The sequence below is a fragment of the Pseudomonas sp. KCJK8993 genome, assembly GCF_046230915.1.
Lineage (GTDB): Bacteria > Pseudomonadota > Gammaproteobacteria > Pseudomonadales > Pseudomonadaceae > Aquipseudomonas > Aquipseudomonas piscis.
This window is the reverse complement of record NZ_JBJJLO010000022.1, coordinates 1-57,671: the sequence shown is the minus strand read 5'-3', so window position 1 is coordinate 57,671 and position 57,671 is coordinate 1. Positions and strand designations below refer to the sequence as shown.

The 57,671-nt window shown below is 64.7% G+C and carries 49 protein-coding genes and 1 tRNA gene (1 of these 50 running past the window's edge); 30 read left to right on the top strand and 20 right to left on the bottom strand.

Annotated features, from left to right (window positions below):
- The 15 genes from dnaG to ACK6AU_RS10115 all read left to right on the top strand — a co-directional run.
- Positions 1 to 836 carry the final stretch of a DNA primase gene (gene dnaG / locus ACK6AU_RS10185; protein WP_409299125.1) on the top strand. It extends 1,141 nt beyond the left edge of the window, so the window shows 836 of its 1,977 coding nt (coding positions 1,142–1,977); the start codon falls outside the window, past its left edge; it ends in the stop codon at positions 834 to 836.
- A 67-nt stretch (positions 837 to 903) separates the two neighbouring features.
- On the top strand, positions 904 to 2,751 hold the full coding sequence (gene rpoD / locus ACK6AU_RS10180) for an RNA polymerase sigma factor RpoD (RefSeq protein WP_185697208.1): 1,848 nt from the start codon (positions 904 to 906) through the stop codon (positions 2,749 to 2,751).
- Between the two features lie 107 nt (positions 2,752 to 2,858).
- Positions 2,859 to 6,602 (top strand): EAL domain-containing protein, encoded by a 3,744-nt coding sequence (locus tag ACK6AU_RS10175; RefSeq protein WP_185697207.1) that lies wholly within the window; start codon positions 2,859 to 2,861, stop codon positions 6,600 to 6,602.
- Between the two features lie 15 nt (positions 6,603 to 6,617).
- Positions 6,618 to 6,694 (top strand) — tRNA-Ile (locus ACK6AU_RS10170).
- 170 nt (positions 6,695 to 6,864) lie between these two features.
- Positions 6,865 to 7,965, top strand: a complete 1,101-nt coding sequence (locus ACK6AU_RS10165) for a pyridoxal phosphate-dependent aminotransferase (protein ID WP_409299122.1) — start codon at positions 6,865 to 6,867, stop codon at positions 7,963 to 7,965.
- Between the two features lie 95 nt (positions 7,966 to 8,060).
- Positions 8,061 to 8,522: an Lrp/AsnC family transcriptional regulator gene (locus tag ACK6AU_RS10160; protein WP_185697205.1), complete on the top strand. Its 462-nt coding sequence runs from the start codon at positions 8,061 to 8,063 to the stop codon at positions 8,520 to 8,522.
- Between the two features lie 160 nt (positions 8,523 to 8,682).
- A complete protein-coding gene (locus tag ACK6AU_RS10155; RefSeq protein WP_409299119.1) occupies positions 8,683 to 10,365 on the top strand; it encodes a flavin monoamine oxidase family protein in 1,683 nt (560 codons plus the stop codon).
- Positions 10,366 to 10,471: 106 nt separating this feature from the next.
- Positions 10,472 to 11,266 (top strand): carbon-nitrogen hydrolase family protein, encoded by a 795-nt coding sequence (locus ACK6AU_RS10150; protein ID WP_185697203.1) that lies wholly within the window; start codon positions 10,472 to 10,474, stop codon positions 11,264 to 11,266.
- A 48-nt stretch (positions 11,267 to 11,314) separates the two neighbouring features.
- Positions 11,315 to 13,774, top strand: coding sequence for a pyrroloquinoline quinone biosynthesis protein PqqF (gene pqqF / locus ACK6AU_RS10145; protein ID WP_409299117.1), 2,460 nt, complete (start codon positions 11,315 to 11,317; stop codon positions 13,772 to 13,774).
- Between the two features lie 157 nt (positions 13,775 to 13,931).
- Positions 13,932 to 14,006, top strand: coding sequence for a pyrroloquinoline quinone precursor peptide PqqA (gene pqqA, locus ACK6AU_RS10140; protein WP_003194766.1), 75 nt, complete (start codon positions 13,932 to 13,934; stop codon positions 14,004 to 14,006).
- A gap of 103 nt (positions 14,007 to 14,109) precedes the next feature.
- The gene (gene pqqB, locus ACK6AU_RS10135) at positions 14,110 to 15,021 is read left to right on the top strand and encodes a pyrroloquinoline quinone biosynthesis protein PqqB (RefSeq protein ID WP_022641450.1); all 912 of its coding nucleotides are present in this window, start codon (positions 14,110 to 14,112) and stop codon (positions 15,019 to 15,021) included.
- A 142-nt stretch (positions 15,022 to 15,163) separates the two neighbouring features.
- The gene (gene pqqC, locus ACK6AU_RS10130) at positions 15,164 to 15,916 is read left to right on the top strand and encodes a pyrroloquinoline-quinone synthase PqqC (RefSeq protein ID WP_053137658.1); all 753 of its coding nucleotides are present in this window, start codon (positions 15,164 to 15,166) and stop codon (positions 15,914 to 15,916) included.
- The gene (gene pqqD, locus ACK6AU_RS10125) at positions 15,913 to 16,188 is read left to right on the top strand and encodes a pyrroloquinoline quinone biosynthesis peptide chaperone PqqD (protein WP_022641451.1); all 276 of its coding nucleotides are present in this window, start codon (positions 15,913 to 15,915) and stop codon (positions 16,186 to 16,188) included. The genes pqqC and pqqD overlap by 4 nt, the downstream gene beginning before the upstream one ends.
- Positions 16,160 to 17,326, top strand: coding sequence for a pyrroloquinoline quinone biosynthesis protein PqqE (gene pqqE / locus ACK6AU_RS10120; RefSeq protein WP_409299114.1), 1,167 nt, complete (start codon positions 16,160 to 16,162; stop codon positions 17,324 to 17,326). The genes pqqD and pqqE overlap by 29 nt, the downstream gene beginning before the upstream one ends.
- Positions 17,292 to 19,124, top strand: coding sequence for a S9 family peptidase (locus ACK6AU_RS10115; protein ID WP_409299112.1), 1,833 nt, complete (start codon positions 17,292 to 17,294; stop codon positions 19,122 to 19,124). The genes pqqE and ACK6AU_RS10115 overlap by 35 nt, the downstream gene beginning before the upstream one ends.
- Before the next feature lie 34 nt (positions 19,125 to 19,158).
- On the opposite strand, the gene ACK6AU_RS10110 is transcribed toward ACK6AU_RS10115, so the two are convergent.
- From ACK6AU_RS10110 to ACK6AU_RS10100, 3 genes are all read right to left on the bottom strand, one after another.
- The gene (locus ACK6AU_RS10110) at positions 19,159 to 19,317 is read right to left on the bottom strand and encodes a YqaE/Pmp3 family membrane protein (protein WP_011063854.1); all 159 of its coding nucleotides are present in this window, start codon (positions 19,315 to 19,317) and stop codon (positions 19,159 to 19,161) included.
- Positions 19,318 to 19,579: 262 nt separating this feature from the next.
- Positions 19,580 to 20,305 carry a type 1 glutamine amidotransferase gene (locus ACK6AU_RS10105; RefSeq protein ID WP_185697199.1) on the bottom strand — a complete coding sequence of 242 codons (726 nt, stop codon included), beginning with the start codon at positions 20,303 to 20,305 and terminating at the stop codon, positions 19,580 to 19,582.
- Positions 20,305 to 21,588, bottom strand: coding sequence for an aspartate aminotransferase family protein (locus tag ACK6AU_RS10100; RefSeq protein WP_409299110.1), 1,284 nt, complete (start codon positions 21,586 to 21,588; stop codon positions 20,305 to 20,307). The genes ACK6AU_RS10105 and ACK6AU_RS10100 overlap by 1 nt, the downstream gene beginning before the upstream one ends.
- Before the next feature lie 229 nt (positions 21,589 to 21,817).
- Here ACK6AU_RS10100 and ACK6AU_RS10095 point away from each other — a divergent pair, with 229 nt between their 5' ends.
- Positions 21,818 to 22,747: a LysR family transcriptional regulator gene (locus ACK6AU_RS10095; RefSeq protein WP_185697197.1), complete on the top strand. Its 930-nt coding sequence runs from the start codon at positions 21,818 to 21,820 to the stop codon at positions 22,745 to 22,747.
- A 235-nt stretch (positions 22,748 to 22,982) separates the two neighbouring features.
- Here ACK6AU_RS10095 and ACK6AU_RS10090 read toward each other — a convergent pair whose 3' ends face one another.
- The 9 genes from ACK6AU_RS10090 to bioB form a co-directional block, all read right to left on the bottom strand.
- Positions 22,983 to 24,761 carry an acyl-CoA dehydrogenase C-terminal domain-containing protein gene (locus ACK6AU_RS10090; RefSeq protein ID WP_185697196.1) on the bottom strand — a complete coding sequence of 593 codons (1,779 nt, stop codon included), beginning with the start codon at positions 24,759 to 24,761 and terminating at the stop codon, positions 22,983 to 22,985.
- Positions 24,762 to 25,178: 417 nt separating this feature from the next.
- Positions 25,179 to 26,471, bottom strand: a complete 1,293-nt coding sequence (locus ACK6AU_RS10085) for a GGDEF domain-containing protein (RefSeq protein ID WP_185697195.1) — start codon at positions 26,469 to 26,471, stop codon at positions 25,179 to 25,181.
- A 218-nt stretch (positions 26,472 to 26,689) separates the two neighbouring features.
- Positions 26,690 to 28,495, bottom strand: coding sequence for a phenylacyl-CoA dehydrogenase (locus ACK6AU_RS10080; protein ID WP_185697194.1), 1,806 nt, complete (start codon positions 28,493 to 28,495; stop codon positions 26,690 to 26,692).
- A gap of 304 nt (positions 28,496 to 28,799) precedes the next feature.
- Positions 28,800 to 29,096 carry a pyrroloquinoline quinone biosynthesis protein PqqE gene (locus tag ACK6AU_RS10075; protein WP_185697193.1) on the bottom strand — a complete coding sequence of 99 codons (297 nt, stop codon included), beginning with the start codon at positions 29,094 to 29,096 and terminating at the stop codon, positions 28,800 to 28,802.
- Positions 29,097 to 29,203: 107 nt separating this feature from the next.
- Entirely contained in the window at positions 29,204 to 29,884 is a 681-nt protein-coding gene (gene bioD / locus ACK6AU_RS10070; protein ID WP_185697192.1) for a dethiobiotin synthase, read from the bottom strand.
- Positions 29,881 to 30,693, bottom strand: coding sequence for a malonyl-ACP O-methyltransferase BioC (gene bioC, locus ACK6AU_RS10065; RefSeq protein WP_185697191.1), 813 nt, complete (start codon positions 30,691 to 30,693; stop codon positions 29,881 to 29,883). Before bioC ends, bioD begins: the two co-directional genes overlap by 4 nt.
- On the bottom strand, positions 30,686 to 31,417 hold the full coding sequence (locus tag ACK6AU_RS10060; RefSeq protein WP_409299105.1) for an alpha/beta fold hydrolase: 732 nt from the start codon (positions 31,415 to 31,417) through the stop codon (positions 30,686 to 30,688). The genes bioC and ACK6AU_RS10060 overlap by 8 nt, the downstream gene beginning before the upstream one ends.
- Entirely contained in the window at positions 31,410 to 32,588 is a 1,179-nt protein-coding gene (bioF, locus tag ACK6AU_RS10055; protein ID WP_409299103.1) for an 8-amino-7-oxononanoate synthase, read from the bottom strand. The genes ACK6AU_RS10060 and bioF overlap by 8 nt, the downstream gene beginning before the upstream one ends.
- Before the next feature lie 118 nt (positions 32,589 to 32,706).
- A complete protein-coding gene (gene bioB / locus ACK6AU_RS10050; protein WP_185697188.1) occupies positions 32,707 to 33,762 on the bottom strand; it encodes a biotin synthase BioB in 1,056 nt (351 codons plus the stop codon).
- Positions 33,763 to 33,854: 92 nt separating this feature from the next.
- Between bioB and ACK6AU_RS10045 the strand changes: the two genes are divergently transcribed.
- From ACK6AU_RS10045 to rarD, 5 genes are all read left to right on the top strand, one after another.
- Complete coding sequence (locus tag ACK6AU_RS10045; protein ID WP_185697187.1) at positions 33,855 to 34,589, top strand: ComF family protein; 735 nt, start codon at positions 33,855 to 33,857, stop codon at positions 34,587 to 34,589.
- A 65-nt stretch (positions 34,590 to 34,654) separates the two neighbouring features.
- Positions 34,655 to 35,419, top strand: a complete 765-nt coding sequence (locus tag ACK6AU_RS10040) for a TOBE domain-containing protein (RefSeq protein WP_409299101.1) — start codon at positions 34,655 to 34,657, stop codon at positions 35,417 to 35,419.
- Positions 35,420 to 35,525: 106 nt separating this feature from the next.
- On the top strand, positions 35,526 to 37,427 hold the full coding sequence (locus ACK6AU_RS10035) for a PhoX family phosphatase (protein WP_185697185.1): 1,902 nt from the start codon (positions 35,526 to 35,528) through the stop codon (positions 37,425 to 37,427).
- A gap of 127 nt (positions 37,428 to 37,554) precedes the next feature.
- Positions 37,555 to 38,529, top strand: a complete 975-nt coding sequence (locus ACK6AU_RS10030; protein ID WP_185697184.1) for a serine/threonine protein kinase — start codon at positions 37,555 to 37,557, stop codon at positions 38,527 to 38,529.
- Between the two features lie 101 nt (positions 38,530 to 38,630).
- Positions 38,631 to 39,518, top strand: a complete 888-nt coding sequence (gene rarD, locus ACK6AU_RS10025) for an EamA family transporter RarD (protein WP_185697183.1) — start codon at positions 38,631 to 38,633, stop codon at positions 39,516 to 39,518.
- 225 nt (positions 39,519 to 39,743) lie between these two features.
- Here rarD and ACK6AU_RS10020 read toward each other — a convergent pair whose 3' ends face one another.
- Complete coding sequence (locus ACK6AU_RS10020) at positions 39,744 to 40,262, bottom strand: glycine cleavage system protein R (RefSeq protein ID WP_185697182.1); 519 nt, start codon at positions 40,260 to 40,262, stop codon at positions 39,744 to 39,746.
- Between the two features lie 473 nt (positions 40,263 to 40,735).
- Here ACK6AU_RS10020 and ACK6AU_RS10015 point away from each other — a divergent pair, with 473 nt between their 5' ends.
- Entirely contained in the window at positions 40,736 to 42,913 is a 2,178-nt protein-coding gene (locus ACK6AU_RS10015) for a malate synthase G (RefSeq protein WP_409299097.1), read from the top strand.
- 78 nt (positions 42,914 to 42,991) lie between these two features.
- Here the strand turns inward: ACK6AU_RS10015 and ACK6AU_RS10010 are convergent, their stop codons facing one another.
- On the bottom strand, positions 42,992 to 43,438 hold the full coding sequence (locus tag ACK6AU_RS10010) for a response regulator (protein WP_409299095.1): 447 nt from the start codon (positions 43,436 to 43,438) through the stop codon (positions 42,992 to 42,994).
- Positions 43,439 to 43,747: 309 nt separating this feature from the next.
- Here ACK6AU_RS10010 and ACK6AU_RS10005 point away from each other — a divergent pair, with 309 nt between their 5' ends.
- The 7 genes from ACK6AU_RS10005 (at position 43,748) to ACK6AU_RS09975 (ending at position 52,081) form a co-directional block, all read left to right on the top strand.
- Positions 43,748 to 45,682 (top strand): putative nucleotidyltransferase substrate binding domain-containing protein, encoded by a 1,935-nt coding sequence (locus ACK6AU_RS10005; RefSeq protein ID WP_409299093.1) that lies wholly within the window; start codon positions 43,748 to 43,750, stop codon positions 45,680 to 45,682.
- Complete coding sequence (locus tag ACK6AU_RS10000) at positions 45,679 to 46,386, top strand: PolC-type DNA polymerase III (RefSeq protein ID WP_409299091.1); 708 nt, start codon at positions 45,679 to 45,681, stop codon at positions 46,384 to 46,386. The genes ACK6AU_RS10005 and ACK6AU_RS10000 overlap by 4 nt, the downstream gene beginning before the upstream one ends.
- 249 nt (positions 46,387 to 46,635) lie before the next feature.
- Positions 46,636 to 47,154, top strand: a complete 519-nt coding sequence (locus tag ACK6AU_RS09995; RefSeq protein ID WP_185697177.1) for an RNA polymerase sigma factor — start codon at positions 46,636 to 46,638, stop codon at positions 47,152 to 47,154.
- Positions 47,151 to 48,128, top strand: coding sequence for a FecR family protein (locus tag ACK6AU_RS09990; RefSeq protein WP_409299089.1), 978 nt, complete (start codon positions 47,151 to 47,153; stop codon positions 48,126 to 48,128). Before ACK6AU_RS09995 ends, ACK6AU_RS09990 begins: the two co-directional genes overlap by 4 nt.
- 154 nt (positions 48,129 to 48,282) lie before the next feature.
- Entirely contained in the window at positions 48,283 to 50,712 is a 2,430-nt protein-coding gene (locus ACK6AU_RS09985) for a TonB-dependent siderophore receptor (protein WP_409299087.1), read from the top strand.
- A 62-nt stretch (positions 50,713 to 50,774) separates the two neighbouring features.
- Complete coding sequence (locus tag ACK6AU_RS09980; protein ID WP_409299085.1) at positions 50,775 to 51,896, top strand: PepSY-associated TM helix domain-containing protein; 1,122 nt, start codon at positions 50,775 to 50,777, stop codon at positions 51,894 to 51,896.
- On the top strand, positions 51,893 to 52,081 hold the full coding sequence (locus ACK6AU_RS09975; protein ID WP_185697173.1) for a hypothetical protein: 189 nt from the start codon (positions 51,893 to 51,895) through the stop codon (positions 52,079 to 52,081). The genes ACK6AU_RS09980 and ACK6AU_RS09975 overlap by 4 nt, the downstream gene beginning before the upstream one ends.
- On the opposite strand, the gene ACK6AU_RS09970 is transcribed toward ACK6AU_RS09975, so the two are convergent.
- Positions 52,059 to 52,481 (bottom strand): hypothetical protein, encoded by a 423-nt coding sequence (locus ACK6AU_RS09970; protein WP_409299083.1) that lies wholly within the window; start codon positions 52,479 to 52,481, stop codon positions 52,059 to 52,061. The two genes, ACK6AU_RS09975 and ACK6AU_RS09970, sit on opposite strands and share 23 nt — an antisense overlap.
- Positions 52,482 to 52,586: 105 nt before the next feature.
- Between ACK6AU_RS09970 and ACK6AU_RS09965 the strand changes: the two genes are divergently transcribed.
- Positions 52,587 to 53,216 carry a glutathione S-transferase N-terminal domain-containing protein gene (locus ACK6AU_RS09965; RefSeq protein ID WP_409299081.1) on the top strand — a complete coding sequence of 210 codons (630 nt, stop codon included), beginning with the start codon at positions 52,587 to 52,589 and terminating at the stop codon, positions 53,214 to 53,216.
- On the opposite strand, the gene ACK6AU_RS09960 is transcribed toward ACK6AU_RS09965, so the two are convergent.
- From ACK6AU_RS09960 to ACK6AU_RS09940, 5 genes are all read right to left on the bottom strand, one after another.
- The gene (locus tag ACK6AU_RS09960; protein WP_185697170.1) at positions 53,213 to 53,389 is read right to left on the bottom strand and encodes a hypothetical protein; all 177 of its coding nucleotides are present in this window, start codon (positions 53,387 to 53,389) and stop codon (positions 53,213 to 53,215) included. The two genes, ACK6AU_RS09965 and ACK6AU_RS09960, sit on opposite strands and share 4 nt — an antisense overlap.
- Positions 53,382 to 54,758, bottom strand: coding sequence for a cell envelope integrity protein CreD (creD, locus tag ACK6AU_RS09955; RefSeq protein WP_185697169.1), 1,377 nt, complete (start codon positions 54,756 to 54,758; stop codon positions 53,382 to 53,384). Before creD ends, ACK6AU_RS09960 begins: the two co-directional genes overlap by 8 nt.
- A gap of 135 nt (positions 54,759 to 54,893) precedes the next feature.
- Complete coding sequence (gene creC / locus ACK6AU_RS09950; RefSeq protein WP_409299078.1) at positions 54,894 to 56,312, bottom strand: two-component system sensor histidine kinase CreC; 1,419 nt, start codon at positions 56,310 to 56,312, stop codon at positions 54,894 to 54,896.
- Positions 56,312 to 56,995 carry a two-component system response regulator CreB gene (gene creB, locus ACK6AU_RS09945; protein ID WP_185697167.1) on the bottom strand — a complete coding sequence of 228 codons (684 nt, stop codon included), beginning with the start codon at positions 56,993 to 56,995 and terminating at the stop codon, positions 56,312 to 56,314. The genes creC and creB overlap by 1 nt, the downstream gene beginning before the upstream one ends.
- Positions 56,996 to 57,087: 92 nt before the next feature.
- On the bottom strand, positions 57,088 to 57,588 hold the full coding sequence (locus ACK6AU_RS09940; RefSeq protein WP_185697166.1) for an ATP-dependent zinc protease: 501 nt from the start codon (positions 57,586 to 57,588) through the stop codon (positions 57,088 to 57,090).
- Positions 57,589 to 57,671: the final 83 nt, after the last annotated feature.

The following is a 57,671-nucleotide window of genomic DNA, read 5'->3' as shown; positions in this document are numbered from 1 at the left end:
TCGAGGAAGCAGACCCGCGCTCGCTGGAAGGCAAGGCCCACCTGGCAACGCTGGCCGCCCCGCTGATCGAGAAGATCCCCGGGGCCAACCTGCGGATCCTGATGCGCCAGCGGCTCACCGAGATCACCGGCCTGACCAATGAAACGGTCAACCAACTGACGCACAACCCCATGCCGGAAGCCCCGCCCCCCTACGACGCGGGCATCGACTACGATGGCATGCCGGACTACGCCGACTACCACCATGAGCCCCAACAGGCAGCCTATGCTCCCCAGCAGGAGTGGACGCCGAAGAAGAACGGTGGCGGCAAGAAATGGGAAAACAAACCGTGGGACAAGCAGGGCAAGGGCAAGCGCCAGGCAGATCGCGACCAGCCACGGGCTCCGCGCGTTCCCGCAGCGGTGGAACCGCCGACCCTGGCCGCCTTGCGGACCCTGCTGCATCACCCGCAATTGGCAGAAAAAGTTGAAGATGCCGGGCACTTTGCCGATGACGACAACACCAACACCCAGTTGCTGGTAGCCCTGATCGAAGCCGTGCAGAAAAATCCTAAGCTACGCTCTATTCATCAGTTGATGGCGCGCTGGCATGGGACCCAACAAGGGAACCTGCTCACCGCCCTGGCGGAAAAAGAGTGGCTGATCGACGGAGATAACCTTGAACAACAGTTTTTCGACACCATTAATAGCTTGTCCGCTCGCCAACGCGAGCGTGTTTTAGAACAACTTCTCAGGAAATCGCGCCAAAGCGAGCTCAGCAGTGAAGAGAAAAAACAGCTGGTGGAGCTTCTAAGACGCAATGTTCCCGCATTAAACCCGACCTCAACTGGCGCGTGAGGTCATAGCTCGGGTATAATCCTCGGCTTGTTTTTTGCCCGCCAAGACCTTCAGTGGATAGGGTGTTATGTCCGGAAAAGCGCAACAGCAGTCTCGCCTCAAAGAGTTGATCAGCCGTGGACGTGAGCAGGGTTACCTGACTTACGCGGAGGTCAACGACCACCTGCCGGAGGATATTTCAGATCCGGAACAGGTGGAAGACATCATCCGCATGATCAACGACATGGGGATCAACGTATTCGAGAGTGCTCCGGATGCGGATGCCCTTTTGTTGGCCGAAGCCGATACCGACGAAGCAGCAGCTGAAGAAGCCGCCGCAGCGTTGGCGGCTGTGGAAACCGACATCGGTCGCACTACCGACCCGGTGCGCATGTACATGCGCGAAATGGGCACCGTAGAGCTGCTCACTCGCGAAGGCGAAATCGAAATCGCCAAGCGTATCGAAGAGGGTATCCGTGAAGTGATGGGCGCCATCGCGCACTTCCCTGGCACGGTGGAACACATTCTCTCCGAATACACCCGCGTCACCACCGAAGGTGGCCGCCTGTCGGACGTTCTCAGCGGTTACATCGACCCGGACGACGGCATCACGCCGCCTGCCGCCGAGGTACCACCGCCTGTCGACACCAAGTCGGCAAAAGAGGACGACGACAGCGATGACGAGGACGGTGAAGCGTCCGAAGACGAGGAAGAAGCCGAAAGCGGTCCGGATCCGATCGTCGCAGCCCAGCGCTTCGGTGCCGTGGCCGACCAGTTGGAAGTCACCCGCAAGGCGCTGAAGAAGCACGGTCGCGAGAACAAGCAGGCTGTCGCCGAGATGCTCGCCCTGGCCGAGCTGTTCATGCCGATCAAGCTGGTACCCAAGCAATTCGAGACCCTGGTCGAGCGCGTACGCAGCTCCCTGGATCGCCTGCGCCAGCAGGAACGCGCCATCATGCAGCTGTGCGTGCGTGATGCCCGTATGCCGCGTGCGGACTTCCTGCGCCAGTTCCCGGGCAACGAAGTGGATGAAAGCTGGACCGACGCCCTGGCCAAAGGCAAGAGCAAGTATGCCGAGGCCATCGCTCGCCTGCAGCCGGACATCGTCCGTTGCCAGCAGAAGCTGACCGCGCTGGAAGCCGAGACCGGCCTGAAGATCCTCGAGATCAAGGAAATCAACCGTCGCATGTCGATCGGCGAGGCCAAGGCCCGTCGCGCGAAGAAAGAGATGGTTGAAGCCAACCTGCGTCTGGTGATCTCCATCGCCAAGAAGTACACCAACCGTGGCCTGCAGTTCCTCGACCTGATCCAGGAAGGCAACATCGGCTTGATGAAAGCGGTGGACAAGTTCGAATACCGTCGCGGCTACAAGTTCTCGACCTACGCCACCTGGTGGATTCGCCAGGCGATCACCCGTTCGATCGCCGACCAGGCCCGCACCATCCGTATTCCGGTGCACATGATCGAGACGATCAACAAGCTCAACCGTATTTCCCGGCAGATGCTGCAGGAAATGGGTCGCGAACCGACTCCGGAAGAGCTGGGCGAGCGCATGGAAATGCCTGAGGACAAGATCCGCAAGGTATTGAAGATCGCCAAGGAGCCGATCTCCATGGAAACCCCGATCGGCGACGATGAAGATTCCCATCTGGGCGACTTCATCGAGGACTCGACCATGCAGTCCCCGATCGATGTGGCCACCGTCGAGAGCCTGAAGGAAGCCACCCGCGAAGTGCTTTCCGGTCTTACCGCCCGGGAAGCCAAGGTGCTGCGCATGCGTTTCGGCATCGATATGAACACCGACCACACCCTAGAGGAAGTCGGCAAGCAGTTCGACGTGACCCGCGAGCGGATCCGCCAGATCGAAGCCAAGGCGCTGCGCAAGCTGCGCCACCCGACGCGAAGCGAGCACCTGCGCTCCTTCCTCGACGAGTAACACCAAGACCCCCAGCCCTGCTGGGGGTTTTGCTTTCTGCAACCTCCCTGCGCCAATACCCCGTCTACACTCGAAGCATTCACCCGTTCCTCCACAACGAGACGGTTATGCCCAGACTGTCGGCCATGCTTCTGCTGGCGTTGCTTGACTGGACCGCAACGGCTGGCGCGCTGACTCTCACCGATGAAGAACGTGGCTGGCTCAAATCCCACCCGGAGTTGCGCCTGGGCGTGGATGCCTCCTGGCCACCTTTCGAATACCGGGACGAGGAAGGTCGCTACCAGGGCCTGGCGGCGGACTATATCCAACTGATCCAGGAACGCCTCTCCATCAGTCTCAAGCCGGTGGAGCCAGCCAGTTGGACCGCCGTGCTGGAAGATGCCCGGCAAGGCAAGCTGGACCTGTTGCCAGGGATCATGTCGACCCCCGAGCGCCAGAGCTACATGGCCTTCACTCGGCCCTACCTGGACTTCCCCATCGTGATCCTGGCCCATAAGGGCGGCGCCCAGCCCCACGACCTCGAAGACCTGTACGGGCTCAAGGTGGCCGTGGTGGAGAACTACGCGCCGCACGAGTTGCTGCGCTCCCATCACCCGGACCTGAACCTGGTGGCCCTGCCCAACGTCAGCTCGACCTTGCAAGCCCTGGCCACCGACAAGGTGGATGCCGTAGTGGGCGACCTGGCTTCCAGCGTCTGGAGCCTGCGCCAACTCAAGCTCGAGGGCCTCTACGTCAGCGGCGAGACCCCTTACCGCTATCAGTTGGCCATGGGCGTACCGCGGGACAACAAGGTCCTGGTAGGCATTCTCGATAAGGTTCTCGCCGATCTCAGCCCGGAAGAAATCAGCACTATCCAGCAGCGCTGGGTCGGCAGTGTGCTCGACCACCGCACATTCTGGCGGGATGTACTGGTCTATGGCCTGCCGGGGCTGCTGCTGTTGGTTACCGTACTGGCGGTAGTGATCCGCATAAATCGCCGCCTGAGCTCGGAAATCTCCCGGCGGGTAGCCCTGGAGCAGGAACTGCGCAGCAGCGAATACCACTACCGCAGCCTGGTGGAGAGCCTCTCGGCCATCGCCTGGGAGGCGCGCGTCAGCGATTTCACCTACAGCTACGTCTCGCCCCACGCCGAGCCGCTGTTGGGCTATCCCCTGTCCCATTGGCTGGTCCCCGGCTTCTGGCGCAACATCATCCACCCCGCCGACCTGACCCGCGCCCAGGCGTTCTGCGATCACGAACTCGAGGCCGGACGCGATCACAGCCTCGATTACCGAGTGATCGCCGCCGACGGTCGTTGCCTCTGGGTCCGGGATATCGTCAGCCTGATCGAGCACGGCCACGAACCGGTGATGCGCGGCCTGATGATCGACATCAGCGAGGCCAAGCACACCGAGGAAGCCCTGCGCCTGTCCGAGCAGAAATTCGCCTCGGTGTTCCAGCAATGCCCGGACCTCCTGGTGATCGCCCGCTTGTCCGATGGCTGCCTGCTGGAGGTGAACAAGGCCTTCGAGGAACAGATCGGCCTGAGCGCCGCGCAAGTGATAGGCCAGACCGCCACCCAGCTCAACATCTGGGGCATCCCCGGGGTCGGCCCCAGTCTTCTGCAACGCTTGCAGGCCGGTAGCATCCGCAACCTGGAGATGCCCTTCCGGCGGCACAACGGCCAACTGTTCACCGGGCTCATCTCCGCCGAACCCTTCGACCTCGACACCACCCCGGCGCTGGTCGTGGTGGTGCGCGACATCAGCCCGCTCAAGGAAACCCAGCAACGACTGCAGACCTCTGAGGAGAAGTTCGCCAAGGCCTTCCACGCTTCCCCGGACGGCCTGCTGCTGAGCCGACAACGCGACGGCCTGCTGCTGGAGGTCAACGAGGGCTTCAGCCGCATCACCGGCTTCGACAGCGCCATGTCCCTGGATCGCTCGACCCTTGACCTGGGAATCTGGGTCAACCTCAACGAACGCAAACAGTTGCTCGATCTCTTGCAACGGGACGGATTCGTCCGCGACTTCACCTGCCATATCCGCCGCAGCGACGGCCAGGTCCGGCTCTGCGAAGTCTCCAGCCGCCCCCTGCCCATCGGCGAGGACGATTGCATGCTGACCATCGCCCGGGACATCACCGACCGCCACCTGATGCAGGAAAAGCTGCAACAGGCCGCCACGGTCTTCGAGAGCACCGCCGAAGGCGTGATGATCACCGACACCCAACAGCGCATCAGCGCGGTCAACCGCGCTTTCAGCGAGATCACCGGCTACAGCGAGAGCGAAGCCCTGGGCCACACCCCGCGCCTGCTGGCCTCGGGATTGCACGACAGCGCCTTCTACGCGGCGATGTGGCACCAGCTCACCCTGGAAGGGCACTGGCAGGGCGAGATATCCAACCGCCGCAAAAACGGCGAGTTGTACCCCAACTGGCTGACGATCAATGCGGTACGCAACCAGGAACAGCAGACCACCCACTTCGTCGCGGTGTTCGCCGATATCTCCAGCCTCAAGCACGCCCAGGCAAGGCTCGACTACCAGGCCCACCACGATCCGCTGACCGGCCTGCCCAATCGCACCCTGTTCGAAAGCCGGCTGCTGGCGGCGCTCGATAGCCAGCAGGACAGCGGCGGCCAGGGCGCGGTGCTGTTCCTCGACCTGGACCGCTTCAAGCACATCAACGACAGCCTCGGCCACCCGGTGGGCGACCTGTTGCTCAAGGGCATCGCCGTGCGCCTCAAGGAACAGCTGCGCGACATAGACACCGTGGCCCGCCTGGGCGGGGACGAATTCATCATCCTGCTCCCCGGCCTGCACCAGCCCAGCGACGCCGACTACATCGCCAGCAAGCTGTTGAACTGCTTCACTGCGCCATTCCAGGCCGGCGAACACGAGTTCTTCATCAGCGCCAGCATCGGTACCAGCCTGTACCCCAAGGACGGCTGCGACGTCGCCACCTTGATCAAGAACGCCGATGCCGCCATGTACCGCTCCAAGGCCAAGGGCCGTAACCGCGTGGAACGCTACACCCGCGAACTGACCGCCCAGGCCAGCGAGCGCGTGGCCCTGGAACATGAACTGCGACGAGCCATCGAACGCAACGAACTGACCCTGTATTTCCAACCCAAGATCAGCCTCGGCAACCATGAACTGGTCGGCGCCGAAGCCCTGATTCGCTGGCGCAACCCCAACTTCGGCGAAGTCGCGCCCGAACACTTCATCCCGCTGGCCGAGGAAAACGGCTTGATCCTGCCGATTGGCGACTGGGTGCTGGAACAGGCCTGCCTGCATCTTCAACACTGGAACCGGCACTACGAAAGCTTCGGCCCACTGTCGGTCAACCTGGCCGGCGCCCAACTACGTCAACCCAACCTGCTGGACCGCATCGAACAGTTGCTGCGCGACCACGACCTGCAACCCGGGCTGCTGCAATTGGAGATCACCGAAAACTTCATCATGAGCCAGGCCGAAGAGGCACTGGAGGTCCTGCACCAACTCAAGCGCCTGGGCGTGCAACTGGCCATCGACGACTTCGGCACCGGCTATTCATCCCTGAGCTACCTCAAGCGCCTGCCGCTGGACTTCCTCAAGATCGACCAGTCGTTCGTGCGCGGCCTGCCGGACGACCCCCACGACGTGGCGATCGTGCGCGCCATCATCGCCCTGGGTCGCAGCATGCAATTCACGGTGATCGCCGAAGGCGTGGAGAACCAGGAACAGCAAGCCTTCCTCGCCCTGGAAGGCTGCGAACAGATCCAGGGCTACATCGTCAGCCTGCCGCTGGAAGCCGAAGAGTTCTGCGCACGCTTCCTGCAGATCCGCGTTTCCGGTTTTTCGGATAGCACAGCCGAGAAACCATCGTTATAATCCGCCGCCTACTGAGGGCCTATAGCTCAGTTGGTTAGAGCAGAGGACTCATAATCCTTTGGTCCACGGTTCGAGTCCGTGTGGGCCCACCAAACATCAAAACCGCGCATTGCGCGGTTTTTTCATGCCTGCGAACCGGCCTCCCGTACCACGAGCCATCGAATCGCCAGTTTAAATCCCGCTGTTTTCCCGCCGTCATATCGATGTCCAACCAGGACAAAGGACGCCTCGGGGTCTTTCACGATAAGAAAGGGATTTATCGATGGTTGAGATTACGCGCCGATCACTCATGGGGCTGGTATCCGCCCTGCCGCTGCTTTCACTGCCAGGCTGGAGCCAGGCTGCCGAACCCGCCCCATCGTCGGTACCGCCGCCGGCCACCGATGTCCTGATCAACTTCAACGAGAGCCCCTGGGGCCCTTCACCCGCCAGCCGCCAGGCCATGCAGCAAGGCATCGCCCTCAGCGGTCGCTATCCCTACAAGATCCAATATCGGCTCAACGCGCTGTTCGCCCGCCAGCAGGATATTCCCGAGGATCATGTACAGAGTTTCTGCGGCTCCAAGGCCGCGTTGCAGCACGCGGTCATGGCCTTCACCCGAGACGCCAGCCTGGTCATGGCCAGCCCCTCCTACGAGGCGCCCAGGGAAGCTGCCGAAGGGTGCCAGGCCAAGGTGCACGAAGTACCGCTGGATGCCAGCCACGCCCACGACCTGCAGGCGATGCTCGCCGTCGATCCCGCGCCGGGCCTGCTCTACCTGTGCAACCCCAACAACCCCACCGGCACCCTGACGCCACGCCAGGCCATCGAGCAGGCCCTGGCGCGCCTGCCCAAGGGCACGGTCATGCTGATCGACGAGGCCTACATCGAGTTTTCCACGGCCAGCACCTGCATCCCGCTGGTCAAGGAACACCCGCAACTGCTGGTGCTGCGCACCTTCTCCAAGATCTACGGCATGGCCGGGGCGCGACTGGGCCTGGCCGTGGGCCAACCGGCGCTGCTCGAGCGCCTGGAAGCCTACGGCGGCTACAACGTGCCGGCGGCGTCGACCTTGCTGGGAGGGCTGGCCAGCCTGGAAGACCCCAACCTGCTGGCCGAGCGCAAGCGGCACAACCAGCAGCTGCGCGACCAGACCATCGCCTGGCTACGGCAACGCGGATTCAACTGCACCGCCTCCCAGGCCAACTGCTTCATGGTCGATGTCCGGCGTCCGGCCCAGGACGTGGTGGATGCCCTGGCGGCACGCCAGGTACGCATCGGTCGGGTCTGGGACCACTGGCCGAGCTGGGCACGGGTCAGCATCGGCTCCGAACAGGACATGCAGCGCTTTCGCCACGCCTTCGCCCAGGTCATTCCCGCCTGAGCCCGCGCCGCCCAGGACCAGATCCCGGGCGGCGAGCGGCGGACCGTGGGAGACGCTAACATGTGCGCTCCCCGATCACCGCGCTGGAGCCCATCTTGTCCGATAGCCGTCCTCCCGTTCTCGACGAAGTCGACCGTCAGCTGATCGCCGCCTTGCAGATCAACGCACGTGAAAGCGTGGCCATGCTGGCGCGGCAACTGGGCATCGCCCGCACCACCGTGACCTCGCGCCTGGCGCGCCTGGAGAAGACCCGGGTGATCACCGGCTACGGCGTGCGCCTGGGCCAGCGGGTGGTCGATGGCGGGCTGCAAGCCTATGTCGGCATCAAGGTCCAGCCACGCTCCGGCAAGGACGTCCTGCGCCGCCTGAGCGGCATGGCCCAGGTCCAGCAGTTGTGTGCAGTCAGTGGCGAGTTCGACTATGTGGCCTGGCTGCGCACCGAATCCCCGGAGCAGCTGGACCAGTTGCTGGACCAGATCGGCAGCATCGATGGCGTGGAGAAGACCACCACCTCGATCATCCTCAGCAGCAAGATCGATCGCGGGCACGCACTGTGACAAGGCGCTCGTCACTCTGAACACAAGCTTCGTCACATCGAAAAATAATAATGCATAACGACGACAGTTTGCGTCTTATTTACGAGTTTCCCCCTCTCTAGAATGGCTGACATCTTTTCCTATACTCAGCATTCCGCTGAGCCGCCCGCCAAGGTCAGCCATGAACAAGAACAATCGCCATCCCGCAGACGGCAAGAAACCTATCACCATCTTCGGCCCGGATTTCCCTTTCGCCTTCGACGACTGGATCGAGCACCCCGCCGGCCTGGGCAGCGTTCCTGCCGAGAAGCACGGCCAGGAAGTGGCCATCGTCGGCGCCGGCATTTCCGGCCTGGTGGCGGCCTACGAGCTGATGAAGCTGGGCCTCAAGCCGGTGGTCTACGAGGCCTCGAAGATGGGCGGCCGGCTGCGTTCGGAAACCTTCGAAGGCGCCGACGGGATCATCGCCGAGCTGGGCGGCATGCGGTTCCCGGTGTCGAGCACCGCCTTCTACCACTACGTCGACAAGCTCGGCCTGGAAACCCGCCCCTTCCCCAACCCGCTGACCCCGGCTTCGGGCAGCACCGTGGTCGATCTGGAAGGCACCAGCCACTACGCCGAGAAGATGGACGACCTGCCGGAAATCTTCCGCGAAGTCGCCCAGGCCTGGGCCGACGCCCTGGAAGACGGCGCGCGCTTCTCGGAGATCCAGGACGCCATCCGCGAGCGCGACACGCTCAAGCTCAAGGCCCTCTGGGACGAGCTGGTACCCAAATGGGACGACCGCACCTTCTATGACTTCGTCGCCACCTCCAAGGCGTTCTCGCAGCTGTCCTACCGCCACCGCGAGATCTTCGGCCAGGTTGGCTTCGGCACCGGCGGCTGGGACTCGGACTTCCCCAACTCCATGCTGGAAATCTTCCGCGTGGTGATGACCAACTGCGACGACCACCAGCACCTGGTGGTCGGCGGCGTCGAGCAAGTGCCTCGCGGCATCTGGAGCCACATCCCGGAAAAATGCGCCCACTGGCCGGCCGGCACCTCCCTGGCCAAGCTGCACAACGGCGCACCGCGTCCCGGTGTGAAGAAGATCGCCCGCGCCGCCGACGGCACCTTCGCCGTCACCGACTACTGGGGCGATACCCGCCACTACGCGGCGGTATTGGCCACTTGCCAGACCTGGCTGCTGACCACCCAGATCGAGTGCGAGGAAGCGCTGTTCTCGCAAAAGATGTGGATGGCCCTGGACCGCACCCGCTACATGCAGTCGTCGAAGACCTTCGTGATGGTCGACCGGCCATTCTGGAAGGACAAGGATCCGCAGACCGGCCGCGACGTGATGAGCATGACCCTCACCGACCGCCTGACCCGTGGCACCTACCTGTTCGACAACGGCGACGACAAGCCTGGGGTGATCTGCCTGTCCTACTCCTGGATGAGCGATGCCATGAAGATGCTGCCGCACCCGGTGGAAAAGCGCGTGCAGCTTGCGCTGGATGCATTGAAGAAGGTCTACCCGAAGGTCGACATCGCTGGCCACGTCATCGGCAACCCGATCACCGTCTCCTGGGAGGCCGATCCGCACTTCCTCGGCGCCTTCAAGGGCGCGCTGCCGGGCCACTACCGCTACAACCAGCGGATGTATGCGCACTTCATGCAAGACGACATGCCTGCCGAACAACGCGGCATCTTCATCGCCGGCGACGACGTCTCCTGGACCCCGGCCTGGGTCGAGGGCGCGGTGCAAACCTCCCTCAATGCGGTGTGGGGCATCATGAAGCACTTCGGTGGCGCCACCCATCCGGAGAACCCGGGGCCTGGGGATGTGTTCCACGAACTGGGCCCGGTGGCCCTGGCCGACTGAGCCATGCTGGGCCGGACCGGCGCCTACGAAGGCACCCTCCGGGCCTGGCCCGAGTCTGCGGTAGCGGCGAAGATGGCCGCTACCGCAAGTCAGAGGAGTGAAGAACATGCGTGTCGCCCTGTATCAGTGCCCTCCACAGCCGCTGGACGTAGCCGCTAACCTGCATCGGCTGCAGCAGGTGGCCGCGCAGGCCACCGCAGTCGACCTGCTGGTGCTGCCGGAGATGTTCCTCAGCGGCTACAACATCGGTCCCGAGGCCGTCGGCGCCCTCGCCGAAGCCCAGGACGGCCCGGCCGCCCAACGGATCGCCGCCATCGCCCAGGCCGCCGGCATGGCGATTCTCTACGGCTATCCGGAACGTGACGCCAACGGCCGGATCTACAACGCCGTGCAGCTCATCGACGCCAACGGCCAGCGCCTGTGCAATTACCGCAAGACCCATCTGTTCGGTGACCTGGACCACTCGATGTTCAGCGCCGGCACAGACGATTTCCCCCTGGTGGAGCTCAACGGCTGGAAGCTCGGCTTCCTGATCTGCTACGACATCGAGTTCCCGGAGAACGCCCGGCGCCTGGCCCTGGCCGGCGCCGAACTGATCCTGGTGCCGACGGCGAACATGATCCCCTACGACTTCGTCGCCGACGTGACCATTCGTGCCCGGGCCTTCGAGAACCAGTGCTACGTGGCCTACGCCAACTATTGCGGCCACGAGGAACAGATCCGCTACTGCGGCCAGAGCAGCATCGCCGCTCCGGACGGTAGCCGGATCGCCCTGGCCGGGCTGGACGAGACCTTGATCATCGGCACCCTGGACCGCGACTTGATGAACGAATCCCGGACCCTGAATCGCTACCTGGCCGATCGCCGCCCCGAACTTTACGCAGCGCTGGGCAAGCGCTGATCCGGGGATATCCGCTAGCATGGGCGCCTCTCTGTCCTGGATGTGCCCATGCCCGCGCCGAACCACCCCCTGCCCCACCTGGAAACCCTGGCCAACGGCCTGCAGGTCTCCCTGCGCCATGCTCCCCACCTGAAACGCAGCGCCGCGGCGCTGCGGGTCGCCGCGGGCAGCCATGACGTACCACAGGCCTGGCCGGGCCTGGCGCACTTCCTGGAACACCTGCTGTTTCTCGGCACCGAGCGCTTCCCCGCCGAACGGGGGCTGATGGCCTACGTCCGCGCCCAGGGCGGGCAACTGAACGCCAGTACAGGCGAACGCAGCACCGAGTTTTTTTTCGAATTGCCAAGCAACGCCTTTGCCGGTGGCCTGGAGCGCCTGTGCGACATGCTCGCCCGGCCCCGCCTCGACCTCGCCGAGCAGCGCCGGGAACGCGAAGTGCTGCATGCGGAATTCCTCGCCTGGTCCCGGGACGCCAACGCCCAGCGCCAGTTCGCCTTGTGCGACGGCCTGTCCGCGACCCACCCGCTACGGGCCTTCCATGCCGGCAACCGCTATAGCCTGAACCTGGCCAACCCGGCCTTCCAGCAGGGCCTGCGGCAGTTCCACCGCGATTTCTACCGGGCTGGGCAAATGACCCTGAGCCTGGTCGGACCGCAATCCCTGGCCGAGCTCCGGGCCCTGGCCGAACGCTACGGCTCGGGCCTGCCCGCGGGCCCGCGCCAGCAACAGGCAGCACCTGCGCCACTGTTGGCCAGCACCGCCAGCAACTATCAACGGTTCGACGGACAGCGCCTGGACATGCTGTTCGCCCTTGAAGGGCTGCCGGAAGGCGCCGGCGTGGCGCTGGATTTCCTTTGTACCTGGCTGCAATCGGATAAACCCGGCGGATTGCTTGCCAAGCTCCAACAACAGTCACTGGCCCATAGCCTCAAGGCCCAGGCGCGGTATGAGTTCGCCGGGCAAGCATTGCTGCATCTGGAACTGGACCTGGGCCAGGCGCCCAGCGAGGCACCAGCACAAATCCGCCAACGGGTGCTGGACTGGCTGGGGTTCTTCAGCGCCCAGGGCGACTGGCCGCACTTGCGCGAGGAATATGCCCTGCTGCAACAACGCCGGCTGCAAGTCGGTAGCGCCCTGGAACTGGCCCGTCGGGACAGCCGGCACACCGCCCAGGAGCTGGGCGCCGACGGACTCCTGGCCCTCAAGGCGCTGCTGCGGCAATTGCAGCCCCAGGTTGTGGATGACTTCAGTGGCGACTGGCAGTTGCCACCCGCCAACCCGTTCTTGCGCGGCGCCATCGAGGCGCCCCAGGCCGGCCTGATCCGCGGCCAGAGCAGTAAGCATCGCGGCCTGCGGACCTTCGCCCAGGACCGCAGCCGAGGCCGGCGGGATAACCCGGCCCTGAGCTTCAGCCAGGCTCTGCCCACCGATACCGATACAGCGCAGTTGCTGTTGCGCTGGCGCCTGGCGAGTCCCGCGCCGAGCGGCCTGCACCGGCGTTTGCAGCACAGCCTGGCAGCCCTGGCCGGGGACGCCCGGCAAGCCGGGGTGGAACTGAGCTTCAGCTCCTGCGGCATGGACTGGCTGCTGCAATTGCACGGCCTGCAGCAACCCATGCCGGCGGTGCTGCAACAGGCGCTGCGACAGCTGGGCCAGCCATCCCCGGAGTTCTGGCAAGCAGGCAGGATCGACGTAGAGACACCACCGATGCCCCTGCGCCAACTGCTCGAGACCTTCGCCGAACAACCACTGCCCGACAGCGGTACGACCTTGAACGCCGAGGCCCTGCAAGCGCTATGGGCCACGGCCCGCTGGGACGGTTTGGCGCTGGGCGTGCCGCCCCACGGACAGGACGCCTTCGCCCGGGCCCTGCAGCGCATGCCCGGGACCGCGGATACCAACCTGAACCAGGCACCGCAGCCAGGAACCGGCCATGTCTGGCAGACGGTGCCCATGGACAGTGCAGAGCAGGCACTGCTGCTGTTCTGCCCAAGCCCATCGAGCCTGCTGGCCGACGAAGCTGCCTGGCGCCTGCTGGGCCAACTCTGCCAGACCCCGTTCTACCAGTGTCTGCGGGTCGAGCTGCAACTGGGCTATGGCGTGTTCAGCGCAGTACGCCAACTCGATGGCCGCACCGGCCTGCTGTTCGGGGTGCAGTCGCCGAACGCCAGCCTGGGCGAGATCCTCGGCCATCTGGAACAGTTCTTCCTGCGTTTGCCCGAACAGTTGCAGGCCCTCGATGCCCAGGCCTGGCTCGACCAGCGCCAGGTTCTAGCCCAGCAATTGCTACCCTCCCAGTTGCCCCAGCAACAGGCGGCGCAACTGCTGTGGCAGGCGCGATTGGCCGGCCATCCGTCGGACTACCTGGAACGATTGCAAGCCCACATCGAGGCCCTGACGCCCGCGCAGGTGATCCAGGCCGCCCGGCAGTTGCAGCACGCGACCGGAGGTTGGAAGGCCCTGGCCAACGGCTCTTGCCCAGGTTCACCCTGGCAAGCGGCAAAATGATCGTTACCAGCGCTGTAACGAGCTTTCTTTAAGAATTGCAGGCAAGCCGTTATGTGAATTTAGTAAGATAGCCGCCTAAGCATCTGAACATCTCCGCCCGGAGGTGGACTATATGTATAGGCAACACCCGTCCGACCCACCTCAAAGGAGCCTTTTCATGACTTGGTCCAAACCGGCTTACACTGACCTGCGCATCGGCTTCGAAGTCACCATGTACTTCGCCAGCCGCTGATTCCTGGCTCCGGCCGGAACGTCCAGCGCAACGCCTCGGCTCGTCCGGGGCGTTTTCATTTTCAGTCGTCCACAATCTTCAAGTCACAGCCCAGGGAGCGCCCATGTTTGTCCAGATTCTAGGTTCCGCCGCCGGCGGTGGTTTTCCGCAGTGGAACTGCAACTGCGTGAACTGCGCGGGATTTCGCGACGGCAGCCTGCGCGCCCAGGCCCGTACCCAGTCGTCCATCGCGATCTCCGATGACGGGGTGAATTGGGTGCTGTGCAACGCCTCCCCGGATATTCGCGCCCAACTGCAGGGCTTCGCTCCCATGCAACCCGGTCGAGCCCTGCGCGATACCGGGATCAGCGCCATCATCCTCATGGACAGCCAGATCGACCACACCACCGGCCTGCTCAGCCTGCGCGAAGGCTGCCCGCATCAGGTCTGGTGCACCGACATGGTCCACGAGGACCTGAGCACCGGTTTCCCGCTGTTCAAGATGCTCAGCCACTGGAACGGCGGCCTGCAATGGAACCGCATCGAACTGGACCAGAGCTTCAGCGTGGCCGCCTGCCCCAACCTGCGCTTCACCCCGCTGCCCCTGCGCAGCGCCGCGCCGCCCTACTCGCCCCATCGCTTCGACCCGCACCCGGGGGACAACATCGGCCTGATCGTCGAGGACCTGCGCACCGGCGGCAAGCTGTTCTACGCGCCGGGCCTGGGCAAGGTGGACGCGCCGCTGCTGCAGATCATGGCCGCCAGCGACTGCCTGCTGGTGGACGGCACCTTATGGGAAGACGACGAGATGCAGCGCCGTGGCGTCGGCACCCGTACCGGCCGGGAGATGGGCCACCTGGCACAGAACGGCCCCGGCGGCATGCTCGAAGTGCTGGAGCAACTGCCGCGCCAGCGCAAGGTGCTTATCCACATCAACAACACCAACCCGATCCTCGACGAAGACTCCGCCGAACGTGCCGAACTGGTACGCCGAAAGGTGGAAGTGGCTTACGACGGAATGAGTATTGAGCTGTAGCAGGCCGTTGAAAAACTATCTGCGTTGCCATCGCCAACGTTTTTCAACGGCCTGCTAGCCCACAAGCTCGGCCCCAGCGCCCTGGGGCCGTTTGCGCAACCGCGGGCCCGCCCGCGACCAGGCCAAGCCCCGGAGAACCCAGATGACCGACACCCCGCTGTCCCCCGCCGAATTCGAACAGGCCCTGCGCGCCAAGGGCGCCTATTACCACATCCATCACCCCTACCACGTGGCGATGTACGAAGGCCGGGCCAGCCGCGAGCAGATCCAGGGCTGGGTCGCCAACCGCTTCTACTACCAGGTGAACATCCCCATGAAGGATGCGGCGATCCTCGCCAACTGCCCGGACCGGGAAGTGCGCCGCGAGTGGATCCAGCGCCTGCTGGACCATGACGGCGCCCCCGGCGAGGACGGTGGCATCGAGGCCTGGCTGCGCCTGGGCCAGGCCGTGGGCCTGGACCCGGACCAGCTGCGTTCCCAGGAGCTGGTATTGCCGGGGGTGCGTTTCGCCGTGGATGCCTACGTCAACTTCGCCCGGCGCGCCAGCTGGCAGGAAGCCGCCAGCAGCTCCCTGACCGAACTGTTCGCCCCGCAGATCCATCAGTCGCGCCTGGACAGCTGGCCCCAGCACTATCCGTGGATCGACCCGGCCGGCTACCAGTACTTCCGCACGCGCCTGGGCCAGGCCCGCAGAGACGTGGAGCATGGCCTGGCCATCACCTTGCAGCACTACACCACCCGCGCGGGCCAGGAGCGCATGCTGGAAATTCTCCAGTTCAAACTGGACATTCTTTGGAGCATGCTCGACGCCATGAGCATGGCCTATGAACTGAACCGCCCGCCTTATCACAGCGTCACTGAGCAGCGGGTCTGGCACAAAGGGATCACCTTATGAGTTTCGATCGCAGCAAAACCCCACGCTGGCGCCCCGGCTACCGCTTCCAGTACGAGCCGGCGCAAAAGGGCCATGTCCTGCTGTACCCCGAGGGCATGATCAAGCTCAACGACAGCGCCGCCCTGATCGGCGGCTTGATCGATGGCGAGCGCGACGTGGCGGCGATCATCGGCGAGCTGCAGGTGCAGTTCCCCGGGGTCGCCGAGCTCGGGGACGATATCGAGCAATTCATGGAGGTCGCCCGTGCCCAGCACTGGATCGAACTCGGCTGATCCCAGCGTGCCCGCCAAGCCACAGATCGGCCTGCCGCTGTGGCTGCTGGCCGAGCTGACCTATCGCTGCCCGCTGCAATGCCCGTATTGCTCCAACCCGCTGGACTTCGCGGCCCAGGGCCAGGAGCTCGATACCGCCCAGTGGCTCAAGGTGTTTCGCGAGGCCCGGGAGATGGGCGCCGCGCAGCTGGGCTTTTCCGGCGGCGAACCGCTGGTGCGCCAGGATCTGGCCGAACTGATCGGCGAGGCGCGCAAGCTGGGGTTCTACACCAACCTGATCACCTCCGGCATCGGCCTCACCGAGCAGAAGATCAGCGACTTCAAGAAGGCTGGCCTGGACCATATCCAGATCAGCTTCCAGGCCAGCGACGAGCAGGTGAACAACCTGCTGGCGGGCTCCAAGAAAGCCTTCGCGCAGAAGCTGGAGATGGCTCGCGCGGTGAAGGCCCACGGCTACCCGATGGTGCTGAACTTCGTCACCCATCGGCACAATATCGACAAGATCGACCGCATCATCGAGCTGTGCATCGCCCTGGAAGCCGACTTCGTCGAATTGGCCACCTGCCAGTTCTATGGCTGGGCCCAGCTCAACCGCGTTGGCCTGCTGCCGACCCGCGAGCAACTGGTGCGCGCCGAGCGAATCACCAACGAGTACCGGGCCAAGCTGGAGGCCCAGGGCCACCCGTGCAAGCTGATCTTCGTCACTCCGGACTACTACGAGGAACGCCCCAAGGCCTGCATGAACGGCTGGGGCAGCCTGTTCCTGACCGTGACCCCGGACGGCACCGCCCTGCCTTGCCACGGTGCGCGGCAGTTGCCGGTGCAGTTTCCCAATGTGCGCGAGCACAGCATGCAGCACATCTGGTATGAGTCCTTCGGCTTCAACCGCTTTCGCGGCTACGATTGGATGCCCGAGCCGTGCCGCTCCTGCGACGAAAAGGAACAGGACTTCGGCGGCTGCCGTTGCCAGGCGTTCATGCTGACCGGCGACGCCAGCAATGCCGATCCGGTATGCAGCAAGTCGGCGCACCACGGGATGATCCTCAAGGCCCGGGAAGAGTCCGAAACCGCCACCCAGACCATCGAACAACTGGCATTTCGCAATGAACGAAACTCACGCCTCATCGCTAAGGGTTGAACCCTTCAGTGCCAGCCAGGCCACCGCCGCTGGCGTCGACTTCGCCGAACTGCAACTGACGCCCCAAGGCCTGTTCTGGAATGAATATCGCCCAGAAGATGCCAGTTGCCGGATCTGGCACTGGCACCAGGGCCAGGCCCGCTGCCTGACCCCCACGGGCTTCAGCGCCCGCAGCCGGGTCTATGAATACGGCGGTGGTGCCTTCTGCATCGGCGCCGACAGCCTGCTGTTCGTCAACGACGAGGACCAGCAGCTGTATCGCCAGTCGCTGGCCGGTGGCGCTCCCGTGGCGCTGACCCAGGGCGACTGCCGCTATGGAGATGTCCAGCATTACGCCGGCCAGGTCCTGGCCGTGGAGGAATGCGGTGACCGCCATCGGTTGCTGGCCATCGATATCGAAACCGGGCACCAGCATCTGCTGGCCGCCGGTGCCGATTTTTATGCCGCGCCAACCCTGAGCCCCAACGGCCAGCGCCTGGCCTGGATCGAATGGGACCGCCCGCACCAACCCTGGACCAGCACCCGCCTGATGCTCGCCGAGCGCCTGGCCGACGCCAGTTGGGGCGAACCACGCTGCGTGGCGGGCAACGACGAGCCGGAATCCTTGCAACAACCGCGCTTCGACCCGCACGGCAAGCTGCATTGCCTCACCGACCGCCAGGGTTTCTGGCAGCCCTGGGCCGAGTCTGGCCCGGGCCTGCGCCCACTGCCCTGCGCGCCGGCGGACCACGCCCCGGCCCCCTGGCAGCTGGGCGGCTGCACCTGGCTGCCACTGGGCGACGATAGCTGGCTGGGCAGCTGGACCGAGGAGGGTTTCGGCCGTCTCGGGCTGCACCAGGCCGATGCTGCACCGCAGGATTTCACTGGCGCCTACAGCCGCTTTCGCAGCCTGGCCCTGGATTCGCAGCGGCTGTATTGCATCGCAGCCTCGCCCACCAGCCCCTCGGCAGTGCTGGCCATCGACCGTGCAACGAGCCAGGTCCAGGTCCTGGCCGGAGGCGTCGCCCCCCTGCCTGCGGAGCTCATCAGCCGTCCGCAGACCCTGTGCTATCCCAGCGGCGGGGGCCAGGCCCATGGTTTCTTCTACCCGGCCATGAATGGCGCGGGTCGTCCCCCCCTGGTGGTGTTCATCCATGGCGGCCCGACCTCGGCCTGCTACCCGATGCTCGATCCGCGCATCCAGTTCTGGACCCAGCGCGGTTTCGCCGTGGCCGACCTCAACTATCGGGGCAGCAGCGGTTATGGCCGGGCCTATCGCCAGGCCCTGCATCTGCGCTGGGGCGAAGTGGACGTGGAAGACGCCTGCGCGGTGGTGGCCTACCTCGACCAGCAAGGCCTGATCGACCCTGGGCAAGCGTTCATCCGCGGCGGCAGCGCCGGCGGCTACACCACCTTGTGCGCACTGGCCTTCGCCCAGGTCTTTCGTGCCGGCGCCAGCCTCTACGGGGTCAGCGATCCCCTGGCCCTGGTCCGCACCACCCATAAGTTCGAAGGCGACTACCTGGATTGGCTGATCGGCGATCCCGAGCAGGACCGCGAGCGCTACCTGGCCCGGACGCCCTTGCTGCACGCCGGTCAGATCCGCGTGCCCGTGGTGTTCTTCCAGGGTGAACTGGACGCAGTAGTGGTGCCCGAGCAGACCCGGGTCATGCTCAAGGCCCTGCAAGAGCAGGGGCTTGCCGCCGAGGCCCATTACTACCCGGAGGAACGCCACGGCTTTCGCAAGGCCGAGAACCAGGCCCACGCCCTGGAGCAGGAATGGTTGTTCTACCACAAGGTGTTGCAGGCGCAGCACTGAATATCAGGCCCGCCTGGGGCGGGCCTGATGGTTTCTAGCGCTTGGCGATGATGTACACCGCATGCACGATGCCGGGGATGTATCCGCACAAGGTCAAGAGGATGTTCAGCCAGAAGGCGCCGCCGAATCCCACTTGCAGGAACACGCCAAGGGGCGGCAACAGGATGGCGAAGATAATGCGGATCAGATCCATAAATGGCTCCAGACAGAAACGGCTCGGATGAGCCCTACCTGCAATCGACCCTGGCCCCTGGCCAGGGTTCAGCCCAATTGCCGACCGGCCCAGGACACTCAGGCGAGAATCTCGATCCCATGCTTGTGCACGATGTTCAGTAGCTTGAGGGCCATGCCGCAGGGGTGTTCGGGTCTGGAAAAGACGGCGACAAAAAAACGCCCCGTGCGAAAGATCGGACACGGGGCGATGCGTTATACCGCGAGACGGTTCAGGAGTTCTGTTAGCGCAAGGTCGGCAGGGGCCCGGACAAGTAGTCCAGCATTCGGAACAGGGTCGGCGCCAGGCCGCTGCAATGGGGAATGCCGGCGATGATCGCCTGGCGGTCCTCGACGGTTTCCGGCCCGGCATCCTGCTCGGCGCTCAACCAACCCTGGGGGCGCGATTGCAGCAGCGCCTCGATGCTCTGCAAGTCGCTCTGCAACAGGCACTGCAAGCCAATGGCCCGTTCCTGCCAGATGAATCCCTGGTTGGCACAGGCGGCAGAGCGATAGAGCGGCAGGGCGCCCTTGGGCAGATCGAAACTTTCACCATGCCAATGGAAAGCCATCAGGCGTTCGGGCAACGCCAGCCCCAGGGGCGAGTCCTGGGCGCTGGGGTACTTTTCCACCGGCCACCAGCCAATCTCGCTGGCCGCGCAAGGACGTACCCGGGCGCCCAAGGCCTGGGCCAGGAGCTGGCCGCCCAGGCCGATGCCCAGCACCCGCTTGCCGGCGGACAGGGCCTTGCGCAGCAGGCGCTTTTCCGCGACCAGCCAGGGCGCCTGGATTTCGTCATGCACACTCATGGGACCGCCCAGCAGGATCAGCAGGTCGAAGCTGTCGAGCCGTGGCAGGCGGGCCTGGGCATGCAGATGGCAGATATGCACCGAGGTGGCGCGCTCCAGCAGCCACTGGTTGATTCGCCCCGGACCGGCAGCCGCGCTGTGCTGCAGGATCAATACTCGCATCAGACGGCCACTCCCTTGCGGCATTGCAACTGCGCGGTACGAACCCGGGCGAAGGCTCGGGCCAGGCGCAGCAGCATTTCATCGATATTGCCCTTGCTCACGGTCAGCGCCGGGGTGAAGCGCAGGCAGTCCGGCTGCACGGCATTGAGCAGCAACCCTTCCTGCAAGGCGGCCTTGACCACTGCCTCGGCCGAGTCATCGGCCAGGGTCATGCCCCAGAGCAGCCCTTGGCCACGGACCTGGCCCTGGGCATGACGACTGGCCAGGCGAACCAGGCCCTGGCCCAGGTACTGGCCATTGCTGCGTACTTGCGGCAAGAAGCCCTGTTCCTGCAAGCAGTCGAGCACCGCCAGCCCGGCCGAGGTCATCAGGGCATTGCCGTGGTGGGTGCCGTCCAGTTCGCCATGCTCGAAACAACAGGCCTTGCCCCGGGCCAGCAGGGCTGCCAGCGGCACTCCGCCACCCAGGCCCTTGCCCAGGGCGATGATGTCGGCGCGCACGCCATACAGTTGTTCGGCCAGCAAGGTGCCGCAACGACCGATACCGGTCTGGACTTCATCGAGGATCAGCAGGATGCCCAGCTCGCGGCACAGCCGCTCCACGCCCTTGAGGTAATGCTCGGTGGCCGGCACCACGCCCGCCTCGCCCTGGATCGGTTCGAGCATGATCGCCACGGTTTGCGCATCCACCGCCGCATGCAGGGCCGGCAGGTCATTGAACGGCACCTGGCTGAAACCCGGCAGGCGCGGCTCGAACCGATTGCCGCTGGCATTGCCCGCAGACGCCGACAGCGCGGCGAAACCCCGGCCATGGCAAGCCTGGCTGGCGGTGATGATGCCTGCCGCGCCACCGCGATGCAGTTGCCCCCATTTGCGCGCCAGCTTGATCGCCGCTTCACACGCCTCGCTACCACTACCCAACAGATAGGCCTGGTCGCTGCCGGTGCTGCGGCACAACCGTGCGGCAAGCTTGAGCATGCCGCGGTTATAGAACCCGGAACCCGGGCTGATCAGCGATCGCGCCTGGGCGGTCAGGGCGTCGACCAGCACCGACGGGCTGTGACCAAGGCTGTTGGCGGCTCCGGCCTGGGTGAAATCGAGGTAGGTTCGGTCGTCGCTGTCCCATAACCAGGAGCCCTGGCCGCGAACGAATACCGGCTGCGGCCTGGGTACGCTGGGCATCAGGCAGTCGCTGGAAAGGTTGTCGACAACAGTGGCCGCGCTCGGGGCCATGGCCAGCTGGTCCAGGCTGGGCGGGGTGCGACGCAGGTTGAACAGGTTCATGCCCGCAGGCTCCATGACCATGATCCGAGCTGCTTTGCAAGGGTGTGCCGGCCCTCGTCATGGACCTGTCCTGGGTCGATGTTTATTGTCTTTCCTATGTAAAAGCCATCGACCTGAACGCTACTCATCTTCTTTCGTGGCCCTGTAAGCCCTGTGAATAAGCGTAGACTAGGCCCCTACGGGGCTTTGGGCCATTTCGATTTTTAAGCTTTTTCGATAAGAAGTACTTATGGATTTCAAGCAACTGCGTTATTTCGTCGCGGTGTATGAAGAAGGTCACGTAGGGCGCGCCGCAGAGCGCCTTTCGATCTCCCAACCGGCGCTTTCCCAGCAGATTCGCCAGTTGGAGCAGCACTTGGATGTGAGCCTGTTCGAGCGCAGCAGCAAGCGCCTGTTGCCGACCCTGGCCGCGCATACCCTGTACAACCATGCCCTGCCTCTGCTCGATGGCCTGCAACAGGCCCGCGAAGCCCTGCGCAACTTCAAGGGCCAGGCCCTGCGGACCCTGGCCATCGGCGTGCTGCAAACCGTGCACAGCAGCCTGGTGCCGCAGATGCTCGAACGGGTGCGCAAGGCCCAGCCGCACCTGGTGGTGCAGATCTACGAATTGACCGGCCTGGAAATCGAACGGCGCCTGCTCAATGGCTCGCTGGATATCGGCATCAGCTATCTGCCACCGCGGCAACCGGGGCTGCATGGCGTACCGCTGTACGAAGACGAACTGACCCTGGTCATCCCCGAGCAGCATCCCCTGCGCGAATTCAAGAAAGTCTCCATGAGCCAGGCGGCCGAGCTACCGATGCTGCTACTGGGGGAGGAGTTCCAGATCCGCCAGATCTGGCAGGCCCAGTTGGCCAACCTGGGGCGCCGTCCGCAGGTACAGGCGGAGCTGAACAATATGGCCGGGATCCTCGACAGCCTGCCCCATACCCGGCTGGCCACCGTATTGCCGGGACGCTCCCAACAGCAGAACGGCAATCGGCAATTGCTCTGGAAACCCTTGAGCGAGCCCAGGGTGCCGTTGAAAGTCGGATTGGTTTGCCGTGACCTGCAGCGTCAGCAGGGAACCCTGGAATTGCTGCGCACGCTATTGGAGGACCCGCTGCACAGCCAGGACGGGCGCCTGGGCGGGCCGGCACTGCCAGAAACACTGCCCTGAAGCGGAGCCGGAAAAATCCGCACAAAAGAAAAACCCCGCCGAAGCGGGGCTTTGCAGACTGTTTCCCTGACATCCATTTCACTCCACCATCCTGGCGGAATCCTACGTGTCCGTGTTATTTCTTTGCGCTTCCTGCGCTACGTCCATGTCACGTAGATTAGCGATCCCCCTCGTTCGCCGATATGGGCGATCTGCAGCACGCAACGTAAGAAATGTCTTACAGGCACTTTGCCTCTTAGAACTGCTCCGCCGGCAGTAGATACAGCGACTCGCTGCCCGCCTTGACCGAAGCGCTCAACGAGTGGATACGCGGCAGCAGCCGGGCGAAGTAGAAGCGCGCGGTCCCCAGCTTGCTGGCGTAGAACTCGTCTTGCTGCTCCTTGCCCAACGCCGCCTTGGCCATCAGTGCCCACATGTAGGCGTAGGCGGTGTAGCCGAACGCTTGCAGGTACTCCACGGAAGCCGCGCCAATCTCGTTGGGGTTGCTGGCCGAGCGGTCCAGTACCCAGGCCGTCAGCTCATCCAGGTTGTCCAGCGCGGCATTCAACGGCCGCACGAACTCCCCGAGCTGGGCATCGGCGGTGGCGGTGAAGTGGCGGATCTCATCGGCGAACAGCTTGTAGAACGCGCCGCCGCTGCCGACGATCTTGCGCCCCACCAGGTCCAGGGCCTGGATGCCGTTGGTGCCTTCGTAGATCTGGGTGATGCGCACGTCGCGCACCAGCTGCTCCTGGCCCCACTCGCGGATATAGCCATGGCCGCCGAAGATCTGCTGGCCATGGACGGTGGTCTCCAGGCCCAGGTCGGTGAGGAAGGCCTTGGCCACGGGCGTCAGCAACGCCACCAGGTTTTCCGCACGCTTGCGAGTCTCGGCGTCCTCGCTGAACTTGGCGGTGTCCAGTTGCATCGCCACGTAGGTGGAGAAAGCCCGGCCGCCTTCGTTGGCGGCCTTCATGGTCAGCAGCATGCGCCGCACGTCCGGGTGGACGATGATCGGGTCGGCAGTCTTGTCCTTGGCTTGCGGGCCGGTCGGGGCACGGCTCTGCAGGCGATCGCGGGCATATTCCACGGCGTTCTGGTAGGAACGCTCACCCGTGGCCAGGCCTTGGATGCCCACGCCCAGGCGCTCGTAGTTCATCATGGTGAACATGGCCGCCAGGCCCTTGTTCGGCTCGCCCACCAGGTAGCCAACGGCCTGGTCGAAGTTCATCACGCAGGTGGCGGAAGCCTGGATGCCCATCTTGTGCTCGATCGAACCGCAGCTCACCAGGTTGCGCTCGCCCAGGCTGCCATCGGCATTGACCATGAACTTGGGCACCAGGAACAGGGAAATGCCCTTGGGTCCGGCTGGGGCGTCCGGCAGCTTGGCCAGTACCAGGTGGATGATGTTTTCGGTCAGGTCGTGCTCGCCGCCGGTGATGAAGATCTTGGTCCCGGTGATGGCATAGGCGCCGTCCGCCCGTGGCTCGGCCTTGGTGCGGATGATCCCCAGGTCGGTACCGGCATGGGGCTCGGTCAGGCACATGGAGCCGGCCCAGACGCCGGCATACATGTTCGGCAGGTAGATGGCCTTGAGCTCGTCGCTGGCGTGGGCGTTGATCGACAGGCAGGCGCCGGCGGTCAGCATCGGGTACAGGCCGAACGCGAGGCTCGCGGAGTTGACCATTTCCTCGACCTGGGCCGATACCGCCTTGGGCATGCCCATGCCGCCGAATTCTGGATCGCCGCCGACACCGACCCAGCCACCTTCGGCGTAGGTCTGGTAGGCCTGCGGGAAACCTTCCGGGGTGGTCACCACGGTGTCGTTCCAGCGACAGCCTGCTTCGTCGCCACTACGGCTCAACGGGGCAATGCTGCGGGCAGTGACCTTGCCCGCTTCTTCCAGGATCGCCTCGACCGTCTCGGCGTCCACTGTTTCCGCCAGCGCTGGCAACTGGGCCCAGAGCTTGGCGACCTCGAAGACTTCATTGAGGACGAAGCGCATATCGCGCAGGGGCGCTTTGTAGTCAGCCATGGCAAACCTCGCAGGATCTAAACAGGCGGGCCGGAACGGGCCCATTCACGGGAAACCGAGTGTACCCGAACAACTTTTGCGACACATAGGGTCATCTAGTGACTTTTTTATTATTTTTAGTCAATTTCTAGCCATAAGACAGGAAAACCCGCCAGGGGCGGGTCTTGCCGGGAACACGTCCGTTTGTCCACTGGGGCAGGTGCCCTGTCGGCAGTTAGGCGTTGGCAAGTGATAAACATCCACGAGCATGCATCTCGCCCAGGCAAAGCCGCTGGCAAACAGTCATCGAATACAAACTGCCGGGCGAAAGCCCTTGGCCCTGAGCCATGGCGACGCCCCGACAGCAGGTCGTTGTAACCTACTGTCGTCACCGGGGCCTGCCAATCACCCTGCGGACGCTGAATGCGCCGTCATAAATCAGCCTGCGGCCGCGTCCATCCGCACTGCGCCGCGGCGGTTCTGCCCAAAGGCCATCACGCAGTTACGCCCCGCGCCCTTGGCGCTATAGAGCGCCTGGTCGGCGGACTTGAGCACTTCCTCGGGCGTACGATGCTCCATCAACCGCTCGGCGACGCCAATGCTGATGGTCACCGACACACTGGAAGCCCCGGAGGCCCCACGCCGCTGGCGCCCCTGCTGGTCGTCCTGGGGACGGTTTTCCTGGTTGCGCAACTGGATGTTATAGCCGGCGATGATCTCGCGAATCATCTCCAGGTGCGGCATGCACTCGTCCAGGCTCTTGCCGGCGAACACCACGGCGAACTCTTCACCTCCATAACGGTAGGCACGGCCGCCACCGGTGACCTTCGACAACTTACTGGCCACCAGGCGCAGCACCTGGTCGCCAACATCGTGGCCATGGGTGTCGTTGAATTTCTTGAAGTGATCGACGTCGGTCATGGCCAACACGTAGTTGCGCCCCAGGCGCTGCATGCGCTCGTTCAGGGCACGGCGCCCCGGCAACCCGGTCAGCTCATCGCGAAAGGCCATCTGGTAGGCCTCGTGGGCCACCGCGGCGGCGATCATCAGCATCACCTGACTGCACATGATGTTCAGGGTAAAGGGCAAGATGAAGGTCTTGGGCAACATCCAGAACAGCCCGAGCAAGCCCACCAACTGCGCCGCATGCAACGGTCGCGGACTGCGCCAGTACTGGATCGCCAAGAGCAGGAAGGCCGCAAGGAATACTGGATAGGACAACTGGATCAAGCTCATCCAGCTGCCATGCAGGGCCGGCCAGCGGATCTCCGCCAGCCATGCCAGCAGCGCCTGGGGATAACTCTGCTCCAGGCCCAGGGCCACGCTGCCGAAGGCGAGCAGCACGGCGAAGCGCGCCACCATGTCCTGGAACAAATGCGTGCGCTCCTGCCAGGCGGCGAACAAACCGAACAGCAAGGGCAGCAACAAGCAACACAGGTGGAACACCACCGCCGCATCCTCGCGCACCCGGCCATTGTCACGGTAGAAGTCGGTCTGGGTATCGAGCAGGAAATAGGCGATGTATACCGTGACCATCAGGAACAGCTCGCGCTGGCGTCGATAAACGGCGCAATACGCCCCGCCGAGCAACAGCACCAGGGTCGGCAGCACGTTGAACAGCGAAGTGAAGAATACGTTGAGATCCTTGACGTAGGCGGCCGCCAGCCCAGCAAGCAGAAGCAGTAAAGACGGAAGAAAGTGACTGAAACGTACAGCGGAAGAACGCGGCAAGGGTAAAACTCCAACCCGGCTTATCAGTAGATAGCATTGTGCCTTCATTGCGGAAGTTAAGCACATGCGACGTGACAGGCGTCACATTGCCATCTCTTTAACGGCAGGGAATCGCTTCAGCTTAGCGTTTTAGTCGGGAATTTTTCCGCAGACTCCGCAGATGCAAAAAAGCCGCTCGCCCCGAGGGGCGAGCGGCTTCGAAGTGGAGCCGGACAGGCTTAGTAAGCCAGGCCGAAATCCTCTTCCTTCATGTCCATCAGGTTATTGGCGCCCGAGAGCATGGCGGCGACATGGCCACGAGTACGCGGCAGGATGCGCTGGAAGTAGAAGCGCGCGGTCTGCAGCTTGGCGGTATAGAAGGCCTCTTCGGTGGTACCGGCGGCCAGTTTCTCGGCGGCCAGGCGCGCCATGTCGGCCCAGAAGTAGGCCAGGCAGGCGTAACCGGAGTACATCAGGTAGTCCACCGATGCGGCCCCGACCTCTTCGCGGTCCTTCATCGCGGCCATGCCCACTTTCATGGTCAGCTCGCCCCATTCCTTGTTCAGTGCCGCCAGCGGTGCCACGAATTCCTTCACGGACTCGTTGCCTTCGTTGTTCTGGCAGAACTTGTGAACGATCTTGGTGAAGCCCTTCAGCGCCTCGCCCTGGGTCATCAGCACCTTGCGACCCAAGAGGTCCAGGGCCTGGATGCCGGTGGTGCCTTCGTACAGCATCGAGATACGGCTGTCGCGAACGTTCTGCTCCATGCCCCACTCGGCGATGAAGCCGTGGCCACCGTAGATCTGCACGCCGTGGTTGGCGGATTCGAAGCCCACCTCGGTCATGAAGGCCTTGGCGATCGGGGTCATGAAGGCCAGCAGTGCATCGGCCTTCTTCTTCTCTTCTTCATCCACACCGTACTTGACGATGTCCACCTGCTTGGCGGTGAAGTAGACCATGGCGCGGTTGCCTTCGGCGAACGCCTTCATGGTCAGCAGCATGCGACGTACGTCCGGGTGCACGATGATCGGGTCGGCAGCCTTGTCCGGCGCTTTCGGACCGGTCAGCGAGCGCATTTGCAGGCGATCGCGAGCATATTTCAGCCCCCCCTGGAAACCGATCTCGGCGTGGGCCAGACCTTGCAGCGCGGTACCCAGGCGAGCGGTGTTCATGAAGGTGAACATGCAGTTCAGGCCTTTGTTCGCCGGGCCGATCAGGAAACCGGTGGCTGCGTCGAAGTTCATCACGCAAGTGGCGTTGCCGTGGATACCCATCTTGTGCTCGATGGAACCGCAGCTCACCGCGTTGCGCTGGCCGATGCTGCCATCGGCGTTGGGCAGGAACTTGGGCACGATGAACAGCGAGATGCCCTTGGTGCCGGCCGGGGCGTCGGGCAGGCGGGCCAGCACGATGTGGACGATGTTGTCGGCCATGTCGTGTTCACCGGCGGAGATGAAGATCTTGGTGCCGGTGACTTTGTAGGAACCGTCGGCCTGAGGCTCGGCCTTGGTGCGCAGCATGCCCAGGTCGGTGCCACAATGTGGCTCGGTCAGGCACATGGTGCCGGTCCACTCGCCGGTCACCAGCTTGGTCAGGTAGGCGTCTTGCTGCTCAGGCGTACCGTGGGCGGAAATGGTGTTCATCGCGCCATGGGACAGGCCTGGGTACATGCCCCACGACCAGTTGGCCTCGCCGACCATTTCGCTGACCGCCAGACCCAGCGACTCAGGCAGGCCCTGGCCGCCGTGCTCGACGTCGTGGGCCAGGCTTGGCCAGCCGCCTTCGACGAACTGCTTGTAGGCTTCCTTGAAGCCGGTTGGGGTCTTAACGCCGGATTCACTCCAGGTGCAACCTTCCAGGTCGCCTACACGGTTCAGCGGCGCCAGCACCTGCTCACAAAACTTCGCACCTTCCTCGAGAATGGCGTCAACCATGTCCGGAGTGGCGTCCTGGCAAGCCGGAAGGCTCTGATAGTGCGCCTCATAACCAAGCAGCTCGTCACGAACGAAGCGAATATCACGCAAGGGGGCCTTGTAGTCAGGCATAGCGATAAACCTCTGCTGATGTAACCGGGAATGAACGACCGCGTTGAGTTTTTATGGCGGTCAAACAGTTGTTTGAAACATACGTTTACGCCCAAATCTTGTCAAGCGTCGGACAAATACCTTTCGTCATCGGCAGGTAACACCCGCGCAGGCCAAGGCCCACGGCATCTGTCATGAAGTGTAGAAGCCGGGTAGCCGGCAATCAGTCAGCGAGGGAAATCAGCCGAGGAAATGGCATGCATAAAGGAAGGCATGAAAAAGCCCGGCCCCCGAAAACGGGGGCCGGGCTTCAACGAAAAGACGATCAGGCGTAGGTGTCGATCAGTGTACCCAGGGCTTCATCCGAGGCCTTGGCGACCTTGACGCCCAGTTCGACCTGGAACTTGCCGGCGGACATTTCCACCACGCTGCTGGCCAGGTCCGACTCCTGGCTGCGGTCCACGCCACGCAGGCGATTGACCTGGAGCTCCGACGACTGGCTACTGGCGGAGCGCTCGACGGCCGTGCTGGCGATCTGGCCAGCGGCTTGATCGACCCGGTTCTGCCCGGCCTGAATCGCGTTCAGCCCGGCGTAGTAAGCGCTGTTCCCGGAAATTTCCATGGGATGACTCGACCTGGAAAATGAATGACGTTGCCAATTGAAGCAGACCCGTCAAGAAAACACCCGTCAAAAACACTAATGGCCATCTGCCCTGTCATAGGCAAAATCTAGTCCAGCAAGTCCAGTTGCAGGTGTTCGGCCACCGCCTCGGCCCCGGCCAGCCTGAGCCGGGGCACCCTGCCCAGGCACGGCGCGGGAAGGCGCTCGGCCAGGGTCGCCAGGTTCTCTTCCAGACGGGAGGTCTGCGGATCGACGATATTGGCCACCCAACCGGCCAGTTGCAGACCGTCCCGGGCAATGGCCTCGGCAGTCAGCAAGGCATGATTGATACACCCCAGCCGCACGCCCACCACCAGGATCACCGGCAACCCCAGGGCCATGGCCAGGTCCGAGAGGTTGTCCTGGCCCGCCAGGGGCACGCGCCAGCCACCCGCCCCTTCGATCAGGGTGAAATCCGCGCCCTTGGCCAGGACGTGGCGCATGGGCAGCAACAGCGACTGCACCGTCAGTGCCACGCCCGCCTCGCGTGCGGCCAGGTGCGGAGCGATGGCCGGCTCGAAGGCGATCGGGTTGATCTCTTCATAGCTCAGCGGCAACGACGCCTGCGCCTGCAAGGCCAAGGCATCGGCGTTGCGCAAGCCCTTGGCCGTCAGCTCGCAACCGGACGCCACCGGCTTGCCCGCCGCCGTGCTCAGCCCGGCCTGCCGCGCGGCATGCAGCAAGCCAGCGGCGATGGTGGTCTTGCCCACCTCGGTGTCGGTGCCGGTGATGAAATAGGCAGGACTCATCGTGGTTTCTCCAATACGCCATGGACTACCTGGTAAGTCGCCGGCAGCCCCTTGGCCTGGCGAAAGCCCTCGTAGGCGGCGATCAACCCGGCGATGCGCGCCCGTCCCGTCAAGCCACCAGGACGGCCAGGGTTGAGATTGTGCGCCCCCAGGGCCTTGAGTTCGTGGGTCAGGCTGCGCACATCCGGGTAATGCAGGACATGGGGCACACGCTCCAGGCTACGCACCCGCAAGCCACTGGCGTCGCACAACTGGCCATAACGCTCGAAAGCACGAAAGCGGTTGACGTGCACCTGCCCGTCCACCTGCCCCCAGCTGTCGCGCAGCTCTTGCAGGGTCCCCACGCACAGGCTGGCGAACGCCAGGACACCGCCGGGCTTGAGCACCCGCCGGGCCTCGCTGAGCACCGCGGCAAAATCGGCGCACCACTGCACCGCCAGGCTGGAGAAGATCAACTCGCAACTGGCCGCCTGCAATGGCAGGCGCTCGGCGTCCCCGGCAATGAAGTACTCGGCCCCACCCAGGGGCCGTGCGTGCTGGAGCATGCCTTCGGCGATATCCACGGCCAGGCCCTGGCTACCCGCGAACCGCTCCCCCAGCGCCCGGCTGAAATGCCCGGTGCCGCAGCCCAGGTCGAGCCAGCGCCCCGGGGTCCAGTCAGCAGGCAGGCGGCTCAACAACTGCTGGCCAACCGCCCGCTGTAACTCGGCCACGCTGTCGTAGCTGGCCGCCGCGCGGGAAAACGAAGCCGCCACCTGGCGCTTGTCAGGCAAGCCGGTGGCCAGCACAGGAATAGACAGATCAGTCATCACCGGACTCATGCAAGAACGCCTGGATCGCACCCGCCACTCCGTGGGGGTCCTCCAGAAGAAAACCGTGGCTGGCCTGTTCGATCAGGCCAACTTCCACATCCGGCAACAATGCCAGCAACTCGGCGGCCGTTTCAGCCGGTACCAGGCCATCGAGCCCGGCGAACAGGTGCAACTGCGGCCCACGAAAACCTTGCAAGGCCTCGCGGGTATCGAGCCGCGCCAACAATTCCAGGCCCGCCAGCAACACCTGTGGCTGGGACACCGGTGCGCCCCCCGACAATGCCCGGGACAAGCCGCGATGGTCGAGGGCGCCCTGGGCGCAGAGCAACGAGAAACGCTTGAGGGTGCCTTGCGGGTCGGCGGCACAGCCCGCCAGGAAGGCGGCGAAGGTGTCCTGGGCCATGGCGCTTGGCCACTGCGCATGGGCGACGAAGCAGGGATTGCTGGCCAGGGTCAGCAGCCCGCAGCACCGTTCACCACGACGGGCCGCCAGCGCCGAGGCCAGCATCCCGCCCAGGGACCAGCCACCCAGCCAGGCATCGTCCGGCAGCGCGTCGTCCAGTTCATCCAGCCAATCGTCCGGGTCGCTGGACATCAGTTCCGGCAACGGCTGGACCTCTACCCGCAGGTGCTGGTCCAGCCCCTGCAACGCTGCCGCCAGGGGCGCCAGGGGCGACACGCCCAGCCCCCAGCCGGGCAACAGGATCAGTCGATCACGCATGGCTCGGCTCCACTTGCAGTTCACCGTGACAATCGGCCAATGCGTCTAACAATAGCTGCACCTGGCTCTCGCTGTGGGCCGCAGACAGCGTCACCCGCAACCGTGCGCTGCCGGCCGGCACCGTCGGCGGGCGAATGGCGGTGACCAGGATCCCGCGCTCGCGCAATTTCTGCGACAGCGCCATGGCTCGCGCACTGTCGCCGACCAGGATCGGCTGGATCGGGGTGAAGCTGTCCATCAGCTCCAGGCCGATCTGCTCGGCGCCACGGCGGAACTGGCGGACCAGGCTCGCCAGGTGCTCGCGTCGCCAGTGCTCGCTGCGCAATAGCTCCAGGCTCTTCAAGGTGGCGCAGGCCAGCGCCGGTGGCTGGCTGGTGGTGTAGATATAGGGCCTTGCGAACTGGATCAGGCTCTCGATCAACTCCTCGCTGCCGGCGACGAAGGCCCCAGCGGTTCCGAAGGCCTTGCCCAGGGTGCCCACCAGCACCGGCACCTCATCCAGGCCCAGGCCGAAATGCTCCACCAAGCCTGCGCCATTGGCACCCAGGGGACCGAAGCCGTGGGCGTCGTCGACCATCAGCCAGGCGCCTCGGGCCTGGGTTTCACGGGCCAGGGCCGGCAAGTCGGCCACATCGCCATCCATGCTGAATACGCCGTCGGTGACCACCAGGGTATTGCCGGTAGCCTTTTCCAGGCGCTTGGCCAGGCTGGCCGCATCGTTGTGCAGGTAGCGGTTGAAGCGCGCGCCACTGAGCAGGCCGGCATCCAGCAGCGAAGCATGGTTGAGACGGTCTTCCAGCACCGTATCGCCCTGCCCCACCAGGGCCGTGACCGCCCCGAGGTTGGCCATGTAGCCGGTGCTGAACAGCAACGCCCGGGGCCTTCCAGTGAGTTCGGCCAGGGCCTCTTCCAAAGCATGGTGCGGACCGCTATGGCCCACCACCAGGTGCGAGGCGCCACCGCCCACGCCCCAGCGACTGGCACCGGCCCGCCAGGCTTCGATCACCTGTGGATGATTGGCCAGGCCCAGGTAGTCGTTGTTGCAGAACGCCAGCAATGGCTGGCCGTCGACCACCACTTCCGGCCCCTGGGGGCTGTCGAGCAAGGGGCGCTGGCGATACAGATGCTCGGCACGGCGGGCCGCGAGGCGCGCGGAAAGATCAAAAGACATGTGGCCTCGATGATCGGGAAAGAATCCAGCACCGCAGGCAACCGGGCGCCGAAGTCCCTGTGGGATCCTCAGCGGCCCTGGAGTCGCCCGCGGCGGCGGGGATGACGTCAGCCTGGGGTCAGACGGCGGCGTTGTAGAACTGCTCGCTGCTCTTTTGCTCCACCAGGGCCTGCTCGATGGCCGCCTGGTGCACTTCGTCGGCGTGCTCTTCACGCGCTTCGGGCTGGATCCCCAGGCGGGCGAACAGCTGCATGTCCTTGTCGGCCTGCGGGTTGGCGGTGGTCAGCAGTTTTTCGCCGTAGAAGATCGAGTTGGCGCCGGCGAAGAACGCCAGGGCCTGCATCTGCTCGTTCATCGCCTCACGACCGGCGGACAGCCGCACATGGGACTGGGGCATGAGGATCCGCGCCACGGCCAGCATGCGAATGAAGTCGAACGGGTCCACCTCTTCGGCATTCTCCAGCGGCGTACCGGCCACCTTCACCAGCATGTTGATCGGCACCGACTCCGGGTGCTCCGGCAGGTTGGCCAGCTGGATCAGCAGGCCGGCGCGATCGTCCAGGGACTCGCCCATGCCCAGGATGCCGCCGGAGCAGATCTTCATCCCGGCATCGCGCACATAGGCCAGGGTCTGCAGGCGCTCGCTGTAGGTGCGGGTGGTGATGATGTTGCCGTAGAACTCCGGCGAGGTATCGAGGTTGTGGTTGTAATAGTCCAGGCCGGCCTGGGCCAGGGCCTCGGTCTGCTCCTGGTCGAGGCGGCCCAGGGTCATGCAGGTCTCCAGGCCCATGGCCTTGACCCCTTTGACCATCTCCAGCACGTAGGGCATGTCCTTGGCGGACGGGTGCTTCCAGGCCGCGCCCATGCAAAAGCGCGTGGAGCCGATGGCCTTGGCCCGGGCGGCCTCTTCCAGGACCTTCTGCACTTCCAGGAGCTTTTCCTTTTCCAGGCCGGTGTTGTAGTGACCGGACTGCGGACAATATTTGCAATCTTCCGGGCAGGCGCCGGTCTTGATCGACAGCAAGGTGGAAACCTGGACCCGATTGGCGTCGAAATGCGCGCGATGCACCGTCTGCGCCTGGAACAACAGGTCGTTGAACGGCTGGGTAAACAGGGCTTTGACTTCAGCCAAAGTCCAGTCATGACGCAGGGTGGCGGTGGTGCTGGCGCTCATGGGCGGTTCCTTGATTATGCTTGGCAGGCGGTGCGGGACAGGGAAAGTCCACAGCCGCAACACGGATGTTCGGCATATTTAAGGAAGCCGCCATGAGCTGTCAACCAGAACGAAAAACACAGGTTTACATCTGGCTAAAAAACAAACAAACCTGTTTGCTCTGCGACGAACCCAGCGATTCGTCCCAGGGGCTGTGCGCGCCTTGCCTGGACGAACTGCCCTGGCTCGGCAACCAATGCCCCATTTGCGCCCTGCCGCTGCCGGCTGCCGCCCCGGCTTGCGGTCAATGCCTGCAACGGCCGCCGGCATTCGCACGGGTCATAGCACCCTGGCGCTACGAGTTCCCGGTGGACAGCCTGATCAGCCGTTTCAAGCACCATCAGAAGTGGCCTTTTGGTCGGCTGATGGCTGAACTTCTCCTGCAGTTCCTGCTTTATCGCTTCGATGAAGACCTACCCGGCCCGGACGCCCTGGTGCCGGTGCCTTTATCCCGTCGGCGCCTGCGCCAGCGGGGTTTCAACCAGGCCGGGATGCTCGCCCACTGGCTTGGACACCACCTGAAGCTGCCGGTGGAAACACAGTGGCTGCTGCGCACCCTGGATACTCCCGCGCAACAAGGGCTGGATGCCCGGGCCCGGCAACGCAACCTGCGCGGCGCCTTCAGCCTGGCACCCAATGCCCGGATCGCCGGCCGCCACTTGGCGCTGGTGGACGACGTGCTGACCACAGGTGCCACCGCCCAAGCCCTGGCCCGGTTGCTGCTCGATGCCGGAGCCCGGCGGGTGGATGTCTACTGCCTGGCCCGCACTCCCAGGCCCGAGGCCTGACTTGACTCTCGCGGCTCAAGCCGCAAACTTCCCGTCCATCCTCCCGTGCTCGAAGCGCTCCCGCCATGTCCCTGCCCACCTTGTTGACCCAGCACATCGTCCGCCGCCCCCAACGCATCGCGCTGCTGCAACACATCGCCGAACAGGGTTCCATCACCCGTGCGGCGAAAAGCGCCGGGCTGAGCTACAAGGCGGCCTGGGACGCCATCGACGAGCTGAACAACCTGGCCCAGAACCCATTGGTGGAACGCAGCGTCGGCGGCAAGGGCGGCGGCGGCGCCAGGCTGTCCGCCGAGGGCGAGCGGGTCTTGCGTCTCTACCAGCGCCTGCAGGAGTTGCAGGCCCAGGTGCTGGCGGCCGCCGAGGAAGCCAGCGATCTCGACTTGCTGGGACGCCTGATGCTGCGCACCAGCGCACGCAACCAATTGCACGGCAAGGTCCACGGGATCGAACCCCAGGGCTGCAACGACCTGGTCAGCCTGGAACTGCCCGAAGGGGTGCGGCTCACGGCCCGGATCACCCACGACAGCACCCAGCGCCTGGAGCTGGCCCCCGGCACCCAGGTGGTGGCGTTGATCAAGGCGGGCTGGCTGGATGTGCAGGCCGTCGGGGCCCCGGTAACAACTGGACACAATTACCTGGGCGGCATCATCGAGCGAATCCTCGATGCCGAGGATGGCCCCTGCGAAGTCCGCATCGTCCTGCCCAATGGCCAGGTCCTCTGCGCCCTGGCCGAACCGCTGCTGTTGAAAACCCTGGACCTGGCGCAGGAGCGGCCGATCCAGGTGCAGTTCTCGCCGTCCCACGTGCTGCTGGGCACCCCGCTCTGACCCTGGCCCCCAGCTCCCGTACGCCCTGATTCAGGGGCTCGGCACTGCAACGAATTCGTCATCGGTGCTCATTAAGGTGGCTGCAAAAACCCGCAGGGAGCCTGATATGAGCCTGTTAGAAGAAGACCAACCCACCGACCTGGAACAGATCGTCGGCCTCAGCCGCCGCGGCTTCATCGGTGCCGGCGCCCTGTGCGGCGCGGCCCTGTTCCTGGGCGGCAACCTGCTGAGCCGCAGCGCCCTGGCCGCAGGAGTCAGCGCCGGCAACGGCCAGCTGCTGGGCTTTGCCAGCATCCCCAGCGCCACTAGCGACACCATCACCCTGCCACCGGGCTACACGTCCTCGGTGCTGATCAGCTGGGGCCAGCCGCTGCACAAGAACGGCCCGGCCTTCGACCCCAGCGGCAACGGCACCGCCCTGGCCCAGGAAGCGCAATTTGGCGACAACAACGACGGCATGAGCCTGTTCGCCTTCCCGGATGACCGGCATCGGGCGCTGATGGCGATCAACAACGAGTACACCAACTATCGCTACCTCTATCCCCACGGCGGCCTGCCGCAGTCGGCCGAGGACGTGCGCAAGGCCCAGGCCAGCGAAGGCGTGTCGGTGATCGAGGTGCAACGCAAGAACGGCCAGTGGCAGTTCGTCCAGGGCTCGCGCTACAACCGGCGCATCCACGGCAACACGCCGATCCGCCTCAGCGGCCCGGCCGCCGGCCACGCGCTGCTCAAGACCAGCGCCGACCCCAAGGGCAAGAAAGTCCTCGGCACCTTCCAGAACTGCGCCAACGGCAAGACCCCGTGGGGCACCTACCTGACCTGCGAAGAGAACTTCACCGACTGCTTCGGCAGCAGCAACGCCGAGCACAAGTTCGACGCCGCCCAGAAGCGCTACGGCGCCTCGGTGGCCAGCCGCGACATCAACTGGCACCAGCACGACCCGCGCTTCGACCTGGCCAAGAACCCCAACGAACTCAACCGCCACGGCTGGGTGGTGGAGATCGACCCTTTCGATCCGCAATCGACCCCGATCAAGCGCACCGCCCTGGGCCGCTTCAAGCATGAGAACGCCGCCCTGGCGCAAACCCGCGATGGCCGCGCAGTGGTCTACATGGGCGACGACGAACGCGGTGAGTTCATCTACAAGTTCATCAGCCGCGACCGCATCAACCACCGTAACCCCAAGGCCAACCGTGACCTGCTGGACCACGGCACGCTGTATGTGGCGCGTTTCGACGCCGGTGACGGCAACCCGGACCGGCCCAAGGGCCAGGGCCAGTGGATCGAGCTGACCCACGGCAAGAACGGCATCGACGCCAGCAGCGGCTTCGCCGACCAGGCCCAGGTGCTGATCCACGCCCGCCTGGCCGCCAGCGTGGTCCAGGCCACGCGCATGGACCGTCCGGAATGGATCGTGGTCAGCCCCAAGGATGGCCAGGTGTATTGCACCCTGACCAACAACTCCAAGCGCGGTGAGGACGGCATGCCGGTGGGCGGTCCCAACCCGCGGGAGAAAAACGTCTACGGGCAGATCCTGCGCTGGCGCACCGGTGGCGACGACCATGGCTCGCTGGACTTTTCCTGGGACCTGTTCGTGGTCGCCGGCAACCCTGGCGTGCACGCCGGCAAGCCCAAGGGCGGCTCCGCCAACATCACCCCGCAAAACATGTTCAACAGCCCCGATGGCCTGGGCTTCGACAAGGCCGGGCGCCTGTGGATCCTCACCGACGGTGACTACAGCAACAGCGGCGACTTCGCCGGCATGGGCAACAACCAGATGCTCTGCGCCGATCCCGACAGCGGCGAGATCCGCCGCTTCATGGTCGGGCCGGTGGGCTGCGAAGTCACCGGGATCGCCTTCGCCCCGGACTACAAGACGCTGTTCGTGGGCATCCAGCACCCGGGGGAAAACGGCGGCTCGACCTTCCCCGAGCACTTGCCCAACGGTAAGCCGCGCTCCTCGGTGATGGCCATTACCCGGGAGGACGGCGGCATCATCGGCGCCTGATCCAACCCCGTGCCGAACCCGCGCCTGCCCCTGGCCAAGGCAGGCGCCACAGCGCCCTCCACCGGCCTGCCCGTCTGCGTTACCATGCTGGGCCGGACGCGGCAGCCTGCTGCGCGCAGGAGTAAGCATGTCGCACCCGTTTGATACCCTCACCCCCGACCTGGTCCTGGACGCCGTGGAAAGCATCGGCTTTCTCAGCGACGCCCGGGTCCTGGCCCTCAACAGCTACGAGAACCGCGTCTACCAGGTCGGCATCGACCAGGCCGAGCCGCTGGTGGCCAAGTTCTACCGTCCCCAGCGCTGGAGCGACGAGGCGATCCTCGAAGAACACAGCTTCACCTTCGAGCTGGCCGAATGCGAAGTGCCGGTGGTGGCGCCGATCGTCCACGAAGGCCGCAGCCTGTTCGAGCATGCGGGGTTTCGTTTCGCCCTGTTCCCACGGCGGGGTGGCCGCGCCCCGGAACCGGGCAACCTCGACCAGCTCTATCGCCTCGGGCAACTGTTGGGCCGCCTGCATGCCGTCGGCGCCAGCCGGCCGTTCAGCCAGCGCGAGGCCCTGGGGGTGCAGAACTTCGGCCACGACTCCCTGGCGACCCTGCTCCAGGGCAACTTCATTCCCAAGAGCCTGCTGCCGGCCTACGAGTCCGTCGCCCGTGACTTGCTCAAGCGTGTGGAAACCCTCTACCAGGCCAACCCACACCAGAACATCCGCCTGCATGGCGACTGCCACCCGGGCAACCTGATGTGCCGCGACGAGGTGTTCCATATCGTCGACCTCGACGACTGTCGCATGGGCCCTGCGGTGCAGGACCTGTGGATGATGCTCGCGGGCGACCGCCAGGAACGCCTCGGCCAATTATCCGAACTCATGGACGGCTACAGCGAATTCCATGACTTCAATCCACGGGAACTGGCGCTGGTCGAACCGCTGCGGGCCCTGCGCCTGATGCACTACAGCGCCTGGCTGGCGCGGCGCTGGGACGACCCGGCGTTCCCTCGCAGCTTCTCCTGGTTCGGCAGCGAACGTTACTGGGGCGACCAGGTGCTGGCCTTGCGCGAACAACTGGCGGCGCTCGACGAGGAACCGCTGCGGCTGTTCTGAAGGACGCGATGGCCACGGCACGGGCGCGGGAAAAGTCAGGACAGGTCTAGACATTTGTCCTTACAATCGCGCCTTTGTTAGTTGCCTAGCAAGGATTCTCCATGCAAGCCGCCAACCTGCGTCGCGGGTACATACTGGGCCTGACCGCCTACATCATCTGGGGCCTGTTTCCGCTCTATTTCAAAGCCATCGCCAGCGTGCCCGCCGTGGAAATCATCGTCCACCGGGTGCTCTGGTCAGCGCTGTTCGGCGGCCTGCTGCTGATGGTCTGGAAGCATCCCGGCTGGTGGCGCGAACTGCGGGACAATCCCCGGCGCCTGGCGATCCTGGCCCTGAGCGGCACCCTGATCGCCGCCAACTGGCTGACCTACGTCTGGTCGGTGAACAACGGGCGCATGGTCGAAGCTAGCCTCGGCTACTACATCAACCCCTTGATCAACGTGCTGCTGGGCATGTTGATCCTCGGTGAGCGCCTGCGCCGCCTGCAATGGCTGGCGGTGTTGCTGGCGGCGGTCGGGGTGGCGCAGCAGGTATGGCAGCTGGGCAGCCTGCCCTGGGTCTCGCTGGCCCTGGCGCTGAGCTTCGGTTTCTACGGCCTGATTCGCAAACAGGCGCCGGTCAAGGCCCTGCCCGGACTGGTGGTGGAGACCTGGATGCTGGTGCCCATCGCCCTGGCCTGGCTGCTGTTGCACCCCGATGCCAGCAGCGCCCATGCCGCGTTCTGGGCCAGCTCCCAGGCCTGGTGGCTGGTGGCGGCCGGCCCGGTGACCCTGATCCCGCTGGTGTGCTTCAACGCCGCGGCCCGGAACCTGCCCTACACCACCCTGGGTTTCCTGCAGTACCTGGCCCCGACCCTGGTGCTGCTGCAGGCGGTACTGCTGTTCGGCGAGCAACTGTCCCCCAGCACCCTGGTAGCCTTCATGTTCATCTGGGCGGGCCTGGCGGTGTACAGCGTCGATGCCTGGCTGAGCCTGCGCGGACGCAGCTGATCAATAAATAATCAATCATCTGCAGGCCACGTCCCCTGTGGCCTGCGGCGGTTCTTCCCAAGCTTATCCACAGGCTGGTCCCCGCCGTTTGTGCACAAGCCCTTGAAATTGCCGGTTTTTTGATCAATTCACGCAAAGCCGCGACGCCACTGGGCCAGCGCCCCCTCTCTACAGGTTATCCACAGGCGCATGCACGTTTTATCGGGATAACCCGGCTCACTGCCGTCAGCTTTCGCTACGCAGCACCAGCTCCACCATCAGGTCGTCGGCCAGGCTCTCCAGGCGCGCCTGCAGGACTTCCAGCGACAGGGTCAGGGGCACCGCCAGGATGGCCTCGGCGTGGAACAGCGGCTCGCTGCTCATGGGCGCCGGCCGCACCTCGGTCACCAACCGCTCCAGGTTGACCCCCTGCTCCGCCAGCAGGCGGGTGATATCCCGGACAATCCCCGGGCGGTCGTTGCCCACCAACTCCATGGCGATGGGTTTCCAGGTGCATGATTGCTCGATGCCGCTTTCGGCGATCAGCACGCGGATGCCTTGGGCCGAGAGCCCCTGCAAGGCGTCCACCAGCTCATCGTAGGCTTCGGCCGGCACCGCCACCCGGAGGATTCCGGCGAATTGCCCGGCCATCCTCGACAGACGGCTTTCCAGCCAGTTGCCACCGTGGGCGGCGATGCACTGGGCAATGCGTTCGACCTGGCCGGCCTTGTCCGCAGCGAATACCGTGAGAACCAGATGGTCCATGGCGCAGCCCTCTTTTTGGGGGTGGAAGAGCAATTATAGGCAGGCTTGCAGGCCGCACCCGGCGCCTCCGGTCGAGGCCCGAAAAAGGGGTCGGTAGACTAGGAGTACAAATCGTGTACAACTTTTTGTATTTATGTGGAACAATCCTTCGGTTTTTTGCGAACACCCAGCTTTCCAGCGTGACCGCATTGCACTGGCGAGTCGCGAAACGACGTATTTAGTCTAATTTTCACAACCGCAATTCATCATGTAGTATGCCGCAGCGCGCACTACATAATGTTGGAACGATGTCTGCCAAGGCTTGATCACAACCCCCGCGATCCCCGTCAGCAAGGCTCCGCCGTTGATTGGAAGCACCCAGCCGCCAGCGATGGCATGTACTGGTGAACAGGGTTGTGTTTTAAATGGCCGCCGGCTTCATTGTTAATTTGAAGAGCTGAAAAGCGAAATAGCTGAGCAGAGTGAGGCAAGCAATGACTGAACACGTTCAAGTCGGTGGCCTGCAGGTCGCCAGAGTCCTGTTCGACTTCGTGAACAACGAAGCCATTCCCGGTACCGGCCTCACCGCCGACGCATTCTGGGCAGGTGCCGACAAGGTCATCCACGACCTGGCGCCCAAGAACAAAGCCCTACTCGCCAAACGCGATGATTTCCAGGCACGGATCGATGCCTGGCACCAGTCCCGTGCCGGCCAGGCCCATGACGCCGTAGCCTACAAAGCCTTCCTGCAAGACATCGGCTACCTGCTGCCGGAAGCGGCGGACTTCCAGGCCACCACCCAGAACGTCGATGAAGAAATCGCCCGCATGGCCGGCCCGCAGCTGGTGGTGCCGGTGATGAACGCCCGCTTCGCCCTCAACGCCTCCAACGCCCGCTGGGGCTCGCTGTACGACGCGCTGTACGGCACCGACGCCATCAGCGAAGCCGATGGCGCGCAAAAGGGCACAGGCTACAACAAGGTCCGCGGCGACAAGGTCATCGCCTTCGCCCGCGCCTTCCTCGACGAATCCGCGCCCCTGGCCGCCGGCTCCCACGTCGACTCGGTGAACTACAAGATCGCCGGTGGCAAGCTGGTGGTGACCCTCAAGGGCGGCAGCAACAGCGGCCTGCGCGACGACGCCCAGCTGGTCGGCTACCAGGGCGATGCCGCGGCCCCGACCGCGATCCTGCTCAAGCACAACGGCCTGCACTTCGAGATCCAGATCGACGCCGCAAGCCCCGTCGGCCAGACCGACGCCGCCGGAGTCAAGGACCTGCTGATGGAAGCGGCCCTGACCACCATCATGGACTGCGAAGATTCGGTCGCCGCGGTGGATGCCGACGACAAGGTAGTGATCTACCGCAACTGGCTGGGCCTGATGAAAGGCGACCTGGCCGAGGAAGTGGCCAAGGGCGGCAAGACCTTCACCCGCACCATGAACGCCGACCGCGAATACACCGGCGTCGACGGTTCGTCGCTGAAGCTGCATGGCCGCTCGCTGCTGTTCGTGCGTAACGTCGGCCACCTGATGACCATCGACGCGATCCTCGACCAGCACGGCAACGAAGTGCCGGAGGGCATCCTCGACGGCCTGGTCACCAGCCTGGCGGCGATCCACAACCTCAACGGCAACACCTCGCGCAAGAACAGCCGCACCGGCTCGGTGTACATCGTCAAGCCGAAGATGCACGGCCCCGAAGAAGCCGCCTTCACCAATGAACTGTTCGGCCGCATCGAAGACGTCCTGGCCCTGCCGCGCAATACCCTGAAGGTCGGGATCATGGACGAGGAGCGCCGTACCACGGTCAACCTCAAGGCCTGCATCAAGGCGGCCAGCGAGCGCGTGGTGTTCATCAACACCGGCTTCCTCGACCGTACCGGCGACGAGATCCACACCTCCATGGAAGCCGGCGCCATGGTGCGCAAGGCCGACATGAAGGCCGAAAAGTGGATCGGCGCCTACGAGAACTGGAACGTCGACATCGGCCTGTCCACCGGCCTGCAAGGCCGTGCACAGATCGGCAAGGGCATGTGGGCCATGCCCGACCTGATGGCCGCCATGCTCGAACAGAAGATCGCCCACCCGCTGGCCGGCGCCAACACCGCCTGGGTGCCATCGCCGACCGCCGCCGCGCTGCACGCGCTGCACTACCACAAGGTCGACGTGTTCGCCCGCCAGGCCGAGCTGGCCAAGCGCGCCCGCGCTTCGGTGGACGACATCCTGAGCATTCCCCTGGCTCCCGACACCAACTGGACCGCGGAACAGATCAAGAACGAACTGGACAACAACGCCCAGGGCATCCTTGGTTACGTGGTGCGCTGGATCGACCAGGGCGTGGGCTGCTCCAAGGTGCCGGACATCAACGATGTCGGCCTGATGGAAGACCGCGCCACCCTGCGCATCTCCAGCCAGCACATCGCCAACTGGCTGCGCCACGGCGTGGTGACCCGCGAACAGGTGATCGAAAGCCTCAAGCGCATGGCCCCGGTGGTCGACCGGCAGAACGCCGCCGATCCGCTGTACCGTCCACTGGCACCGAACTTCGACAGCAACATCGCCTTCCAGGCCGCCCTGGAACTGGTGATCGAAGGCACCAAGCAGCCAAACGGCTATACCGAGCCGGTCCTGCATCGTCGCCGTCGTGAGTTCAAGGCCAAGAACGGCCTGTAACAACGCAGCGCCAGCGGTAAAGCAAAGCCCCGGTCCATGACCGGGGCTTTTTCATGCCTGCTCGCGGTGCCGGTGGCGCTACAACTCCACGCCCAGCTCATGCTTGACCAGCGCCAGCAGCTTGCTGGTATCGATGGGCTTGAGCAGGAAGTCCACCACGCTCAGGTGCATGGCGGCGATGGCGTCGCGCACATCGGCGTCGCCGGAAATGATGATGATCGGCAGGGCCGCCCGTTCCGATTCGCGCACCTGGCGAATCAGGTCCAGGCCACTACAGGGCGCCATGCGCAGGTCGGTGATCAGCAAGCCGATGGATTTGTTCGACTCGAGCATCTCCAACGCCGCCTTGCCACTGGCCGCGGTCATGCAGCGAATGCCATCGAGACCGAGTATTTCCGAAAGCAGCTCGCGGGCATCCTTGTCGTCATCGGCAATCAGCACCCGCTGCGGCGGCAGGTCGGGTTCCAGCATGACGGCACTCAGCGCCTCGCGCTCGGCATCGCTCAAGATATCGTGGTCGGACATACAGTTCTCTACAGGATCGAATCACCTAGCACAGTGGTCAGACATCGCCAGGCAGGCCTCCAATGTGCACTTCGTCGGAAAAATTTCCAAGCATCTTGATCAGAGCTTTTTTGCATCGATCGCCAGCGGCTCAAAGCCAAATATCCGGCCCCCGTGAACGCTGACCGCCACCACCTGCAACACACCCGCGCCAGACGCCCGCGCGGCATGTCGCACCTAGACTTACGTCCAATGGGCGCTGGCGGGCACCTGGGCCGACTATTACCGGAATCCGAACACAACAAATCCAAGAAGATTGCGGTAATCGTCATGAGTAAAACGGACGCCTTCACCCAGGCCGGGAAGACCGCGGTACTGCAGAACATCCAGGGCACGGTGCAGTTCCTGCAACGTTTCCCGCCCTTCAACCAGATGGAAAACCTGCACCTGGCCTACCTGGTGGAACAATGCCAGCTGCGCTTCTACGGCCCCGGCGACAGCATCATCAAGCCGGCCGACGGCCCGGTGGAGCACTTCTATATCGTCAAGCAGGGCCGGGTGGTGGGCGAACGTACCCACGCCGCCAAGGGCAGCACCGAGACCACCTTCGAGATCACCACCGGCGAATGCTTTCCCCTGGCCGCGCTGCTGGGCGAGCGAGCCACCCGCACCGAACACCGGGCCGCCGAAGACACCTTCTGCCTGCAACTGAACAAGGGCGCCTTCATCAAGCTGTTCGCCCTGTCGGCGGAGTTCCGCGATTTCGCCCTGCGTGGGGTCAGCAGCCTGCTCGACCAGGTCAACCAGCAGGTCAAGCGCAAGGCGGTGGAAACCCTCGGCACCCAATACTCGCTGAACACCCACCTCGGCGAATTGGCCATGCGCCATCCCGTGACCTGCTCGCCGGCCACGCCGCTGCGCGAAGCCGTGGCGCAGATGCATGAACAGCAGGTGGGCAGCATCGTGGTGGTGGACGAGCACAAGGCGCCCCTGGGGATCTTCACCCTGCGCGACCTGCGCCAGGTGGTGGCCGACGGCAGCCAGGACCTTGACCACCCCATCGAACGCCACATGACCCAGGCGCCGTTCTTCCTCAGCCCGGACCACAGCGCCTTCGACGCGGCCATCGCCATGACCGAGCGCCACATCGCCCACGTCTGCCTGGTCAAGGAACAGCGCCTGTGCGGCGTGGTGTCCGAGCGCGACCTGTTCTCCCTGCAACGGGTCGACCTGGTGCACCTGGCGCGGACCATCCGCAATGCGCCACGGGTGGAGCACCTGGTGGCCCTGCGCGGCGAGATCGGCCAACTGGTGGAACGCATGCTGGCCCACGGCGCCTCGTCGACCCAGATCACCCACATCATCACCCTGCTCAACGACCACACCGTGTGCCGGGTGATCGAGCTGACCCTGGCCGACAAGGGCGACCCGGGCGTGCCCTTCAGCTGGCTGTGCTTCGGCAGCGAAGGCCGGCGCGAACAGACCCTGCACACCGACCAGGACAACGGCATCCTGTTCGAGGCCCGGGACGCGGCCCACGCCGCCGAGATCCGCGGCAAGCTGCTGCCTATCGCCCAGCAGGTCAACCACAGCCTGGCCCAGTGCGGCTTCACCCTGTGCAAGGGCAACATCATGGCCGGCAACCCCGAGCTGTGCCTGTCCCGTGCCGAGTGGGCCCGGCGCTTCGCGGCGTTCATCCGCGAGGCGACCCCGGAGAACCTGCTGGGCTCGAGCATCTATTTCGACCTGCGGGTGGTCTGGGGCGACGAGCAAGGCGCCGAACACCTGCGTCGCGGGATCCTCGACCAAGTGGCCGACAATCGCCTGTTCCAGCGCATGCTGGCGGAGAACGCCCTGCGCCAGCGGCCACCGGTGGGGCGCTTTCGCGAATTCGTGCTGGCCAAAAAGAACGGCGAGAAAGCCACCCTCGACCTCAAGGTCCAGGGCCTCACGCCCTTCGTCGACGGCGCCCGGCTGCTGGCCCTGGCCAACGGCATCGGCGCCATCAACACCCTGGAGCGTTTGCGCCAGCTGGTGTCCAGGCAAGTCATCGAGCCACTGGATGGCGCCGCCTATGAAGAGGCCTACCACTTCATCCAGCAGACCCGCATGCAACAGCACCAGCGCCAGACCCGGGACAACCAGCCCTACTCCAACCGACTAGATCCCGACAGCCTCAACCACTTGGACCGGCGCATCCTGCGTGAATCCCTGCGCCAGGCCCAGCGCCTGCAAAGCAGCCTGGCCCTGCGGTACCAGCTATGAGCCTGTTCAGCTGGTTCCGCCCCGCCGCCAGCGCCTTGAGCAGCGCACAGCAACTGCGCCGCGAGCGCCTGCCAGCCTTCGCGCCACTGGGCGACGGCAGCCTGCGCGAACAGCGCTGGGTGGTGGTGGACGTGGAGACCAGCGGCCTGAACCTCAATCGCGACCAGGTCCTGTCCATTGGCGCCGTGGCGATCGAGGACGGCGCCATCGACTTCCGCCAGCAATTCGAGCGCACCTTGCAGCGCGAGGGCCACAAGCTCAGCCCCAGCGTGCTGATCCATGGCCTGGGCCCCAGCGCCATCGCGGCCGGCAGCGATCCGGTCGAGGCCCTGCTGGATTTCATGGAGTTCGTCGGCGACAGCCCGCTACTGGCGTTCCATGCACCCTTCGACCAGCACATGCTCGGCCGAGCACTGAAGGACAGCCTGGGCTACCGCCTGCAGCACGACTTTCTCGACGTGGCGGACATGGCGCCCCTGCTGTGCCCCGAATTCCATATCCGCGACGCCGGCCTGGATGACTGGATCAACGGCTTCAAGCTCCAGGTGGTGGAGCGTCACCACGCAGCGGCCGACGCCCTGGCCACCGCCGAGTTGGCGCTGATCCTGTTTCACCGCGCACGCCAGCAACAGATCCACAGTCCCTTGAACCTGCAACAACGCCTGGGCCAGTGGAAACGCCGCCGGCAGGCTCCCTCCTTCTGATCCACCGCACTGTGGCGAGGGAGCAGGCTCCCGCTCGGTCGCGCAGCGGTCGTAGCACCTGAGTCCCGGGGCTAGCTGGCACAACGCCTTGGGCGTGCTTGCGCCCTCGCTACAACGGGGTCCTTATCTTGGGCACCCGCCATCCTCAGCGACAAGACAGCCGACCAGCGTGAATTGCGCCACTGTTTCGCCTCTGTCACAATCGCGAATCATTCTCGTTATTTTAAACTTCTCCCTGAGTGGTTCCCGTTGTCGTCAGTCCCAAGCCCCCGCAATGAGCTGGTTGGTGAGCTGTACCGCGACCACCGTGGCTGGCTGCTGGCCTGGCTGCGACGCAACGTGGCCTGCGCCCAGCGCGCCGAAGACCTGAGCCAGGACACCTTCGTGCGCCTGCTGGGCCGCGAAGAACTCAAGGCCCCCCGCGAGCCCCGGGCCTTCCTGGTGGCTGTGGCCAAGGGCCTGCTGTTCGATCATTTCCGCCGCGCCGCCCTGGAACAGGCCTATCTCAACGAGCTGTGGCTGATCCCCGAGGCCGAACAGCCCTCGCCGGAAGAACAGCAAGTGATCCTCGAAGACCTCAAGGCTATCGACCGTCTGCTCGACAAGCTGTCGAGCAAGGCCCGCGCGGCCTTTCTCTACAGCCGCCTCGATGGCCTGGGCCACGCCGAGATCGCCACCCGTCTCGGGGTCTCGGTGCCCCGGGTCCGCCAGTATCTGGCCCAGGGCATCCGCCAATGCTACATCGCCCTCTACGGAGAGCCGACATGACCCCCATCAGTTCCAAGCCGGTATCCGCCCGGGTGCTGGACGCCGCCATCGCCTGGCAGCTGTCGCTGGCCGGCGGCGGCAGTGCCCTGGAGCACGAAGAGTTCGCCAAATGGCATGCCGCCCATGAAGAACACGCCCGCGCCTGGCGCCAACTGGGCATGCTCGATCAACGTTTCAGCCTGGCTCCCGGCCCAGCGCGCAATGCCCTGGTGCAATCGCGCGAAGGCCTGCGCCGGCGCGTGCGCCAGCTGGGTCGCGGGATCGCCAGCGTGGTGCTGGTGGGAGGACTGGCGCTGTTCCTCGAACAGCACTACCTGCCGCTGGACTACTGGCTGGCCGACCAGCGCACCGGTACCGGCGAGCAGCTCATGCTGCGCCTGTCCGACGGCACCCTGGTCAACCTCAATACCCACAGCGCGCTGGACGTGCGCTTCGACGACAAGCAACGGCGCATCATCCTGCAGGAAGGCGAGGTCCTGATCGAAACCGGGCACGGCGACAGTCGCCCGTTCATCGTCGAAACCCGCGACGGCCGGCTTCGGGCCCTGGGCACCCGGTTCCTGGTCAAGCGCGAAGACCGGGGCACGCGCCTGGGCGTGCTGCAATCGGCGGTGGCGGCACGGCCCCAGGAAGGCCAGGACGAAGAAGTGTTCAAGGAAGGCCAGCAGGTGCTGATGCAGCGCGATGGCCTGCAAGCGCCACAGGCCCTGGCCCAGGGCGCCGATGCCTGGAGCCGGGGCATGCTGGTGGTGGACAACGTCCGCCTGGACGACCTGATCCAGGAGCTGGGTCGCTATCGCCACGGCTACCTGGGCGTCGCCCCCGAAGTGGCCGACCTGCGCATCACCGGCAGCTTCCCGCTGCACGACACCGACCTGGCGCTCGACGCCCTGCTGCCGACCCTGCCGGTGCAGATCGAGCGGCGCACCGCCTGGTGGATCAACGTCGTCGCCAAGGCCGATCCCAAGCGTTGAAGTCCTCCTCCCCGCCGGCTCCGACCTGTCCTGGAGCCGGCGGGCGACTGCCCTTCTTTCGCAAATCTAAATTATTTTCAATTCGCCCTATCACTTTTCGAATCTCGTCCGGCTCATAGGCAATTGCGAAACATTTCCATCCAGGAGCCGCCGTATGTCCCGCCCCCTAGACACCCTGTTGCGCCCCAGCCTGCTGGCCATTGCCATTGCCCTGAGCGCCCCCCTGGCCAGCCCGTTGCTGATGGCGACCGAGCAGTCCTCCAGCGTGCGCGCCTACAACCTGCCGGCGGCGCCCCTGGCCAGCACCCTGAACCAGATCGCCAGCCAGGCCGGCCTGGCCCTGAGCCTGAATCCGTCCCTGGCCGCCGGCAAGACCTCGGCCCCGGTCCAGGGCCAGTTCGACGCCGCCGGCGCCCTGCGCGAAGCCCTGCGCGGCACCGGCCTGCAGCTGGAACACAGCAGCGCCGGGACCTACAGCCTGGTGGCCGCACCGGACGGCGTCGTGGCCCTGCCGGAAACCAATATCAGTGGCCAGCAGGCCTATGAAAGTGCCTGGGGGCCGGTGGAAGGCTACGTCGCCACCCGTACCGCTGCCGGCACCAAGACCGACACCTCGCTGGTGGAAGCGCCGCGCTCGATTTCCGTCGCCACCCGCCAGCAGATGACCGACCGCGCCGTGCAGAACCTCGATGACGCCGTGCGCTACATGCCCGGCATCGTCTCCGCCAGCTACGGCAGTGACACCCGTTACGACTGGATGCTGGTACGCGGCTTCGAACCCACCCAGTTCCTCGACGGCCTGCCACTGCCACGGGGCGTGTACGCCAACCCGAAAGCCGAAACCTGGAACCTCGACCGCCTGGCCTTGCTGCGCGGCCCGGCATCCTCGGTCTACGGCCAGACGCCTCCGGGCGGCTTGCTGGACATGGTCAGCCGGCGCCCTAGTGCCGAAGCCAGCCACTCCATCCAACTGCAATACGGCAGCGACAACTATCGCCAGCTCAACTTCGCCAGCACCGGCAAGATCGATGACGAAGGCCGGTTCCTATATGGACTCAGTGGTGTAGTCCGCGATGCCGGGACCCAGGTCGACCACATCGATAACAAGCGCTACAACATCGCTCCCAGCCTGACCTGGAACATCGACACCGATACCAAGCTGACCCTGCTGTCGCAGTTCACCCGCGACGATACCGGCGCCACCAGCCAGTTCATGCCGATCCAGGGCACCAAGATCAAGTCACCACTGGGCAAGGTCTCCCACCACAAGAACCTGGGCGATCCGGACTACGAGTTCTACGACCGAACCTACTACGCCTTGGGCTACGCCTTTGAACATCGCGTCAACGATGTCTGGCAGTTCCGCCAGAACCTGCGCTACACCAAGTCGGAGCTGTCCTTCCAGCAACTGACCGTGGGTTCCTACGCCTACTCGCCAGCCGACGCGGCGGGCAACATCAGCCGGACCTCGACCAACGTCAACGAGGACATCGGCCAATTCGCCGTGGATAACAACTTCCAGGCCGACTTCACCACCGGCGACATCAGCCATACCGTCCTGCTCGGCCTGGACCACCAGCGCTCCGACACCTCTTATCTGTCGATCTACGGCGACGGCGGCAAAACCAACATTTTCAACCCGATCTACGGCCAGCCGATCGTGCGCCCGGCGCGCTCCGGCGCCTATTACGACTACAACCAGAAAACCGTCCAGACCGGCCTGTACGTGCAGGATCAGATGGCCCTGGACAACTGGCGCCTGAGCCTCGGGGGGCGTGAAGACTGGGTGCACCAGGGCACCACCTACTTCAACAAGAAAGACGTGACCAACACGGATCGCAGCAAGAACTTCAGCGGCAACGCGGCGCTCAGCTATGTATTCGACTCAGGTTTCGTGCCGTATCTGTCCTATGCCGAATCCTTCCAGCCGGCGAGCAATGCCAGCGCCGACCCGCTCGAGTCGTACAAACCTACCGAAGGCAAGCAGTGGGAGCTGGGCATCAAGTATCAGCCGCCAGGCTCGAACACTCTGCTGAGCGCAGCGGTCTACGACCTGACCCAGAAGAATGTCCAGGTAACCAGCATCGGTGCAGGTGGCAAGTCGATCACCAGCCAGACCGGTGAAGTGAAGGTCAAGGGCCTGGAACTGGAGGCGGTCTCCGAGGTGACCGACAACCTCAAGGTCATCGCCGCCTATAGCCTGGCCAAGTCCGAGATACAAAAAGGCCTCTACAAGGGCAACCGCCTGCAACGGATGCCGAACCAGCAAGCCTCGCTGTGGGCCGACTACACCTGGCACGACGGCGTGCTGGATGGCTTCGGTATCGGTGCTGGCGCGCGCTATACCGGCAATACCTACGGCGACCAGGAAAACACCTGGCTGGGCAAGGCCAACGCCTACACCGTGTTCGATGCCTCCGTGCACTACGACCTCGGCCGCCTGGACAAGAGCTTGAAAGGGGCGTCGTTGAAACTCAACGCCACCAACCTGTTCGACAAGGACTACATCTCCACTTGCGATGGGTCGTACTGCTACTTCGGCGATCAGCGCAGCGTGGTCGCCAGCGCCACCTACCAGTGGTAACCCGCTGAGTTAACGACCGGGCCATCCAGCAGGATGGCCTTCGCGTGCCTGAAGGCTAATGAATGAAAAGCACAACCCTCCGCCGCTGGTCCTTCATCCACACCTGGACCAGCCTGATCTGCACGGTGTTCCTGCTGATGCTGGCGCTCACCGGGCTGCCACTGATCTTCCACCACGAGATCGACCACCTGCTGGGCAATGCCCCCGAGTTGCGGGAGATGCCCGCCGACACGCCGCGCCTGGACTTGCAGCAACTGGTCAAGGCCGCCGAGGCCCATCGGCCGGGCGAGGTCCTGCAGTACTTCGGCTGGGACGAAGACGAGCCCAACGGCGTGACCACCATCATGGCCAAGACCGCCGGCACCGACCCCAACCTTTCCTATACCTTCATGCTCGACGCCCGTACCGGCGAGGCACTGGAGACGCCCTCGGCCAATGACGGCCTGATGATGTTCATCCTGCGCCTGCACGTGGACATGCTCGCCGAGTTGCCGGGCAAGTTGCTGCTGGCCTTCATGGGCGTGCTGTTCGTGCTGGCGCTCATCTCCGGCACCGTGCTCTACCTGCCGTTCATGCGTCGCCTGAAGTTCGCCACCGTGCGCCAGGACAAGTCCCGCCGCCTGCGCTGGCTCGACCTGCACAACCTGATCGGCGTGGTGACCCTGACCTGGGCCCTGGTGGTGGGAGTGACGGGGGTGATCAGCGCCTGCGCCGACCTGATCATCGCCGCCTGGCGCAACGACAGCCTCGCGGCGATGGTCGCGCCCTACCGCGATGCGCCGCCGCTGCAAACGCTGGCCCCGGCCAGTCGCCTGCTGGACATCGCCCGGGACGCGGCCCCGGGCATGCAACCGGACTTCATCGCCTTCCCCGGCACACGCTTCTCCAGCGAGCATCACTATGCGGTGTTCCTCAAGGGCGATAGCCACCTGACCTCGCACCTGCTGACCCCGGTGCTGATCGACGCCAGCACCCTGGAGGTCACCGCCGTGGCCGGCCGCCCCTGGTACATGGATGCCATGGGCATGTCGCAACCGCTGCATTTCGGTGACTACGGCGGCATGCCGATGAAGGTGCTGTGGGCCGTGATGGACGTGCTGACCATCGTCGTCCTGGGCAGCGGCCTGTACCTGTGGATCGTCCGCCGTCGAGCCACCCGGCCGTTACCGCAGGTGCGCCCATGAAACGCCGTCAAGCGAGCTCCTGGAAGGTCTTCGCCGCGCCCCTGGCCATCGGCCTGCTCAGCGCCGCCGGGCTGTTCGCGGCATTGCTGGGCGACGGCCTGTGGGACAGCCTGAGCTGGATCGGCCTGGGCCTGCCGGCGCTGATCGCCCTGCGCGGCCTGTTCAAGCGCCAGGGCGCGGCGTGACCCCGGCGGGCGGAAAACCGCGCCACAGGTACATGGACAGCACCAGGCCGACCAGCATCACCGGGATGAACCCGCGGTTTTCCAGCAGCGCCTCGATGGCCACCAGCACGCTGAACAGCGCCAGCCCCAGCAACGGTACATAACTGGCGGCCAGGCCCCAGCGCCAGGGGCGGGTCACCCGGGCCGGGCCGCGCAGGCCCAGCAGGGCACAGCCCAGGGCCGGCAGCGCCAGCGCCGGCAAGGCCCAGTACCAGGCCATGTAGGCGAACGCCATGATCAGCTCCGGCTCGCCTTCGCCCTTGCGGCGAACCTCGTATTGCAGGGCCAGGTACACCGTCAGGGCCCCCAGCAAGGTCAGGGCCAGGCTGATCAGCCCGTGCCGAAGGTAAGAACCGCGCATTCACCACTCCTTGTCCACATCACCTACGCACCTGTAGCCAGTATCAACAGTTGCGCTAAGATCCCCGGGCGAGAGCCTGCGCTCCCCTATCCACGAGGAATATTCATGTCCACCCCCAGCATGACGCTGTTCCACAACCCGGCATCACCCTATGTACGCAAGGTCATGGTGCTGCTGCACGAGACCGGGCAGCTGGATCGAGTCGCCCTGCACGACTGCCAGATGACGCCGATCAAGCCCGATGCCACGCTGAACCAGGACAACCCGCTGGGCAAGATTCCCGCCCTGCGCCTGGCCGACGGCCAGGTGTTGTACGACAGCCGGGTGATCCTCGACTACCTCGACCAGCAGCACGTCGGCCATCCGCTGATCCCCCGCGAGGGTTCGGCCCGCTGGCGGCGCCTGACCCTCGCCGCCCTGGCCGACGGCATCATGGATGCTTCGCTGCTGGTGCGCTACGAGCAGATCCTGCGTACCCCCGACCAACAATCGCAGTCGTGGATCGAAGGTCAAAGCGACAAGATCCATCGCGGCCTCGCGGAACTGGAAGCCGAGGCCATCGCCGAACTGGCCAGCCACTTCGACATCGCCGCCATCAGTGTCGCCTGTGCCCTGGGCTACCTGGACTTCCGCCATCCGAACCTGCAATGGCGCCAGGCCCAGCCCCGGCTCGCCGCCTGGTATGCCGAGGCCAGCGAGCGCGCCTCGATGCTGGCGACCCAACCCCCGGCCTAATCGGTCAACCGGTCCGGCTCGGGGCGCCGCGCAGCGCCTGGCCCGAGCGGCTTTCCGGAACCTGCCGACTGGCGCAGCAGCCACCAGGCATCGGCTGGAAACAATCCGGCAATCCGCAGCGCCAGGTGCTCCCGCTGGCGCTGATCCTCACGCAACCCCAACGACCTACTCACGGATCGCCCCCAGGTCGAAGTGCAGCGGTTGCGTCTCCTTGCGCTGGCCAACGCCGTACCAGTCCAGCTTGCGGGTCAGCACCATGAACACGCCCAACAGGCCGAACAACAGCAACGAGCCCATCAGCAGCGCGTAGTCCTCGGCGCTCAACAAGCCGTAGAGCAGGCCGTACAAGGCAGCCAGGGCGCCCGCGAACATCGCGCCGTGACGCCAACTGCGCAGCACATGGCTGACATAGAAACCGATCAACCCCACGCAGGCCGCGGCCGACACGCCATAGGCCAGCTCGAAGCCCAGGTGCTCGGACAACGACAGCAGCAACAGGTAGAAGAACGCCAGCGCCACGCCCACCAGGGCGTACTGTATCGGGTGCACCGCCAGGCTCTTGAGCACTTCGAAGAGGAAGAAACCGGCGAAGGTCAGGCCGATGAACAACAAGGCGTATTTGATCGCCCGGTCGCTCTTGAGGTACTGGTCCACCGGGTCGATGAAACTCACGCCGAAGCTGCGGCTGTCGAAGCCCTGGCATTGGCTGCCGAATGCGCAACGCTCCATGGCCTGTTCCAGGTTGGTAGAGAAGAACGAGGTCTGCCAGAGGGCCGAGAAACCTTTCTCGGTGACTTCCCGACGCACCGGCAGGTAGTTGCCGATGAAGCTCGGGTGCGGCCAATTGGCCGTCAGCAGGACCTTGCTGGTCTTGCCCACCGGCAGCACCGCCAACTGGCCGGTACCCTGCAAGCGCAGGTCGAAGGCAAAGTCCAGGCGACTGGCCTTTCTCAGGTCCAGGGGCGGCAGCACCACATGCACCCCTTCATCCAGCCAGCTGACGAAAGTGCCCGGGGCAAAGTCCAGGACCTGGCCGTTGAGTTGCAGCTGCAGGGCATTCTCGATCCCACGGATATCGCTGATGCCCACCGCCAAAAATGGCTGGTCGAACTGGTAGTCGGCAAAATCCTCCTTGATCCCGTATTGCTCGGGCACCACGAACTGGCCACTGATGTGGTTGTCGGCATGGAACAGCCGCGCCTCGTAGATACCCCGGGCGCGCAGCTCGGTCTGGACCTTGCCGTCCAGCTCGAACTGCTCCGGCAGGAAGAACAGGCGCCCCTGCTCTTCGCCGACCTCCTGATAGCGCTTCTTGGTCTTCTCGTCGGTCTTCCAGGTGCGCACGGTCTTGCGGTAGTCCACCACCAGCACCGGGCCGCGAAGCTGCTGCTGGGTGCTGGAGCTGCGGGCGATATCCTCGAGCACGCCGTCGCGCAGTTGCTGGCGCTCGCCGATCAGGCCGCTGATCAGCAGCAACGGGATCATCAACAAGATGATCAACAGGGCAATGGCCCCGAGCTTGAAGGACAGATTTCGATTCATGGGGCTCTCCCTGTGTGAATGCAGGAGAGTCTGGGGTGCCACCATGGGGGTTTTATGGAGCCCGTGTGGAGACTCTGTGGAGAATCCCCAAGGCCTTTGTGACGAGGGTGTTCGCTCCCTCGCCTGATCCGCAGGTCAAGGCAGGCGCAAGGTGACCTGGACGCCGCCGGGCACGTTGGCGATCCGCAGCTGGCCGCCATGCAACTGCACCACCTCGTCGACGAAGTTCAGCCCCAGGCCCGTGCTCTTGCGCCCGCTGTCCGGGCGCGGCAGGGAATAAAAACGCTCGCACAGGCGTGGCAGGGCGTAGTCAGGAATCGGCTCGCCTCGGTTGAACAGCTCCAGCTCCACGCCGCCTTCGGTATGCCGGGCAGAGAAGCGCAGCGAGCCCTGGGCCGGGCTGAAGTCCAGGGCATTGGCCAGCAGGTTGCCCAGGGCCTGGCGCAGCAGGAAGGGCTCGCCGGACCAGGCCAGCTCCGCCGGCACCTGTTGCTCCACCTGCAACTGCTTGCCTTCGATACGCCCGTGCTGGCTGTCGAGCAAGTCCTGGACCAGGGGCGCCAGCGGCACCTTGACCCGTTCCTCCAGGCCCTGGCGTTGCTCCACCTGGGCCAGGTTCAGCAGGCGCTCGATCAACTGCTGCATGCGTGCGCTTTCGCTGTCGATATTGCCGACGAAGCGCTGGCGCTGGGCCTGGGGCATGTCTTCCTGGAGCAGTTCCGCCGCGCCGCGGATCGCCGCCAGCGGGCTTTTCAGTTCATGGGTCAGGGTATGCACGTAGCGCTCGACGTAGGCCTTGCCTTCCAGCTGGGTGCGCATGCGCTCCACCGCCGTGGCCAATTGCTCCATCTCGCCGCCGCGATAGTGCGGCAACTCGGCCCGCCGCCCTTCGCTCACCGCCAGCGCATAAGCGGTCATGCGCCGCAGCGCGGCACTCAACCACCACGACAGCAAGGCGCCGAACAACAGGCCCATGGCGATCAGCCCGGCGCCGTACCACACAAGGCGCCGCTCGGTGCGGTCGACATAGGGCTGCAACGAACTGTTGGGCTTGGCCACCGTCACCACGCCGATGATCTGGCCGTTGTCGCGGATCGGCGCGCCCACGTGCATCACCGAAGAATTCGGGTCATCGGCCACCGCCCGTGACGAACGTGCGCCGTACTGCCCGCGCAGGGTCAGGTAGACGTCGTTCCAGCGCGAGTAGTCCTGGCCCACCGCCAGGCCGCTGGAATCCAGGACCACGATGCCCCGGGCATCGGTCACGTAGATCCGGTGGTTGACCTGGTTCTTCGGCAGGCCCCAGATGGTCGCGGCCGGCTGGCGCTCGCCATAGGCCCGCAGCAGTTGCGGCCAGCGGTTCTCGCTGAGGGTGCCGGCCTTGAAGTCGTCGCGCAGGATCTCCGCCAGCAGGTTGGCGGTGTCCACCAGGGTTTCCTCGGTGGACTGGCGCACCCCGGGGCGGATCTCCTTCATCACCGTGCTCAGCACGAAATAACCGGTGAAGCTGATGAACAGCAGGTAGACCAGGAAAATCCGCAGGCCCAGGGTCATCAGGCGTGACTCGGGCTGTAGCTGTAGCCCAGGCCGCGATGGGTCTGGATCGGTTCGGCCTGGGCCGCCACCAGGCGCAGCTTGGCCCGCAGGCTCTTCACATGGCTGTCGATGTTGCGCTCGTAACCCACGTCCGCCATCACCCCCAGGGCATCGAGCAGTTGCTCGCGACTGAACACCCGCTCGGGTTGCTCCAGCAGGCATTGCAACAGGCGGAACTCATGCCGGGTCAGGCTCAGGACCTGGCCGCGATAGCTGATCTGCACCCGCTCGGGATCGACGGTGAACAACGCCGCCGCTTCCGGCCCCGGTGCCGGGCGCGGCGCCATGCGCTTGAGGATCGCCCTGACCCGGGCCGCCACTTCCCGCGGGCTGAAGGGCTTGACCACGTAGTCGTCGGCGCCGATCTCCAGGCCCACCACCCGGTCGATCTCGCCGTCCCGGGCACTGAGGAACATCACCGGCACCTCGCTGAAGCGCCGCAGTTGCTTGCAGGTTTCGAAACCGCTGATATCCGGCAGGCCGATATCGAGGATGACCAGGTCCGCCGGGGTCGCCTGCTGGTACTCCAGGGCTGCATGCCCAAGGCTCAGCCAAGTGGTGCTGAAGCCCTCGCCCTGCAGGGCAAAAACCAGGGTGTCGGCAATCGCCGCTTCGTCTTCGACAATCAGGATATGGGGCATGGCATCCAGGCACGCAAATTCAATGGGCGAACGGTGCCGGATGCCTTGTGGACAGTCAATCGGAGCGTGCACCGCCGCGCGTGGCAGCCCAATCAGCAGTCAGGCTTGTCGGCGGTGTAGCGCCGTGCCGGGTTCACCGCCGCGCCGAATTCGCGCAGGGCCTTGGCGCCGATCAGCAACGGATAGTTGAAGCTGCTGCGGTCGGTGAGGTTGACCTCCACCGTGCGCTTGACGTTGCCCAGGCACATTTCCAGCTCCACCACCGGACGCTTGGCGGCCTGGGGCTCCTCACGCTCGTCGTCTTCGTCGGAGCGGCTCTTGATCTTGCTGATCCGCGCCACCTTGTGCTCGTAGACCTTGGCGCCGGCATCCTTGGTGGCCAGGCGAAAGCGCACCCAGTTCTCGCCATCGCGGGTGAAGGTCTGGATGTCCCTGGCCGACAGCGACGCGGTCAGGGCCCCGGTATCCATCTTGGCGGCCAGGGTTTCGCCGATTTCCGGCAGGCGGATGTATTCATAGCGACCGTACAGGGTCGGCTCGGCGGCCAGGACCGGCAACGCCACCAGAGACAGCAGAGCTAGGACGGATTTCACGACGCAGGATTCCTCGAGGAAAGGGACAGCGGGATTTTAGACCGTCGCCGGGCGATTGGTTCGCACGATATCGCGCTATCGCG

Coding starts and splice junctions, on each gene's coding strand:
- rpoD (WP_185697208.1), top strand. CDS start 904: ATGTCCGGAAAAGCGCAACAGCAGTCTCGCCTCAAAGAGTTGATCAGC.
- ACK6AU_RS10175 (WP_185697207.1), top strand. CDS start 2,859: ATGCCCAGACTGTCGGCCATGCTTCTGCTGGCGTTGCTTGACTGGACC.
- ACK6AU_RS10165 (WP_409299122.1), top strand. CDS start 6,865: ATGGTTGAGATTACGCGCCGATCACTCATGGGGCTGGTATCCGCCCTG.
- ACK6AU_RS10155 (WP_409299119.1), top strand. CDS start 8,683: ATGAACAAGAACAATCGCCATCCCGCAGACGGCAAGAAACCTATCACC.
- ACK6AU_RS10150 (WP_185697203.1), top strand. CDS start 10,472: ATGCGTGTCGCCCTGTATCAGTGCCCTCCACAGCCGCTGGACGTAGCC.
- pqqF (WP_409299117.1), top strand. CDS start 11,315: ATGCCCGCGCCGAACCACCCCCTGCCCCACCTGGAAACCCTGGCCAAC.
- pqqB (WP_022641450.1), top strand. CDS start 14,110: ATGTTTGTCCAGATTCTAGGTTCCGCCGCCGGCGGTGGTTTTCCGCAG.
- pqqC (WP_053137658.1), top strand. CDS start 15,164: ATGACCGACACCCCGCTGTCCCCCGCCGAATTCGAACAGGCCCTGCGC.
- pqqD (WP_022641451.1), top strand. CDS start 15,913: ATGAGTTTCGATCGCAGCAAAACCCCACGCTGGCGCCCCGGCTACCGC.
- ACK6AU_RS10115 (WP_409299112.1), top strand. CDS start 17,292: ATGAACGAAACTCACGCCTCATCGCTAAGGGTTGAACCCTTCAGTGCC.
- ACK6AU_RS10110 (WP_011063854.1), bottom strand. CDS start 19,317: ATGGATCTGATCCGCATTATCTTCGCCATCCTGTTGCCGCCCCTTGGC.
- ACK6AU_RS10105 (WP_185697199.1), bottom strand. CDS start 20,305: ATGCGAGTATTGATCCTGCAGCACAGCGCGGCTGCCGGTCCGGGGCGA.
- ACK6AU_RS10100 (WP_409299110.1), bottom strand. CDS start 21,588: ATGAACCTGTTCAACCTGCGTCGCACCCCGCCCAGCCTGGACCAGCTG.
- ACK6AU_RS10095 (WP_185697197.1), top strand. CDS start 21,818: ATGGATTTCAAGCAACTGCGTTATTTCGTCGCGGTGTATGAAGAAGGT.
- ACK6AU_RS10090 (WP_185697196.1), bottom strand. CDS start 24,761: ATGGCTGACTACAAAGCGCCCCTGCGCGATATGCGCTTCGTCCTCAAT.
- ACK6AU_RS10080 (WP_185697194.1), bottom strand. CDS start 28,495: ATGCCTGACTACAAGGCCCCCTTGCGTGATATTCGCTTCGTTCGTGAC.
- ACK6AU_RS10075 (WP_185697193.1), bottom strand. CDS start 29,096: ATGGAAATTTCCGGGAACAGCGCTTACTACGCCGGGCTGAACGCGATT.
- bioD (WP_185697192.1), bottom strand. CDS start 29,884: ATGAGTCCTGCCTATTTCATCACCGGCACCGACACCGAGGTGGGCAAG.
- bioC (WP_185697191.1), bottom strand. CDS start 30,693: ATGACTGATCTGTCTATTCCTGTGCTGGCCACCGGCTTGCCTGACAAG.
- ACK6AU_RS10060 (WP_409299105.1), bottom strand. CDS start 31,417: ATGCGTGATCGACTGATCCTGTTGCCCGGCTGGGGGCTGGGCGTGTCG.
- bioF (WP_409299103.1), bottom strand. CDS start 32,588: ATGTCTTTTGATCTTTCCGCGCGCCTCGCGGCCCGCCGTGCCGAGCAT.
- bioB (WP_185697188.1), bottom strand. CDS start 33,762: ATGAGCGCCAGCACCACCGCCACCCTGCGTCATGACTGGACTTTGGCT.
- ACK6AU_RS10045 (WP_185697187.1), top strand. CDS start 33,855: ATGAGCTGTCAACCAGAACGAAAAACACAGGTTTACATCTGGCTAAAA.
- ACK6AU_RS10040 (WP_409299101.1), top strand. CDS start 34,655: ATGTCCCTGCCCACCTTGTTGACCCAGCACATCGTCCGCCGCCCCCAA.
- ACK6AU_RS10035 (WP_185697185.1), top strand. CDS start 35,526: ATGAGCCTGTTAGAAGAAGACCAACCCACCGACCTGGAACAGATCGTC.
- ACK6AU_RS10030 (WP_185697184.1), top strand. CDS start 37,555: ATGTCGCACCCGTTTGATACCCTCACCCCCGACCTGGTCCTGGACGCC.
- rarD (WP_185697183.1), top strand. CDS start 38,631: ATGCAAGCCGCCAACCTGCGTCGCGGGTACATACTGGGCCTGACCGCC.
- ACK6AU_RS10020 (WP_185697182.1), bottom strand. CDS start 40,262: ATGGACCATCTGGTTCTCACGGTATTCGCTGCGGACAAGGCCGGCCAG.
- ACK6AU_RS10015 (WP_409299097.1), top strand. CDS start 40,736: ATGACTGAACACGTTCAAGTCGGTGGCCTGCAGGTCGCCAGAGTCCTG.
- ACK6AU_RS10010 (WP_409299095.1), bottom strand. CDS start 43,438: ATGTCCGACCACGATATCTTGAGCGATGCCGAGCGCGAGGCGCTGAGT.
- ACK6AU_RS10005 (WP_409299093.1), top strand. CDS start 43,748: ATGAGTAAAACGGACGCCTTCACCCAGGCCGGGAAGACCGCGGTACTG.
- ACK6AU_RS10000 (WP_409299091.1), top strand. CDS start 45,679: ATGAGCCTGTTCAGCTGGTTCCGCCCCGCCGCCAGCGCCTTGAGCAGC.
- ACK6AU_RS09990 (WP_409299089.1), top strand. CDS start 47,151: ATGACCCCCATCAGTTCCAAGCCGGTATCCGCCCGGGTGCTGGACGCC.
- ACK6AU_RS09985 (WP_409299087.1), top strand. CDS start 48,283: ATGTCCCGCCCCCTAGACACCCTGTTGCGCCCCAGCCTGCTGGCCATT.
- ACK6AU_RS09980 (WP_409299085.1), top strand. CDS start 50,775: ATGAAAAGCACAACCCTCCGCCGCTGGTCCTTCATCCACACCTGGACC.
- ACK6AU_RS09975 (WP_185697173.1), top strand. CDS start 51,893: ATGAAACGCCGTCAAGCGAGCTCCTGGAAGGTCTTCGCCGCGCCCCTG.
- ACK6AU_RS09970 (WP_409299083.1), bottom strand. CDS start 52,481: ATGCGCGGTTCTTACCTTCGGCACGGGCTGATCAGCCTGGCCCTGACC.
- ACK6AU_RS09965 (WP_409299081.1), top strand. CDS start 52,587: ATGTCCACCCCCAGCATGACGCTGTTCCACAACCCGGCATCACCCTAT.
- creD (WP_185697169.1), bottom strand. CDS start 54,758: ATGAATCGAAATCTGTCCTTCAAGCTCGGGGCCATTGCCCTGTTGATC.
- creC (WP_409299078.1), bottom strand. CDS start 56,312: ATGACCCTGGGCCTGCGGATTTTCCTGGTCTACCTGCTGTTCATCAGC.
- creB (WP_185697167.1), bottom strand. CDS start 56,995: ATGCCCCATATCCTGATTGTCGAAGACGAAGCGGCGATTGCCGACACC.